At 42.2% G+C, this 51,448-nt stretch carries 54 protein-coding genes and 1 tRNA gene; 16 read left to right on the forward strand and 39 right to left on the reverse strand.

The features are described from left to right. Positions 1 to 152: 152 nt before the first annotated feature. The 4 genes from H5203_RS16105 to H5203_RS16120 form a co-directional block, all read right to left on the reverse strand. A complete protein-coding gene (locus H5203_RS16105; protein WP_064668182.1) occupies positions 153 to 1,328 on the reverse strand; it encodes a mandelate racemase/muconate lactonizing enzyme family protein in 1,176 nt (391 codons plus the stop codon). Between the two features lie 28 nt (positions 1,329 to 1,356). After that, positions 1,357 to 2,124: a class II aldolase/adducin family protein gene (locus H5203_RS16110; protein WP_182735552.1), complete on the reverse strand. Its 768-nt coding sequence runs from the start codon at positions 2,122 to 2,124 to the stop codon at positions 1,357 to 1,359. A gap of 160 nt (positions 2,125 to 2,284) precedes the next feature. Continuing rightward, a complete protein-coding gene (locus H5203_RS16115; RefSeq protein WP_145238134.1) occupies positions 2,285 to 2,608 on the reverse strand; it encodes a c-type cytochrome in 324 nt (107 codons plus the stop codon). Between the two features lie 142 nt (positions 2,609 to 2,750). Then, positions 2,751 to 3,290, reverse strand: coding sequence for a DUF2058 domain-containing protein (locus H5203_RS16120; protein ID WP_149980503.1), 540 nt, complete (start codon positions 3,288 to 3,290; stop codon positions 2,751 to 2,753). Between the two features lie 485 nt (positions 3,291 to 3,775). Between H5203_RS16120 and H5203_RS16125 the strand changes: the two genes are divergently transcribed. Next, the gene (locus tag H5203_RS16125; protein ID WP_182819972.1) at positions 3,776 to 4,918 is read left to right on the forward strand and encodes an MFS transporter; all 1,143 of its coding nucleotides are present in this window, start codon (positions 3,776 to 3,778) and stop codon (positions 4,916 to 4,918) included. Here H5203_RS16125 and H5203_RS16130 read toward each other — a convergent pair. Together H5203_RS16130 and H5203_RS16135 are read right to left on the reverse strand one after the other, a co-directional pair. Further along, positions 4,885 to 5,385: a prolyl-tRNA synthetase associated domain-containing protein gene (locus H5203_RS16130; protein WP_145238125.1), complete on the reverse strand. Its 501-nt coding sequence runs from the start codon at positions 5,383 to 5,385 to the stop codon at positions 4,885 to 4,887. The two genes, H5203_RS16125 and H5203_RS16130, sit on opposite strands and share 34 nt — an antisense overlap. Further along, entirely contained in the window at positions 5,386 to 5,775 is a 390-nt protein-coding gene (locus H5203_RS16135; protein ID WP_145238122.1) for a hypothetical protein, read from the reverse strand. Positions 5,776 to 5,950: 175 nt separating this feature from the next. On the opposite strand from H5203_RS16135, the gene H5203_RS16140 reads away from it, so the two are divergent. Further along, positions 5,951 to 6,026 (forward strand) — tRNA-Ala (locus H5203_RS16140). Between the two features lie 193 nt (positions 6,027 to 6,219). Here the strand turns inward: H5203_RS16140 and H5203_RS16145 are convergent. Beyond that, the gene (locus tag H5203_RS16145) at positions 6,220 to 7,467 is read right to left on the reverse strand and encodes a glutamate-5-semialdehyde dehydrogenase (RefSeq protein WP_145238119.1); all 1,248 of its coding nucleotides are present in this window, start codon (positions 7,465 to 7,467) and stop codon (positions 6,220 to 6,222) included. Then, entirely contained in the window at positions 7,464 to 8,570 is a 1,107-nt protein-coding gene (gene proB / locus H5203_RS16150; RefSeq protein WP_145238116.1) for a glutamate 5-kinase, read from the reverse strand. Before proB ends, H5203_RS16145 begins: the two co-directional genes overlap by 4 nt. A gap of 919 nt (positions 8,571 to 9,489) precedes the next feature. Here proB and H5203_RS16155 point away from each other — a divergent pair. Then, positions 9,490 to 11,352, forward strand: coding sequence for a sodium:proton antiporter (locus H5203_RS16155; protein WP_145238113.1), 1,863 nt, complete (start codon positions 9,490 to 9,492; stop codon positions 11,350 to 11,352). Between the two features lie 66 nt (positions 11,353 to 11,418). Here the strand turns inward: H5203_RS16155 and H5203_RS16160 are convergent, their stop codons facing one another. From H5203_RS16160 to cutA, 15 genes are all read right to left on the reverse strand, one after another. Beyond that, the gene (locus tag H5203_RS16160; protein ID WP_145238110.1) at positions 11,419 to 12,042 is read right to left on the reverse strand and encodes a tetratricopeptide repeat protein; all 624 of its coding nucleotides are present in this window, start codon (positions 12,040 to 12,042) and stop codon (positions 11,419 to 11,421) included. Between the two features lie 148 nt (positions 12,043 to 12,190). Further along, the gene (locus H5203_RS16165) at positions 12,191 to 13,504 is read right to left on the reverse strand and encodes an adenylosuccinate synthase (RefSeq protein WP_145238109.1); all 1,314 of its coding nucleotides are present in this window, start codon (positions 13,502 to 13,504) and stop codon (positions 12,191 to 12,193) included. Positions 13,505 to 13,721: 217 nt separating this feature from the next. Continuing rightward, on the reverse strand, positions 13,722 to 14,600 hold the full coding sequence (hflC, locus tag H5203_RS16170; RefSeq protein ID WP_145238107.1) for a protease modulator HflC: 879 nt from the start codon (positions 14,598 to 14,600) through the stop codon (positions 13,722 to 13,724). A 5-nt stretch (positions 14,601 to 14,605) separates the two neighbouring features. Next, entirely contained in the window at positions 14,606 to 15,772 is a 1,167-nt protein-coding gene (gene hflK / locus H5203_RS16175) for an FtsH protease activity modulator HflK (protein WP_145238104.1), read from the reverse strand. 106 nt (positions 15,773 to 15,878) lie between these two features. Further along, entirely contained in the window at positions 15,879 to 17,162 is a 1,284-nt protein-coding gene (gene hflX, locus H5203_RS16180) for a ribosome rescue GTPase HflX (protein WP_149980498.1), read from the reverse strand. A gap of 16 nt (positions 17,163 to 17,178) precedes the next feature. Beyond that, the gene (hfq, locus tag H5203_RS16185) at positions 17,179 to 17,442 is read right to left on the reverse strand and encodes an RNA chaperone Hfq (RefSeq protein ID WP_064668197.1); all 264 of its coding nucleotides are present in this window, start codon (positions 17,440 to 17,442) and stop codon (positions 17,179 to 17,181) included. Between the two features lie 79 nt (positions 17,443 to 17,521). Then, positions 17,522 to 18,439, reverse strand: a complete 918-nt coding sequence (gene miaA, locus H5203_RS16190; RefSeq protein ID WP_145238098.1) for a tRNA (adenosine(37)-N6)-dimethylallyltransferase MiaA — start codon at positions 18,437 to 18,439, stop codon at positions 17,522 to 17,524. A 10-nt stretch (positions 18,440 to 18,449) separates the two neighbouring features. Beyond that, complete coding sequence (gene mutL, locus H5203_RS16195; RefSeq protein WP_145238095.1) at positions 18,450 to 20,297, reverse strand: DNA mismatch repair endonuclease MutL; 1,848 nt, start codon at positions 20,295 to 20,297, stop codon at positions 18,450 to 18,452. 16 nt (positions 20,298 to 20,313) lie between these two features. Continuing rightward, positions 20,314 to 21,657 carry an N-acetylmuramoyl-L-alanine amidase gene (locus H5203_RS16200; protein WP_145238092.1) on the reverse strand — a complete coding sequence of 448 codons (1,344 nt, stop codon included), beginning with the start codon at positions 21,655 to 21,657 and terminating at the stop codon, positions 20,314 to 20,316. 29 nt (positions 21,658 to 21,686) lie between these two features. After that, positions 21,687 to 22,160 (reverse strand): tRNA (adenosine(37)-N6)-threonylcarbamoyltransferase complex ATPase subunit type 1 TsaE, encoded by a 474-nt coding sequence (gene tsaE, locus H5203_RS16205; RefSeq protein WP_182819973.1) that lies wholly within the window; start codon positions 22,158 to 22,160, stop codon positions 21,687 to 21,689. A 128-nt stretch (positions 22,161 to 22,288) separates the two neighbouring features. Beyond that, complete coding sequence (accC, locus tag H5203_RS16210) at positions 22,289 to 23,629, reverse strand: acetyl-CoA carboxylase biotin carboxylase subunit (protein ID WP_145238085.1); 1,341 nt, start codon at positions 23,627 to 23,629, stop codon at positions 22,289 to 22,291. A 26-nt stretch (positions 23,630 to 23,655) separates the two neighbouring features. Further along, positions 23,656 to 24,117, reverse strand: coding sequence for an acetyl-CoA carboxylase biotin carboxyl carrier protein (gene accB / locus H5203_RS16215; RefSeq protein WP_145238082.1), 462 nt, complete (start codon positions 24,115 to 24,117; stop codon positions 23,656 to 23,658). 33 nt (positions 24,118 to 24,150) lie between these two features. Beyond that, the gene (gene aroQ, locus H5203_RS16220) at positions 24,151 to 24,603 is read right to left on the reverse strand and encodes a type II 3-dehydroquinate dehydratase (RefSeq protein ID WP_145238079.1); all 453 of its coding nucleotides are present in this window, start codon (positions 24,601 to 24,603) and stop codon (positions 24,151 to 24,153) included. 227 nt (positions 24,604 to 24,830) lie between these two features. Continuing rightward, positions 24,831 to 26,660 (reverse strand): protein-disulfide reductase DsbD, encoded by a 1,830-nt coding sequence (locus tag H5203_RS16225; RefSeq protein WP_145238076.1) that lies wholly within the window; start codon positions 26,658 to 26,660, stop codon positions 24,831 to 24,833. Beyond that, a complete protein-coding gene (cutA, locus tag H5203_RS16230) occupies positions 26,660 to 26,980 on the reverse strand; it encodes a divalent-cation tolerance protein CutA (RefSeq protein ID WP_145238073.1) in 321 nt (106 codons plus the stop codon). The genes H5203_RS16225 and cutA overlap by 1 nt, the downstream gene beginning before the upstream one ends. Positions 26,981 to 27,191: 211 nt before the next feature. Between cutA and H5203_RS16235 the strand changes: the two genes are divergently transcribed. The 6 genes from H5203_RS16235 (at position 27,192) to H5203_RS16260 (ending at position 31,444) form a co-directional block, all read left to right on the forward strand. Then, entirely contained in the window at positions 27,192 to 27,668 is a 477-nt protein-coding gene (locus H5203_RS16235) for an FxsA family protein (RefSeq protein WP_145238069.1), read from the forward strand. Between the two features lie 153 nt (positions 27,669 to 27,821). Next, positions 27,822 to 28,109, forward strand: coding sequence for a co-chaperone GroES (locus H5203_RS16240; RefSeq protein WP_145238066.1), 288 nt, complete (start codon positions 27,822 to 27,824; stop codon positions 28,107 to 28,109). Between the two features lie 47 nt (positions 28,110 to 28,156). Beyond that, the gene (gene groL / locus H5203_RS16245; RefSeq protein WP_145238063.1) at positions 28,157 to 29,803 is read left to right on the forward strand and encodes a chaperonin GroEL; all 1,647 of its coding nucleotides are present in this window, start codon (positions 28,157 to 28,159) and stop codon (positions 29,801 to 29,803) included. Positions 29,804 to 29,981: 178 nt separating this feature from the next. Next, the gene (gene rnk, locus H5203_RS16250; RefSeq protein ID WP_182819974.1) at positions 29,982 to 30,395 is read left to right on the forward strand and encodes a nucleoside diphosphate kinase regulator; all 414 of its coding nucleotides are present in this window, start codon (positions 29,982 to 29,984) and stop codon (positions 30,393 to 30,395) included. A gap of 236 nt (positions 30,396 to 30,631) precedes the next feature. Further along, positions 30,632 to 31,030, forward strand: a complete 399-nt coding sequence (locus H5203_RS16255; RefSeq protein WP_149980488.1) for a VOC family protein — start codon at positions 30,632 to 30,634, stop codon at positions 31,028 to 31,030. A gap of 129 nt (positions 31,031 to 31,159) precedes the next feature. Beyond that, positions 31,160 to 31,444: a hypothetical protein gene (locus tag H5203_RS16260; protein WP_145238054.1), complete on the forward strand. Its 285-nt coding sequence runs from the start codon at positions 31,160 to 31,162 to the stop codon at positions 31,442 to 31,444. A gap of 45 nt (positions 31,445 to 31,489) precedes the next feature. Here the strand turns inward: H5203_RS16260 and H5203_RS16265 are convergent, their stop codons facing one another. The 11 genes from H5203_RS16265 to H5203_RS16315 form a co-directional block, all read right to left on the reverse strand. Beyond that, positions 31,490 to 33,382 (reverse strand): methyl-accepting chemotaxis protein, encoded by a 1,893-nt coding sequence (locus H5203_RS16265; RefSeq protein WP_246175486.1) that lies wholly within the window; start codon positions 33,380 to 33,382, stop codon positions 31,490 to 31,492. A gap of 187 nt (positions 33,383 to 33,569) precedes the next feature. Then, a complete protein-coding gene (locus tag H5203_RS16270) occupies positions 33,570 to 35,060 on the reverse strand; it encodes an NAD(P)H-hydrate dehydratase (RefSeq protein WP_182819975.1) in 1,491 nt (496 codons plus the stop codon). 220 nt (positions 35,061 to 35,280) lie between these two features. Then, positions 35,281 to 36,093, reverse strand: coding sequence for an adenosylmethionine decarboxylase (gene speD / locus H5203_RS16275; protein WP_145238045.1), 813 nt, complete (start codon positions 36,091 to 36,093; stop codon positions 35,281 to 35,283). 88 nt (positions 36,094 to 36,181) lie between these two features. Next, the gene (locus H5203_RS16280) at positions 36,182 to 36,595 is read right to left on the reverse strand and encodes an OsmC family protein (protein ID WP_145238042.1); all 414 of its coding nucleotides are present in this window, start codon (positions 36,593 to 36,595) and stop codon (positions 36,182 to 36,184) included. Positions 36,596 to 36,669: 74 nt separating this feature from the next. After that, entirely contained in the window at positions 36,670 to 37,017 is a 348-nt protein-coding gene (locus H5203_RS16285; protein ID WP_145238039.1) for a DUF3802 family protein, read from the reverse strand. A gap of 140 nt (positions 37,018 to 37,157) precedes the next feature. Then, positions 37,158 to 38,627, reverse strand: a complete 1,470-nt coding sequence (gene astD, locus H5203_RS16290) for a succinylglutamate-semialdehyde dehydrogenase (RefSeq protein ID WP_182819976.1) — start codon at positions 38,625 to 38,627, stop codon at positions 37,158 to 37,160. Positions 38,628 to 38,642: 15 nt separating this feature from the next. Beyond that, entirely contained in the window at positions 38,643 to 39,659 is a 1,017-nt protein-coding gene (gene astA / locus H5203_RS16295; protein ID WP_145238033.1) for an arginine N-succinyltransferase, read from the reverse strand. An 88-nt stretch (positions 39,660 to 39,747) separates the two neighbouring features. Then, complete coding sequence (locus H5203_RS16300; protein WP_145238030.1) at positions 39,748 to 40,953, reverse strand: aspartate aminotransferase family protein; 1,206 nt, start codon at positions 40,951 to 40,953, stop codon at positions 39,748 to 39,750. 648 nt (positions 40,954 to 41,601) lie between these two features. Continuing rightward, a complete protein-coding gene (locus tag H5203_RS16305; protein WP_145238027.1) occupies positions 41,602 to 42,762 on the reverse strand; it encodes an HDOD domain-containing protein in 1,161 nt (386 codons plus the stop codon). A gap of 57 nt (positions 42,763 to 42,819) precedes the next feature. Then, on the reverse strand, positions 42,820 to 43,401 hold the full coding sequence (locus H5203_RS16310; RefSeq protein ID WP_145238024.1) for an aminodeoxychorismate/anthranilate synthase component II: 582 nt from the start codon (positions 43,399 to 43,401) through the stop codon (positions 42,820 to 42,822). Positions 43,402 to 43,595: 194 nt separating this feature from the next. Next, a complete protein-coding gene (locus tag H5203_RS16315; RefSeq protein ID WP_182819977.1) occupies positions 43,596 to 44,243 on the reverse strand; it encodes a LexA family transcriptional regulator in 648 nt (215 codons plus the stop codon). Positions 44,244 to 44,360: 117 nt separating this feature from the next. Between H5203_RS16315 and H5203_RS16320 the strand changes: the two genes are divergently transcribed. The 7 genes from H5203_RS16320 to eexR are packed head-to-tail and all read left to right on the forward strand — an operon-like array spanning position 44,361 to position 48,033. After that, positions 44,361 to 44,612, forward strand: coding sequence for a helix-turn-helix domain-containing protein (locus H5203_RS16320; RefSeq protein ID WP_000451746.1), 252 nt, complete (start codon positions 44,361 to 44,363; stop codon positions 44,610 to 44,612). Positions 44,613 to 44,667: 55 nt separating this feature from the next. Further along, entirely contained in the window at positions 44,668 to 45,537 is an 870-nt protein-coding gene (locus tag H5203_RS16325; protein ID WP_182819978.1) for a hypothetical protein, read from the forward strand. After that, positions 45,524 to 46,186 carry a DUF6475 domain-containing protein gene (locus H5203_RS16330; protein ID WP_310736562.1) on the forward strand — a complete coding sequence of 221 codons (663 nt, stop codon included), beginning with the start codon at positions 45,524 to 45,526 and terminating at the stop codon, positions 46,184 to 46,186. Before H5203_RS16325 ends, H5203_RS16330 begins: the two co-directional genes overlap by 14 nt. After that, positions 46,173 to 46,721, forward strand: a complete 549-nt coding sequence (locus H5203_RS16335; protein ID WP_025610846.1) for a lytic transglycosylase domain-containing protein — start codon at positions 46,173 to 46,175, stop codon at positions 46,719 to 46,721. Before H5203_RS16330 ends, H5203_RS16335 begins: the two co-directional genes overlap by 14 nt. After that, positions 46,718 to 47,017: a flagellar transcriptional regulator FlhD gene (locus H5203_RS16340; protein WP_000210563.1), complete on the forward strand. Its 300-nt coding sequence runs from the start codon at positions 46,718 to 46,720 to the stop codon at positions 47,015 to 47,017. Before H5203_RS16335 ends, H5203_RS16340 begins: the two co-directional genes overlap by 4 nt. After that, the gene (locus tag H5203_RS16345; RefSeq protein WP_000566755.1) at positions 47,014 to 47,547 is read left to right on the forward strand and encodes a FlhC family transcriptional regulator; all 534 of its coding nucleotides are present in this window, start codon (positions 47,014 to 47,016) and stop codon (positions 47,545 to 47,547) included. Before H5203_RS16340 ends, H5203_RS16345 begins: the two co-directional genes overlap by 4 nt. A gap of 54 nt (positions 47,548 to 47,601) precedes the next feature. Then, positions 47,602 to 48,033: an entry exclusion protein EexR gene (gene eexR / locus H5203_RS16350; RefSeq protein WP_028867978.1), complete on the forward strand. Its 432-nt coding sequence runs from the start codon at positions 47,602 to 47,604 to the stop codon at positions 48,031 to 48,033. A gap of 105 nt (positions 48,034 to 48,138) precedes the next feature. Here eexR and merA read toward each other — a convergent pair whose 3' ends face one another. The 5 genes from merA to H5203_RS16375 all read right to left on the reverse strand — a co-directional run bounded on the left by merA (position 48,139) and on the right by H5203_RS16375 (position 51,339). After that, positions 48,139 to 49,812 (reverse strand): mercury(II) reductase, encoded by a 1,674-nt coding sequence (gene merA, locus H5203_RS16355; protein ID WP_028867977.1) that lies wholly within the window; start codon positions 49,810 to 49,812, stop codon positions 48,139 to 48,141. 37 nt (positions 49,813 to 49,849) lie between these two features. Further along, the gene (gene merC, locus H5203_RS16360; RefSeq protein ID WP_154622165.1) at positions 49,850 to 50,263 is read right to left on the reverse strand and encodes an organomercurial transporter MerC; all 414 of its coding nucleotides are present in this window, start codon (positions 50,261 to 50,263) and stop codon (positions 49,850 to 49,852) included. Positions 50,264 to 50,272: 9 nt separating this feature from the next. Beyond that, the gene (merP, locus tag H5203_RS16365; protein ID WP_028867975.1) at positions 50,273 to 50,548 is read right to left on the reverse strand and encodes a mercury resistance system periplasmic binding protein MerP; all 276 of its coding nucleotides are present in this window, start codon (positions 50,546 to 50,548) and stop codon (positions 50,273 to 50,275) included. Between the two features lie 59 nt (positions 50,549 to 50,607). Next, positions 50,608 to 50,955, reverse strand: coding sequence for a mercuric transporter MerT family protein (locus H5203_RS16370; RefSeq protein WP_028867974.1), 348 nt, complete (start codon positions 50,953 to 50,955; stop codon positions 50,608 to 50,610). 84 nt (positions 50,956 to 51,039) lie between these two features. After that, positions 51,040 to 51,339 carry a MerR family DNA-binding protein gene (locus tag H5203_RS16375; RefSeq protein WP_182819980.1) on the reverse strand — a complete coding sequence of 100 codons (300 nt, stop codon included), beginning with the start codon at positions 51,337 to 51,339 and terminating at the stop codon, positions 51,040 to 51,042. Between the last annotated feature and the right edge of the window lie 109 nt (positions 51,340 to 51,448).

A 51,448-nucleotide genomic window follows, 5' to 3' on the forward strand; every position in this document is an offset into this window, starting at 1 on the left:
TAGGTGCTAGGTGCTAGGTGCTAGGTGCTAGGAAAATTTTAACGCTTTGAATTAGTAAAAAATAGTTTTAAATTTGCAAAGGTCAAAGTAGATAAACTTAATGAATAGCGAGCAGGAATTAGCTCGCTATTCATAGCTCGTAGCCTATGATTTTATTTGATCTCAACACGCTGAGAGCGCATCACTATTTCGTCGTTAAGTTCAATACCAATACCCGGCTCTTCAGACACTTCAAAGAAACCATTTTTAGGCTGTGGATCTTGCAAGCATAACTCACGGTTCCACTTTTTAATTGCATAAGTGTGATGCTCATGAATTAAGAAATTTGGAATAGCCGTTTCTAAATGTAATGATGCTGCGGTTGCAACGGGGCCGCCACAGACGTGAGCCTGAATACGTACATCAAAAATATCAGCGTAATCACACACTTTTTTAGTTTCAGTAAAACCACCACATAAACCGATATCTGGCTGTAATACATTAATACTTTGATCTTCTAAGTAAGGGCGCACACCCCAACGATTATATAAACGCTCGCCACCGGCAATTGGCACTGATACTTTATCTGCCACTTTGGCATGTAACGAATGATTTAAGTAGTTAACTGGTTCTTCATAAAACATACAGTCAAATTCTTTAGCGATTTCACCGATTTGAATAGCAGAGGTAACACCCGGTAAACTGTGGCATTCAAAAATGATATCGACTTCATCACCAACAGCTTCACGAATTGCCTGCATACGGGCGCGATATAGCTTCATTTCAGCACGTGAAATAATGTTAGTGCGGTCGTAATAGGTATTGCCGTCTTTATCATATTGGATCGGATCAACTTTAACGGCATCGTAGCCTTCAGCCACTGCTTTTAACGCCGCTTCTGCGTATTCTTGTGGATGTACCAGAGCTTTAAACTCAGTGTCCCAGTCAAACTGTAATTGCGAAGCATAAGTACGCAGCTTGTCGTTAACTTTACCGCCTAGCAACTGATACACAGGCAAACCTAGTGCTTTACCCTTAATGTCCCATAAAGCGGTGTCTATCGCGCTCATTGCTGCATAGACTACTGGGCCCCCACCTAAACCCCAAAAGCTTTCACGCAGCATACGCGACCATAACTTTTCGGTTTGAAATGGATCATGACCAATTAAGAAAGCATCAGCCATTTCTTTAATCATAGCAGCGGCAGCACTGTGTCCTAAATCATAAGCAAGGCCAGCTTCGCCAACCCCGCTAATACCTTCGTCAGTATGAATACGGACAAATACAGGAGTCCAAGCAGGTCTGTCTGGACAGTGGATATCAAAAACTTCAACGCGATTAACTTTCATGACAATTCCTTATTAACCAAGGCTTAGGTTATTTTGCAAAACTAGGATCAAGACGATGGGCCTTACGTAACATCGCAGGCCAAGCTAATTGCCCACCGGTACTACCGCTGTGCACTACATTCGCTTGATTATAAATATTATCGATTATGGCTTGAGGTACTGGTGTAACAGCTTGGCCACTGGCTTGTAAAGCCAGCTGTATTTCACAAGCACGCTGTAAATCATAAAAACGCATAAATGCATCACCAACCGTTGGCCCCACAGTTAAACCACCATGGTTTACTAACAACATATGATTAGTATTAGCGAGATCATCTTGTAAACGTTTTTTCTCATCGCTATTAACTGCTAAGCCTTCATAGCCGTGATAAGACAATGACGGCAGTGAAAACATTGAATACTGGCTAAGTGGCAGCAGACCATTCTGCTGCGTGGCAACGGCAATCGTTTCTTTAGTATGTAAGTGAATAACACAATGAGCGTCATCACGCACTTCGTGAATCGCGCTGTGAATCGTAAAACCAGCAGGGTTGATTGCAAATGGCGTGTCATCTAAAATATTTCCGGCCAAGTCCACTTTGACTAGGTTAGAAGCTGTTACTTCATCAAATGTGAGGCCAAACGCATTCACTAAATAATGGTCAGTCCCCGGCAAACGCGCCGATAAATGTGTGTAAATCAAATCACCCCAACGAAAATGCTCAACCAACCGATAACAGGCGGCTAAATCAACTCGTAACTGCCATTCTTGTGCAGAGACTTTATTTTTTAAATCAAGTTGTGGTAATTCAAACATTATGGGGCCTTATTTAAACGCGTTAAAAACAAAACACGAAATAGATGGATAGAAGTCTAAAGTAGTGTGCGTGGATGATCAATATTTAAAACAAAACAGCCACACCAAATTGGTGTGGCTGTTTTCGGTGAGCCCATTGATAACTCACACTCAGCAAAAATTATTTTACGTTTGCTAAGTAATCGGCAATAGCGACCATTTCTTCTTCAGTAACAGTCGCAACCATCGCTTTCATCGCTGCAGTCATGCCATTGTTGCGCGCACCTGATTTAATGTCTTTCATTTGGGCCACTAAGTAGTCTTTATTCTGACCATTTAGTTTAGGATACATTGCCATGATCGGTGCCTTACCTTCAGGGCCATGACATGTTTGGCACATTTTTGCTGTATAAAGCGCAGCACCATCGGCAGCCATGCTGTTAAATGACATACTAGCAACCATAGAGAGGCTTGCACCTAAGAGTAATTTTGTTATCTTGCTCATTGTATTTTCTCTTCTTTTTGACGGTTTATAAAAATTATTAGCTTAATTGTAGACCATAATAACGGATCTTTGTACATCACATATGTACGTAATTTATACACCAAGTAGATCACCAAACACGCTGTTCAAGTCATCTCTTAGGCTACCATACTAAATCATCTGGTACTTCAAAATCAGCGTATGGGTCATCAGCATCTTTGCCTTTGTCTTCAGGCTCTACATGAAACACGATGTACTTTTCATCAACTTCTGCCACTTTACGGGCTGGCTCATCTTCAAGTACAAAAAACTGCCCTTCCAATACACAAATTGCCAGTCGGCCACCTGACAAGGCTTTTTGCGTTTGTTCATTTACGTCAAGCTCTTTGACTTTATTTTCGTAAGTAAAATTGAAAGTCCGCTCACCACGAATCGAATCTTGATTATGATGTTCTAATATCTGCTTTACGCGGGCAACTTGCTCACGTTGCTTTAACTCACCTTGGCGAGCTTGATTTAATTCTTCTGCTTTTTTCTGCTGTTCTAACTTTGTTTGCTGAATATGCTTTTGCAGATCACTAGGGTTACTGGTCGCCCCTTTTTTTGGTTTTTTTTGTTGCTTACGCTTTTCACTTTTAGCAACTTTAGCTTTATGTGATGTGGTTAATCCTGCTTGTAGCAATTGGTCTTGTAATGAACCCATAGCTTTGTTCCATTAAAAACTGATATTAGCTTTATTTTATACCCAAACCACCCCAAGATGCGAGTTTCAGTTGGAATTAAAAGCGATTTAGGCAAGGCATTGATTGCAAGTAATAGTGGGTCTATTGCTAAAATCAATAACGTAGTATAAATCGCTTTTAAACCAACCCGTTGGGCGTTTCACAGGAACTTACTCTCAGCGTTGTTACTTCTTAAAAGGGACTGTCATTCTTGCAAAGTAACGCCTTGATATTAAGCCCCTGTGAAACGCTGAATTCTGCATCTTGAGGTGGCTTGGGTATAATCACCAATTAAAACAAATCATAGTGCTGTGACCATTAATCTAGCAAAGTGTTGTGATTGAAAACCTGATTTAGCGCAATAAATACTTATTTCTAGAATAAAAGTAACCACTTAAAGAACGCGTTGAGGTTGAATTTAATATCAATCAGGTTAAGCTGTGGTTTTTGTAGTAGGGCCAATAAAATGCGTTTCGGTCATTTATTAGTTTGCTCGCTGTTTATCTTTTTCGTGCTCTATGCACCGCAGCCATTATTAAGTTTATTTGCAGAGCAATTTTCAGTTAGTCCTGCAACCGCAGGTAGCTTGATGACGGCAACTATGCTCCCTTTGGCGATTGCTCCTTTGGTATACGGCTTATTACTAGCTAAACGTAACCCTTTAACAATTCTTCGCTACGCGATGCTAGTACTAGCTGTTACCTGTATTGCTTTTGCCTACGCCCCCAGTTTTGAGTTATTACTGTTACTACGATTTTTACAAGGTTTAACCTTGCCTGCCGCACTCACCGCAATGACCACTTACATAGGCAGCACTTATCAAGCTGATAGTTTGCAAAAGAATATGACCTTCTATATTGGCAGTACAATTGCTGGGGGTTACTTTGGCCGAGTGTTAGCGGCTATTTTTGCTGATTTATGGACTTGGCAAAGCTTCTATTTTGTTATTGCCGCAGGTTTAATTAGCTTTGCACTGAGTATTCCACGTAATCAAACAGCCATTGTTAACAGCACTCTTTCCCCATTAAATTATTTAAAACAGCTCGCGAATGCTGCGGTATTAAAATTATATGGTGCGGTGTTTTGTATGTTTTTTTGCTTTGCTGCGTTATTAAATTATTTACCGTTCATTTTACAAGACACTTTTTTAATTACTAATACCCGTGATATTGGCTTAGTTTATAGCGGTTACTTGATTGGCGCCCTCGCCTCTATTGCGACTCCTTGGTTATTAAAAAAGAGTATTTCACCGTGGCATTTATTGTCTGCTATATTTGCTTTTTACAGCACTACACTAGTATTTTTGATGAGCTCACAATTAGTGATTTTTTTACTGGCATTCACTGGTTTTTGCGGCGCGATGTTTATTATTCATTCAACCGCAGCGCCGCTGGTTAATAAAATAAGCAGTGCACCACCGAGTGTCACTAATGGTGCTTATGTGTCATTTTATTATAGTGGCGGGGCTTTAGGCTCTTTTGTACCAGGCTTGGTATATCAACAACTTGGCCATATCGCATTTATGGCCTCGTTATTATTAGTCTGTATATGCGGATTAATTTTAGTAAGTTCGGCTTATCTAGCGGGTAAAAAAACCACTTTAGGCTGATGCCCTGTGGTGGCAAAAAAAGCGTCTAAATCGGCTTTTTTTAATAACCATGTTTGGGTGTTCTCAAATGGATGACAATGAAATAGATCACCAAACCATATGTCTTGGTCAAGCCATAAAGTGACATCATTTTGCTTATCATTCATCAGAGCAAGCATAGATACACATCCAGGTGCGACTTTTAAAAAGCGTGCTAAGCGCTCATCAGAGGCAAACCCTAAGCGTGACAAGCCTTGATATTTAGCCAGTGATTTTAAGTCTAACTGCTTGTCATGTGCGGTGATCACCAAAAAATGCTTTTTACCTTCGTTATCACGCAAAAATAAGTTTTTTAATCGCGTTCCGGGCCGTTCCACCATTAATTCATCTGCAGCAAGACTACTATGTAATGCAGGGTGTTCGATAACGTCATAATTGATATTTAAATGCGCTAACAGCGCCGCTAATTTACTTTTATCCGCTAACATTTATAAACAACGCCCCATCAAGCGTACACTTAAATCTCGCCACAATACTTCATTTATCTCATATTTATCGTTGCGACAATATTTTTTGTCATGCAACTCTTGTTTTAATAAGTGCACGGCTTGATCTTCTAATTCTAATTTTAAGCTATTTGATTCTTCAAAATATTCTTGCTCTGCAAAGTTTTTAAATTGCTGGCGTGTCAGTGGTCGATCTAAGTTTAAATTTGCGCGACTATTGGCTTTAACCGATACCACATAAGCAAAAATCTTATTACCTTGCTCATCTAATTTAGTGTGTAACTGTTTATTATTAATTTCAAAAGGCGGCTCATCACTTTGGCTAGCACAACCACAGAGTAAAACGAGTAACATCAACGCGTATTTTTTCATTATTAGTATCATTCCTGTTATCCAGTGACCGTTAGTCTACCAAAAATTCATTGTTTGCGTAAAAATTCAAAAAATATATAAATAATACTTGACCAAATTTAGAAATCTCATTAAAGTTCGTCCCGCTTGAAACGGAACCTCAAGTAGGTTACGAAATTCGTAACTTTAGGAATGTGGGGCTATAGCTCAGCTGGGAGAGCGCCTGCCTTGCACGCAGGAGGTCAGCAGTTCGATCCTGCTTAGCTCCACCACTTTCCTACTCTTCAATTTTTATCACTATGGCTCTCATGCCAAATTCAATTTTTAAATTTTTGTCATTTTAATCAAAAAACTGTTTATTTTATGTTAGTTATTTTTTAGCTATCAGTTGTGCGCTGCATGGTATTTACGATCAAAAATGCCGAGCATAAACTCGGCATTTTAATTTGGTTATTCGACTACCAATTATTCGCGAATTTGACCTACACCATTGACGAGGTATTTCTCCGTCGTTAATGATTCTAAGCCCATTGGACCGTAAGCGTGTAGTTTTGACGTTGCGATACCAATCTCTGCACCTAAACCTAACTGTGAACCATCAGAGAAGCGTGATGAGGTATTAACCATCACTACTGAGGCATCAACACTGCGCTGGAACAATTCAGCCGCGGCTTGGTTTTTAGTGCAAATAACTTCCGTATGGTTTGAACCAAATTGCGCAATATGCTCAATTGCACCAGCAAAATCCGGTACTACACGAATCGCGATTTCTAAATCTAAATATTCTTCGCCAAATTCCTCTGGCGCAAGCACTGTTGCATCATCAAAATATTGTGCGGCTTGGCTATCTGCATTTATTTTTACACCTTCTTGGCGTAATACAACAGCACATAAATTTAAAAACTCATCGGCAACATCCTGATGAACGACAAGTCCTTCTAATGCATTACATACGCCAGTACGCTGAGTTTTACCGTTCAGTAGCAAGTTAATCGCCACTTCTAAGTCAGCGTCTTTATCCACGTATAAATGACATACACCTTTAAAATGCTGGATCACAGGAATTGTACTGTTATCTGTTACAAAGTTAATTAGCCCTTCGCCGCCGCGTGGAATAATTAAGTCAATGCTGTCACGTTGCTGCATCAATTCCATTAATAATCCGCGGTCTGGATCTGGAATAACGGAGATTAACGCTGCCGGTAAATTATGCTGCTCTAATACTTGATGCATAACACTAGCAATTGCTTGCGAGCTTTTAAGCGCCTCTTTACCACCACGTAAAATAACCCCATTACCTGATTTGAAGCATAACGCTCCAGCATCAGCGGTTACATTTGGACGCGCTTCATAAATCATACATACCACACCAAGTGGTACGCGCATTTTACGAATTTTAATCCCGTTAGGACGTTCAGTAATATCGCGTAATTGACCCACCGGATCATCAAGGCTTACAATCACTTCAATGCCTTCAGCCATCGCTTCAATACGTTCGTCATTAAGCGTTAAACGGTCAATCATAGCGGCTGCTAGATTGTTATCACGGGCTGCGGCTAAATCACTTTCGTTTTCTTTAATAATAAATGCTTTTTGTTGGCGTAATGCTGCAGCCATATCCAGTAGCACCTGATTTTTAGTCTCGGTATCGAGTAAGGCTAACTGATGTGCCGCTTTTGCTGCCTGACGTGAAATATCTGTAATTAAACTCATGACTTCTCCAATAATGCGATATCTTTCTCTGAAATAACGGGACCAATCGAATCTTGCATCTTGTCGCTAAATTCGCTTTGTTCGTTATCAGCTATAAAATTCAATAAACAACTACTGTAATTTGCAGTTGCTTTGGCTAATCGAGTGCCGTCGCTGCTACGTACCAAAATGGTATCGCCAATTGCAAACTCACCATGCACTGCGACAATTTCATCGCCACGGATACAGCCAGTTTCACCTTCTAAAGATTCATCGTATGAACCTGCGACAACGACTTCACCTTGCTCACTTGCAGTATGAGTCATCCAGTGAACAGCTTCTTGCATCGGTTTTTCGTATGGTAAGAAAATAGTACCTGGGTTCTCACCTTCCAGCAGTTTTGTAAATGTCTGCTCTTTAAAACCATTAATTATATAAGTAGTAATACCATGTGAAGTCGCTTTTTCAGCTGCTTCAATTTTAGTTTTCATACCACCTGTACCAACCGCACTGGTAGCAGATCCTGCCATAGCATAGATTGATTCATCAATTGATTTAATTTCAGGCAGTAATATTGCATCATCGTGCAGATTAGGGTTTTTATCATAAAGCCCATCCACATCTGAAAAAATCATCAATGCATCAGCATCAGCTGCTGCAGCGACCATTGCCGATAAGTTATCATTATCACCGACTTTTAAATCATCAGTTGTCACCGTATCATTTTCATTCATGATTGGCAGCACACCATGATCCAACAAAGTGAAAACAGTTTCTCTAATACTCTCATAACGCTCACGGTCACGTAAGTCACCATGAGTTAATAAAATCTGCGCCGATGGGAAATCAAAAAAGCGGTCCCACATAGCCATCATTTCGGTTTGCCCTGCTGCTGCCATGGCTTTTTTCATTGCCACAGTGCGCTCTTGTGTCTTCGGAAATAAATGCGCGCCAGCGGCAACTGAGCCTGACGAAACTAAAATAACTTCAATTCCTTGACTACGACAACGAACAATAAACTGAGCGATGGTTAATAAATAGCGTGAGCGACAACCATCTTGATCAGGTGCAATCAATGCGCTACCTACTTTTAATACGATACGTCGCCAATTTAACTTTTGCATAAATGTTCAACTTTCCATTTTAACTGTGACTTACCCTAGTTTGGATAAATCTGAAAACAACCACCTAGTGTTTACCTAGGTTACGAGTTAACAATTTGCACTTGCTTTTGCTCACTTTCTTTAGCCATCACTTTTTAATACTCAGCCGGAAACGCTCACTTAGTTAATTAACAAAGTGCGTTAGATATAGCATAACTTTGGCTCAATCATTAAGACTGAACAGTTATAAAGTAAATAAAAAGTGTTGTTTATGCATCGCTGTAAAAAGCTGTGTGAAGCTTTTTTATTAACAACATACATAGAGCCTCTAAAGTCTGGTACACCAACAGATAGGGTGATGACTCAAGGACCGAGATTTGCTCACCACGATGGGTGTCAAATATTGAGTAAGTAACAGTTCAACTCAAACAATATGAATCACAATAAAATGTAATTTATGTTCAAATTAACTAATTACTAAAAATGAGTAAAATTGTACAAACTGCATTCAAAACAATTAACAAATTGATTTTTAAGCATATAAATATAGTGACCTCAATCTAAGTTGTTGTAATTTAAAGCAACTTAAAAATAACTATATGTATTCGCTTAGACCTAACAAGTAACTAATTAGATGACTAATTGTTTGAACACTAACTATATTACGCTACTTTTAGCCTAAAGATCAAGACTATATTTTATTCACTCGGCTTACTATTGCAGCTAATAAATTTTAAAGTCTATAAGATTCAGTTAGTTAAACAGAGTTTAATTTGTTTCAAATATTTCAAAACCAATAAATTATCATTTCTTCTACAAATAAGTTCGTAAACAGCTAAAATTCTATTAGGAAAAATTAACATACACGTGTATACCCCTGTATTATAAGTATCGAAAGGTTTACTCCTAACTGTTGTAATAAATAAGGAATACTTCATCTATGTCAGCTATTTATATCGCAGGGATCGCTCTATGTTCGGTTCTCGCCCAATGGATAGCATGGGGTTTTCGTGTCCCAGCTATTTTATTTTTGTTACTTACAGGCCTATTGCTTGGCCCTGCTACGGGTTTACTTGATCCAGATGCACTGCTTGGTGATTTACTCTTTCCTGTGGTCTCGCTCAGTGTTGCGGTGATCTTATTTGAAGGTTCTTTAACTCTACACTTTCGAGAACTCAAAGGTATTGGCAAGGTAGTCCGTAACTTGTGCTCTATTGGCATGATTACGACTTGTATAGTGATAAGCCTAAGTGCCTATTGGATTTTAGAACTCAACTGGCGTGTAGCAGCGGTGCTCGGTGCGGTATTGGTTGTTACTGGCCCAACAGTTATTGCACCGCTATTAAACTCAATGCGGCCAACCCAAGACATTGATCGCATACTACGCTGGGAGGGCATTGTTATTGACCCAATTGGTGCTTTATTTGCGGTTTTAGTATTTGAAGCGGTAATGCTAGTTGGTCAAGGTGAAGTGTTTATCCATACCGTAATCGCCTTGTTTAAAACCTTAGGAGTCGGTTTATCTATTGGCGTGGTCGCAGGTTGGCTTACAACGTTACTGATCCGCCGCGAATGGCTACCATTTGAATTACATAAATTCGGCATCTTAGCTCTGGTACTTATTAGCTTTACAGTCTCAAATCATTTGAGCCATGAGTCAGGTCTATTAGCGGTTACTGTATTTGGTATTTGGTTAGCGAACCAAGACGATTTAGAAATTGATTCTGTTTTAGAGTTTAAAGAAGATCTGTCTATGATCTTAATTTCAACCTTATTCATTTTGCTTGCTGCGCGTTTAGAATTAGCTGATTTAATGATGCTTGATGCCGATGTGTTTATCTTTTTGGCTATCGTATTATTTATCGCTCGCCCATTGTGTATTGCGATCTCCACTTTCGGCACTGAGCTACCAATTAAATCTCGCTTAGTACTCGCGTGGATTGCTCCGCGCGGTATTGTCGCAGCAGCGGTAGGCTCTGTTTTTGCTATTAGTATGATGGAAGCTGGTGTTGCTGACGCCGAGAAAATGGTGCCACTGATTTTTACCGTTATTATTATCACAGTAGTTCTGCAAAGCTTAACTGCGATTCCGATTGCGAAGCTATTAGGTGTTCGTCAGCCTTCACCTAATACTATTTTGATCATTGGTGCAAACCATGTCGCTCGTGCCATTGCTTGTGGGCTAAAAGAGCAAAATATTCAAGTACACTTATCAGATCCAGCTTGGGAAAACTGCCGCATGGCACGTATGGATGGGCTGCCTTGTTATTATGGTAACCCGCAATCAGAACATGCTGAACGTTACTTACCCCTGACAACTCTACGCAGCGTAATGGCGCTTTCGCCAAACCGCCATCATAACGCGCTAGGCGTGCAGTATTTTTCACATTTATTGAATGAAAAGAACGTCTTTTCATTGCGTTCTTCTACCTCTCACGCCAAAGCAAACAAAGACAGCGCGACGTTTCTATCTCGGCAAATTTTGTTTGGTGATAGCGGCTCTTATGCACGTTTAAGTAGCTTAATTGCCAAAGGCGGCAAGGTCAGTGTAACGCGAATTTCTGAAGAGTTTAACTGGGGCAAATACCAAGAGATGAACAGCGATGCAATTCCGTTATTCATCCTCAATGGTGACAAAGACAGTGATGATGATAGCCCTATCAAACTGCGTCCGTTTACTATTAATATGGAAAAACCGCCGCAAGAAGGTGAACGTGTCGTCGCGATGCTGCCACCAAAAATGTCGGTATTGAAAGATCCTAATAATGGCAAAAACAAAGAACCGAAAGAAATAAAAGAGTAAAACGAAAAGGGCTAGGTATCACACCTAGCCCTTTTACTTTCAACTTGCTAACTGATCAGCTCATACCTACATCGGCAAGCGTGCTCGCGCGACAACACTATCGGGCATTTTTTGCGCCAATTGGGCTAGCGAGCGTTCAATCTTTTTATGGGTTGCTTTATCTGCAACCATACTATGAAATAACCAACGATATGCGTCTTCGTAATCACGTGGACTGCCATAGCCTTGATTAAATAAATTAACTAACCGCAATTGTGCTTTTAAATTACCTTGTGATGAAGCTTCACGTAGGTAAGTCACAGCAAGCGCTTTATCCTTTTGCACCAATCGACCCGTGTCATAGTATCGCCCGAGTTGCTCTAATGCCGCCGCTAAGCCTTGCTGCGCTGCTTGACGCATATAATACACACCAAGCTCTACATTACGATCAACACACACCGCATACGCCAGCATATCGCCATATAAAAATTGATAAGAAGGCAGTGCCATTTTATTGGCTCGTGCTTCGATATCTTGTACTAACTGACAGTCATCTGCTTTTACTCGTGCAAGGTGTGTATTACTATTGATCAAAGCGAGCAGCTCAGTTTCTGTATATAGTGGCACGGCAGCTATGGTCTCTTCAGACTTGGCGTGGCTTGCCAGTAAAAACGATAACGGCACTAATGATAAACAAGTTAACAAACGCATTTAGGTCACTTTAAATTAAAAACCATCTTGCTAAAGTTTATACAAAGATCGTTCCATAATGAAATTTATAAATAGCTTATTTATTATAAACACTATCCCCAGACACAAAAAAAGCTGCACAAGGCAGCTTTTTTAGTACTATTAGTAATTATGCAAACGGACTGCGTAATACCATAGTTTCTACACGGTCAGGACCTGTAGAAATAATATCAACAGGTACACCGGTGATTTCTTCAATGCGTTTGATGTAATCAAGTGCCGCTTTTGGTAGCTGCTCAACAGTAGTAGCACCCACTGTATTTTCAGTCCAACCAGGCATCTCTTCATAAACTGGCGTTACTTTATCATAACCTTCAGCAGCAAGTGGCGTCACATTAGTGATAGTGCCATCTTCTAACTGATAACCAGTACAGATTTTTAGTGTTTCTAGACCATCTAACACGTCTAGTTTAGTTAAACAAAAACCTGAGATAGAGTTAATTTGTACTGCACGGCGCATAGCCACAGCATCTAACCAACCAGTACGACGTAAGCGACCAGTCGTTGCACCAAACTCATGACCTACGGTACCTAAGTGCTTACCAACTGGGTCTTGTTTTTCTAAACCGTCGTAAAGCTCGGTAGGGAAAGGACCAGAACCAACACGCGTGGTGTAAGCTTTGATAATACCTAGTACATAATCAAGATTTAACGGACCAAAACCAGCACCTGTAGCAACGCCACCAGCAGTTGTATTTGAAGACGTTACATATGGGTAAGTACCGTGATCGATATCAAGTAATGTACCTTGCGCGCCTTCAAACAAGATGTTGTCGCCCGCTAGACGCGTTTGATCAAGTAACTCAGTTACGTCAACAACCATTGCTTTAAGGATATCTGCAACAGCCATTGCATCATCAAACGTCTGTTGGAAATCTACCGCATCTACTTTGTAATAATTTACTAAAGTGAAGTTATGGTATTCCAATACTTCTTTAAGCTTCGCAGCGAATAATTCAGGGTTGAATAAGTCACCGATACGCAAACCACGACGGGCTACTTTATCTTCATAAGCAGGACCTATGCCGCGACCTGTTGTACCAATCGCTTTATTACCACGTGCTTTTTCACGAGCTACATCTAATGCGATGTGGAAAGGCAAAATAAGCGGACATGCTTCACTGATCAATAAACGTTCACGTACTGGTACGCCACGTTCTTCAAGCATGCCAATCTCTTTCATTAGCGCTTCTGGTGAAACAACAACACCATTACCAATCACACACTTAACATTGTCACGTAATACACCCGATGGAATAAGGTGTAAAACTGTCTTTTCACCTTCGATTACCAGTGTATGACCAGCGTTATGGCCACCTTGGTAACGAACTACTAAAGATGCTTTGTCTGTAAGGAGGTCAACTACCTTACCCTTACCTTCGTCACCCCATTGGGTGCCTAATACAACAACGTTTTTACCCATTGTAAATTCACTTAGAAAAAATTAGGACGAGATTTTACCAGATAATGAGGGGAAAGATCACCCCCGTTTAGGTTATTTTTTCTGCGCAGTCGTACAACGACCTTTGCAATAAAAATTAACTGGTTGAATAACATTAAGTTACTCATAAAAATTCATCTTACTAAAAGAAAAACCCTGCATACACAGGGTTTGGATTTGTGCTAGATTTAGAAAAAGATTACTGCGCTGCAGCACCTTTCATATATCTAAAGAAGTCACTGTCTGGTGATAATACCATTACGTCTTGCTTATCTTTAAAGGTCTTTTTATAGGCCTCTAATGAACGTACAAAACCAAAGAATTCAGCATCTTTATTGTACGCATTGGCATAAATAGCCGCAGCTTTTGCATCGCCTTCACCGCGAACGGTACGGGCATTACGCTCAGCATCAGCCAGCATTACTGTGACACGACGGTCAATGTCAGCACGAATCGTTTCGGCTTTTTCTTGACCTTCAGAGCGATGCTCTTTAGCAACAGCAGTACGCTCTGCACGCATACGTTGGTAAATCGAATTACTCACTTCTGACGGTAAATTGATTTGCTTAACACGTACATCAAGTACTTCAATACCTAGCTCTTGAGCACTTTCAGAAGCTTGAACTAATGCTTCTTCCATTAACTCGCTACGTTCACCGGAAACAATCTCACGGATAGTACGTGAACCAAAGTTAGTACGTAGACCATTATTTACTTTTTGCTTAAGTAGTGCTTCAGCGTATTGCTTATCACCACGGGCACGTAAGTAAAAAGCACTAAAATCACTAACACGCCATTTTACAAACGAATCAACTATTAAGTCTTTTTTCTCGCTAGTAACAAAACGATCCGGTGCACCATCTAATGTCTGAATACGCGCATCAATACGACGTACTTGACTAAAGAAAGGTACTTTGAATTGTAAGCCAGGACCATAAACAATTGCTTTATCATCACTGTCTTTTTGCACTTTGCTGAATAGCATAACAATTGCTTTTTGCCCTTCAGGTACTACGAACACTGACGAAAAAGACAACACAACGGCCGCTAGTAATATAACTAAACTAAAGTTTTTCATTGCGCTTATCTCCCGTCGTTAAAGCGATCAGCACCAAAGCGGTCTGAACTTGAGTTCACAGTGCTATTGCGCGATGTATTAACTTTATTGCGTAAGTCGTTAATATCACTTGAGCTAGGTAATGCAACACGGGTTGCGTTCCCTTGCTTATCCATGATTTTATCAAGCGGTAAATACATCATATTATTGCCGCCCTTAACATCAACTAACACTTTTGAACTGTTACCTAGCACTTCTTCCATGGCATCAATATATAAACGCTCACGGGTTACACGCTTAGCAGCCTGATATTCAGGTAATAGCTTTTCAAAACGCGCGACTTCACCTTGTGCTTCTAAAATAATGCGCTCGCCGTAACCTTCAGCTTCTTGCGTCATACGGGTAACTTGACCACGAGCACGTGGCTCAATTTCACGCGCGTATGCTTCAGCTTCACGAATAAAACGTTGTTCATCTTCTTGTGCGGCAATGGCATCATCAAACGCGTCTTTAACTTCAGCCGGTGGGCGTGAGTCTTTAAAGTTAACGTCAGTTACGATCAAGCCTAAGTTATACGGTTCGATGATTTTATTCAGTTCATCCCAGGTATTTTGACGCACAACCTCACGGCCATTTGTTAATACTTGGTCCATTTTTGAATGACCAACAACATAACGCAGTGCACTCTCTAGCGCTTCTTCTAAGCTAGAATCAGCATTAGTTACACTAAATTTGTATAGGAAAGGGTCAATTACACGGTATTGCACCTGAAACTCAACGCTTACCACGTTTTCATCTTCAGTGAGCATAAAACCAGACGTCGATAATGAGCGAACGGCTTCAATATCTACCGGAATTACCGTTTCAATAAACGTCATTTTCCAACGCAGACCTGGATCTGCAATGCGGTCAAATTGACCAAAATGTAAAACGATGCCGCGCTCTGCTTCTTTCACGGTATAAATACCGCTCAATGCCCATACAATTGCAGCAATGATCAGTACAAATGAAAGACCAGCTCCACCAAGTCCGCCGCCGCCATTGCCGGATTTATTACCGCCAAATAAGCCACCAAACTTGCTGCTGAATTTACGAAACACCTCGTCTAAGTCAGGTGGGCCTTGATCACGTCCGCCTTTTTTGTTCCACGGATCTTTGTCATTGCCATTATTACCCGGTTCATTCCAGGCCATAGCTATACTCCATTGTTATCTAAATAATTTAGGTAATTACGTTAAATCTAACAAAAATACCGCAGTTCTCATACTAAAAATGACATTGTGCAGTAGTTTTTTCGAATTACGAAATAAAAGCGTCGATTTCAGGACCAAACTCTTTTCTTAAACGATTCCATTCTACCATAGGCAGTCGAGTAGCAAGTAACCAATGACCCTGTTCATCAAAGTCTTCTTGATGCACGGCATTTAAATTGAACAACGCAGCACGTAAACGACCATATTGCGGAGCTAATTTAAGCGTATGAACAAACATTTTCTTTGCTAACAGCTCGCTGATAGCTTCAGACAATAGTTCACACCCTGCGCCACTGTGTGCCGACAACCATACTCTAATAGGCATGCCTTCATCATCACGGTCAATACGTGGTTCAATATCTTCAAGCGCATCAATTTTGTTGTAAACCAACAATTGCGGCACTTCATCAGCTTCTATTTCTTTAAGAACCGATTGTACCTGTTCAATATTCTCTTTACGACGATGATCCGCAACATCGACCACATGAAGTTGTAAATCAGCTTCACGAGTTTCGGTTAGCGTCGCTTTAAATGCGGCAACTAAGTCATGGGGTAAATGGCGGATAAAGCCAACGGTATCGGCTAAAATTATCGAACCAACATCTTCTATTTCGAGTTTGCGTAAAGTTGGATCAAGCGTCGCGAACAGTTGATCAGCAGCATACACATTAGAGTTAGTAATGCGATTAAATAGCGTCGACTTACCCGCATTGGTATACCCTACCAACGACACCGTAGGAATTTCATTGCGGTTACGAGCACGTCTACCTTGCTCACGCTGCACTGCCACTTTCTCTAAACGCGCGCGAATACTTTGAATACGAACTCGCAATAAACGTCGATCTGTTTCTAGCTGAGTTTCACCAGGCCCGCGCAAACCGATCCCGCCTTTTTGGCGTTCAAGATGCGTCCAGCCTCGGATCAAACGCGTCGACATATGACGCAATTGTGCTAGCTCAACCTGCAACTTACCTTCATGGGTACGTGCACGTTGCGCAAAAATATCAAGAATAAGCGTCGTTCTATCAAGCACACGACATTGGCAAACGCGTTCTAAATTGCGTTCCTGTGACGGTCTGAGTTGATGATTAAAAATGACGACATCTGCGTTGTGGATTTTGACAATCTCAGCGATTTCTTCAGCCTTTCCGGTACCGACGAATAGTTTCGGATGTGGTGCTTGACGGCTGCCTTGCACAACCGCCAAACTGCTAACACCAGCAGAAGATACCAACATTTCCAATTCATGAAGATCTTCACGATCCCCTTCTTTTGGAAAGTCGATATGAACTAAGACTGCCTGTTCGCCGGCTTCATAACGGTCAAACAAACATTATGCTCCTAATTTAAAAATTTCCAGCTTCAGGCTCTTCACCGTCTTCGCTTCCTTGAATACCTTGGAAGTTAACAGCACGAGCAGGAACTACGGTAGAAATCGCATGTTTATACACCATTTGATTCACGGTGTTTTCTAGTAAAATAACAAATTGATCAAATGACTGGATCTTACCTTGTAGTTTGATGCCATTAACCAAAAAGATTGATACTGGAATACGCTCACGACGTAGCGCATTCAAAAATGGGTCTTGTAACGATTGGCCTTTTGCCATGTTATTTTCCTTCGTTCTAGGTGTTATTATAATTAAGTGGCTGAACTCATTTAACAAAGCTAAAAAATTTCAACTACTACTAGCTTAGCGAACTTACAACACGTTGCAAGTTTTCTTCATCACCCGTTGTTAACCACGTTACATCGGGCCAACCTCTTAGCCACGTCAATTGACGCTTAGCAAGCTGTCGTGTTGCTGCAATACCGCGAAAGACCATTTCATCGTAATCAATCTCGCCAGCAATGTAATCCCACATTTGTCTATAACCCACGCAACGAATGGAAGGTAAGTTAGGGTGTAAATCCTTACGTTGATATAGGGATGAAACTTCATTTTCAAACCCCTGCTCAAGCATTATTTTAAACCTTTGTTCAATTCGCTGGTGTAAATCGGCGCGATCATCAGGCGCAATAGCAAATTGATGAAAAGTATACGGTAAACTCGGCTGCTTACTTTTTTGTAATTCAGTCATTGTTTTACCCGTTAATCGGTAAACTTCAAGGGCGCGGTTAATGCGTTGCGAGTCATTCTCGCTCATTTTTTGTGCCGCTTGCGGATCAATTATCTCAAGCTCTTTATAAAGTGCCGGCCAGCCATGTTGCTTGGCTTGTTGCTCAAGCTCTGCTCGTACCACTGGGCATGCTTCAGGTAATGGCGATAATCCATCAATTAACGCTTTAAAGTACATCATTGTACCACCAACTAATACAGGCACTTTACCTTGTTGGTGCAATTGGTCAATCTTTTCAATTGCATCACGACGAAAATCAGCTACTGAGTAACTTTCGCTAGGGTCGATTAGATCAATTAAATGATGTGGCGCAAGCGCTAACTCATGTTGATCAGGTTTTGCCGTACCTATGTTCATATCTTTATACACTAAGGCTGAATCGACGCTGATTATTTCAGTTTTTAAATGTTGGCATAAGGCGATTGCTAATGCAGTTTTGCCTGCAGCGGTTGGGCCCATTAAAAAAATGACCGGTAAATTACTCAACTCAATAACCTTAATCTAACTGTGCTAAAAAATAACTTAAATCTATTTTAACTGCTTTTGCAGATAAACGCTGGATTGTTTGCGGATTATTTTGCATTCGCGTAACCGCCAAGGCAAAAGCTTGGCTGGCAAAAAAGCGCTCGGGCACTTGGCTAAGCTGCCAGTTTAGCCATTGCTCCACACTATTAAGCTCAGCCTTAGTGGCTTTTAATAGCGCATCTACGGCTTGGCTCACATCAAGCAGATACAAACTCTGTGGCAACTTTTTAACCATCACAAATTGCTTTTCAATCAATAACTCAAAGCCCAGCAAGGTAAACCATGATTGTTGCTGTGTTAAGCTTTGGCTGTCTTCTTTACTGATATTAACTCGCACAGGCAATAGTAAGGCTTTTCCTTCTAAGCTGCCTTGCTCAGCAATAAGCTCAAGCCAATCATTCACTAATAAATATTTAAAGTGTGAGCAATATAATTGCTGTTGCAGACTAAATACACAACCGCCATCACTTTGTACCAGCAACGGCTGCGCACTTTGCGTCTGTAACAATGGTGCTACTTCTTGAGTAACGCCAATAGGTTGATCAAAATGGCTGGCGTGTTGCTCATTGACCCCTTGATAAAACGCACTCACATCTTGATGATTTGTCCGGCTCGCTTGCTTACTTCGCTCGCTTGAACCTGTATATCCACCACCACTAGGTGCTAAATTAGCACCGTAGCGAGCTTGCTCCGCTGGTTGTAAGTGCGACTTAGGATAATCAAACAAACTGCCTGCTGTATTGCTGGAGTGAGCGGGTGTTGCTGTATGCGCTGCTTTAGCATCGCTGTGTTGCGAATCAACATGCTTAGTAACACCAGCAAACTCATCTTGAAGCGGCACCACGACTTGTTTAATTGCCTGCAAAATAAAGTCATGCACTAAGCGACCTTGATGAAAACGCACTTCGTGTTTCGCAGGATGCACGTTTACATCCACTTGACGCGGATCAATGTCGATATAAATAACAAAGCCCGGTAGCTCTTCTTGGCCTGCGACTTCTTCGAACGCTTGGCGAATGGCATGAGAAATAAGCTTATCGCGCATCATACGATTATTTACATAGGTATATTGCGTAGTATTACTCGATCCAACCGGTAGCACCCAACCATGTAGCTGCAAGCCTGTATCGCCTGACTCAATATATAACCCCTGCTCAGCAAAGGCTTTACCTGCAACCTGAGCGACCCGAGCAATAGCCTGTGCAGGGTCGGTTTTAGCACGATATTGACGCACAACTTTATCGTTATGGGTGAGGGTAATTGACACATCAAAACGGCTCAGGGCAATACGCTTTATTAACTCATCGATGTGAGTAAACTCGGTTTTTTCGGTGCGTAAAAATTTACGTCTAGCGGGCGTATTAAAAAATAAGTCTTTAACTTCAATGGTGGTCCCGTCAGGGTGAGCAGTGGGTTTAATCTGCACCGCCATATCTCGCCCCTGTGCAAATGCTTGCCAAGCCGCCTCTTGCTGTTTGGTTTTTGAGCTAAGTGTCAAACGCGATACCGAACTAATAGACGCCAATGCTTCGCCGCGAAAGCCCAAAGAACAAATATTTTCTAAATCATCAAGGGACTTTAATTTACTAGTAGCATGACGAGAAAGCGCCAACGTGAGCTCGTCTTTATCAATGCCTGAGCCGTTATCACGAATGCGAATAAGCTTATGACCGCCGCGCTCAATATCAATTTGAATACGTGTTGCGCCTGCATCTAGGCTATTTTCAACGAGTTCTTTGACCACAGATGCGGGTCTCTCAACCACTTCGCCCGCAGCAATTTGGTTAGCTAATCGCGCGGGTAATATTTCAATGCTCATACTGATCCTAACGATTTTAACTTTGCGGAATGTCTAACTCTTGACCAATAAACAAGGTATTAGATTTTAATTGATTGACTTGCTTAAGCTTACCTACTGATACCCCATAGCGACTAGCTAACAAACTTAACGACTCACCAGGGCGAACTTTATGTTTAGTGGGATATTGCGATTTTAACGACGCAAACAGCGAATCATCCGGAGGATTTTTCAGATAATAGCTTTTGATAGAAGTAAATATTGCTTTCGCTAAGCGCTCTTGGTGATTAGCACTTTTTAATAGTTTTTCTTCTCGCGGGTTTGAAATAAACCCAGTTTCGACCAAAATAGATGGAATATCTGGTGACTTTAATACCGCTAGGCTAGCCGCTTGCGGCTCTTTTTTATGTAACTTAGCGACCTTTTTAAGCTCATGAACCATGCCTTCAGCAACGCTGAAACCGGTTTTCATCGAATGATCCATCGACATATCCAACAGCGCCTGCGCCAAGTACTTTTCACTGGCCGTGTCTTTAATCACTCCAGCAGCACCACCGAGTAGCTCTGAATGTTTTTCTTTATCTTCTATCCATTTACCAATTTCTGAATTAGCACGACGAAGTGATAACACCCAAACAGAGGCGCCATTAGGTTGCGGGCTAGTAAATGCATCCGCATGAATTGAAACTAAAAAGTCAGCCTTTTTCTGCCTTGCACGGCTAGTGCGGGTATTAAGTTTGACAAAGTAATCTCCACTTCGCACCATTCGCGAAATCATCCCGCGCTCGGCATCAATCATCCGCTCTAAGCGTTTGGCAATTTGTAATGTGATATCTTTTTCATAAGTACCAGAGGGGCCAATTGACCCAGGGTCTTCGCCGCCATGGCCTGCATCAATAGCAATAATAATATCGCGTTGTTGATTAAGCTCACGCTTTTTAACCGCAGTATTACTCGTTGCAGCTACTGGCTCTGCTTGATTTTTGTCATATAAGTCGACCACTAAACGATTTTTATAAGGTCCCGTTGGCGCCAATGCAAAAATCACCGGTTTAACGGCCCCTGTAAGCTCAAAAACAAATCGTACCCCCTGGCTGCTTTTCGCTTTCGAGTAACGTAGTTTACTGACGATTTGATGCTTACTGGGAATAGTTGGTAGGTCTTTTATTTTGTCTGTATTTTCTAAATCGACCACTAAACGCAGTGGATTTTTTAGCATAAAATAACTGAAGTCGGGCTTATCCGTTAAGTCGAATACTACCCGCGTACTATCTGGCGATGGCCACACCCGTACACTATTGATAGTATTTTGTGCATAGAGATTAGCACTGATTGCTAACAGCAAAAAAGCACCCATCCACTTTATGACAACTCGACTCATCGGTATCTTCACACCCTTGTTATTTGTTGTTATTCACTATGGTTTTTGAGTTTATCCACGATACTGTGACCACGCGGGCTAATACTTTGGATCTCAATTGCTCGTGCATCGCCGACATAACGTAAAGTAATATCTAAGTCTGGTGTTGGGATAAACTCGCCGCCTTTTTCAGGCCATTCCACCACACAAATAGCTGTTGGCGAAAAATAATCTCGAATACCCATGTATTCTAATTCTTCTGGGTCGCCTAAACGATATAAATCAAAATGATAAACATTGGCCGTTGCCAACTCATAAGGCTCCACCAGCGTATAAGTTGGACTCTTAACTTTGCCTTGATGACCAAAGCCTTGGATCACACCACGTGTTAAGGTGGTTTTGCCTGCTCCCAAATAACCGTGTAAGTAAATAACTGCCCCTTGCTCCATTAGCATAGCAAGTTGATTGCCCATTTTAACCGTTGCAGCTTCATCAGCGAGTTGAAAACCAACACAGTGCGTCATTCTAACCTCATGGATAGTATTAAAAACGATAACTTGTTAATCATACCAGATTATTTTACTAAGGCGAGAATCGACACTTATAGACACAAAAAAACCGGCAAAGTTGCCGGTTTTTTTTGTAATTAGGACTATAGACCTAATTTTTTCTCAAGATAGTGGATATTAGTACCACCATTTTGGAAGTTTTCATCCGCTAAGATGCGCTTATGTAATGACGTATTAGTTTTAATACCGTCAATCACAAGCTCATTCAATGCGTTACGTGCACGGGCAATTGCTACATTACGGTTTTCACCGTAAGTAATTAATTTACCGATCATTGAATCATAGTGTGGTGGCACTGTGTAGTCAGCATAAATATGGCTGTCCCAACGAATACCTAAACCACCTGCTGGGTGGAAACGCGTAATTTTACCCGGTGACGGGATAAACGTTTCAGGATCTTCAGCATTAATACGACACTCAATTGCATGACCACGAATAACGACATCGTCTTGCGTGAATGATAGTGGTTGGCCCGCTGCAATTTTTAACTGCTCTTTGATCAAATCAACACCGGTAACCATTTCTGTCACTGGATGCTCAACCTGAATACGAGTGTTCATTTCAATGAAATAGAACTCACCATTTTCGTATAAGAACTCAAATGTACCCGCACCACGATAACCGATTTCGATACATGCACGCGTACAACGCTCACCGATAAACTTACGCACTTCAGCAGTAATACCTGGTGCTGGCGCTTCTTCGACTACTTTTTGATGACGACGTTGCATAGAACAATCACGTTCACCTAAGTGAACAGCATTACCTTGCCCGTCAGCCAATACTTGAACTTCGATATGACGTGGGTTTTCAAGGAATTTTTCCATGTAAACCATGCTATTACCAAAGAACTGTTTTGCTTCTTGTTGCGTTAAAGCGATTGAGTCAATTAACTCAGCTTCACTGCGAACAACCCGCATACCACGACCACCACCGCCACCAGCGGCTTTGATGATCACTGGGTAACCGATACGTTTAGCGATTTGCATGTTGCGGTCTTTATCATCCGATACCGGACCATCTGAACCTGGTACACATGGTACGCCAGCTTTACGCATTGCTTCGATTGCAGATACTTTATCGCCCATTAGACGAATCGTGTCGCCGCGCGGACCAATAAACACAAAACCACTTTGTTCAACTTGATCAGCAAAATCAGCGTTTTCTGCAAGGAAACCATAACCCGGGTGGATAGCAACTGCATCGGTTACTTCAGCTGCCGCAATAATGCGCGGAATGTCTAAGTAACTTTCAGTGGCAGAAGGTCTACCAATACATATTGTTTCATCTGCAAGCAATACATGCTTAAGATCGCGATCCGCCGTTGAATGCACAGCAACCGTTTTGATCCCAAGCTCTTTGCAGGCGCGCAATATACGAAGTGCAATTTCACCTCGGTTTGCAATGACTACTTTATCTAACATTAGAGTTGGCCTTTTAGGTTGCGCTATTATTCAATGATGAATAAAGGTTGATCAAATTCTACTGGCTCGCCATTTTCAACTAAAATCGCTTTCACGGTGCCCGCTTTATCTGACTCAATTTGGTTCATCATTTTCATCGCTTCGATGATACAAAGCGTATCACCTACTTTAACTTGTGAACCCACTTCTACATATGAAGGCGCTTCAGGAGAAGCTGCTGTATAGAAAGAACCAACCATTGGCGATAATACTTGATGGCCAGTAGGACCGGCAGGTGCTGCCGCTTCTGCGCTTGCAACAGGTGCAGCTACAGGGGCTGGAGCTGGTGCTGGTGCGTACTGTGGTGCATAATGCGGAGCGTAAGCAGGACCTGCACTCATATTATTACGATTGATACGTACTGATTCTTCACCTTCGGTGATTTCTAATTCAGCAATACCTGATTCTTCTACTAGTTCAATTAGTTTTTTGATCTTGCGAATATCCATGAACGACCCGCCTGTTAGTTTGTTAGTTTAAAATTAATTCGAGTTTTGCAACCGATTGACCGCAGCTTCAAGTGCTGCGCGATAACCCATTGCGCCTAATCCACATATCACGCCCTGCGCCACATCAGAAAAATATGAATGATGACGAAACGCTTCCCGCGTGTGCACATTAGTTAAGTGCACTTCAAAAAACGGGATATCAACAGCCAGTAACGCATCACGTAAAGCCACGCTTGTATGCGTAAATGCCGCTGGGTTGATAATAATGTAATCAATGACCTGCCATGCACTATGTATGTGCTCAATTAAAGCTTGCTCACTATTACTTTGAAAATGCGTTAGCTCAACATCTAGACCATGCGCAAACTCAGTTAGTTCGCTCATAATCTCACTCAGTGTTTGTAAACCGTATTTTTCTGGTTCACGCTTACCCAGCATGTTTAAGTTAGGGCCATTTATAACTAAAAGTTTAAATTTTGCAGCCATAATACGCGATAATCCTATAAATAATGAGTTAAGCCATTTTGATTAGAAATTCCCGCAAAATGTAGAGGGGAAAAACTAAAATAGCAAGTATTTCTCACGTTAACCACCTATTATAGCCAGTTCGATGTAAATAGCAGCAAAATACTGGTCTAATCACTAGTAGCCACCACAAAAACAAAAACGCCACTCATATAAAGTGGCGTTTAAAATAGCGGTGCGAAAAACGTTTATTTAGCGCTATTTCTCACTTTAGCTAAATGCTCAGCAAAGTCCTTGGCATTTAAAAAGCCCGTCACACGCTGTGCTGCAAGCTCTTCACCTTGTGTATCAAAAAACAAAATACTGGGTAAACCAAATACCGAAAACTCTTCCATTACAGCAATTGTTTTATCATCACTTTCGGTCAAATCAATTTTTAACAACTCAAAGTTTGCAAACTCACCTTGTACTTTAGCGTCAGGAAAAGTGTATTTCTCGAACTCTTTACACGCAACACACCAATCTGCATATAAATCGACCATCACTAAACGACCACCACTGTTTGCATCATTTATTGCTTGTTTGAGCTCAGCTAAATCAGCAACTAATTTAAAGCCGCGCTCTTGTTGCTCGCCATTTGCGGCACTAACAACTTGCGCTGTGGGCCATATATAGTTTTTAGTTAAGCTCACACCGCTAACAACTAATAACGTTGCAACAAACCACAATGCAGTTTTTAACTTACCTTGTGTTTGAGCGCTCTGCCAATGATGTAAATACAAGGCCGTTGCTAATGCTAATAAGCCCGCCATAAGTAATATGATGTCTGCATCGACAATACGTTCAAGCAAGATCAATGGCACTACCAGCATGATAAAACCAAACAGGGTTTTAACTTGTTCCATCCAGCCGCCTGCTTTTGGCAATAATTTACCGCCGGAGGTGCCTAATAACAGCAGCGGAATACCCATCCCTAAACTCAGCACATACAAAGTTAAGCCGCCAACTAAATAATCGCCGCTTTGCGCAACAAACAATAGCGCAGCTGATAACGGTGCAGTGGTACAAGGTGACGCAATTAAGCCCGATAAAACCCCCATTAAAAACACGCCAATGTAGTTGCCACCTTTTTGATTATTACTTACTTGTGTGAGCTTATTCATCATGCCGCTAGGGAGCTTTATTTCGTACCAACCAAACATCGACATAGCGAGTAAAACGAATAATAAACTGAAACTAATCAATACATATGGGTGCTGCAAATAACCTTGCACTTGACCACCAAGTGATGCAACCACAAGGCCCAGCGCCGCATACGTAACGGCCATACCCTGCACATAAACAAAAGAAAGCGCAAAAGCTTTTTTAGTGGAAAGATTTTTTTGTCCTGCAATTAGGCTCGACAAAATAGGAAACATCGGAAATACACATGGCGTAAATGCCAAGCCAATACCGACCAAAAAGAAAATCGCTAAGTTCGCTAACAAACCTTGCGAGGCCAGTTTTTCAGTAAAGTTTAATTCTTTTTCTAAGTCATCTTCTTGCGTTACAACATCTTCTGTAGCAGCCGCTGATTCAGCGCTAAGCGCAGCTAATGCATTGCCTGCGGTTGCATTATCAGTTGCAGGGGTTTCACCGGCAATCATACTCAATGGAATGGTGATGATCTCTGGCGGGTAACATAGCCCTGCTTCAGCACAGCCTTGATAACGTACTTTAATTAAGCCATCTTCAGCTATATTACTTAGCTTGCTGATCACACTCAGTGAATCAAAAAACACTGCTGTTTTGCCAAAAAACTCATCTTCAATGATCACGCCTTTACCAAGATCGGGCACTTCAATATCAGCACCTTTACCAATGATTTCTAGCTTCTTTTTATATAGGTAATATCCCGGCGCAATATCCCAACCAATAAAAAGTGTGCTGCCCTGCTGATCAAAATCAAATGAAAATGCCTGATCAACAGGTAAAAATGTTTGCTCTGCGGGCTGCAGCAAATCACTTAATAAATTATTAGTTGCAGCCTGTGCTGGCATTAACGACAACGCACAAAGCAATAAAAGAAAACAACGCATTAATTAAGTACCTCATCCATCCAATTAAAATAGGCTAAATTGCCAGTGGCCACATCAATAACCTGTATTTCAGGAATTTCATAACTATGTAATTGCTTGATAGTTTGAATCAATTCATTCATTTTTTCTGACTTTGTTTTAATTAATAATTTACACTCGGTTGCATAAGCAACCTCTCCTTGCCACATATAAACAGATTCCACATTTGGAAGAATGTTCACACACGCAGCTAATTTAAGCTTAACTAATTGCTCAGCCATGGAGCGTGCCTCACTTACATCTGCGCAAGTGGTAAAAATAAGTCGAAAATGAGTCGTCATATTGAACCTTTGATTGATTGCTCTGCCCAATGCCATAGTAGCTGATAGCTAAGGCAAAGTGTAGTTAACCTAAACTGCGGATAATAAATCGCTTAATCAGAGTTCAGGCTATTTAGCCAACACAGCTTTACCACTAGCCTTGAAAAAAGACCTGATAACCCATATTTATATTTCATTAACTCAACTGAGTGATCACTATTTAGAGAGCCTTATGTTTAGATTTTTGTTTTTATTATTTATTCTCGTGCCAATTATTGAAATTGCGTTGTTAATTCAAGTAGCTGATGTAATTGGTGGATTCGCCACTATTGCACTGGTTATTGTAACCGCAATATTCGGCGCAAAATTAGTTAGAACACAAGGTATGGGCGCACTGCAAAATGTGCAAACACAAATGGCACAAGGGCAAATGCCAGCCAAAGAATTATTTACCGGTTTATGTGTGATTATCGCCGGCATATTATTGCTAACTCCAGGCATTATGACCGACGTATTCGGTTTTTTATTATTGACCCCGGCCATTCGCAATAAACTAGCTGCAGGCCTTGCTAGTCAAGCAACGGTGCGTATGAGTACAGGCATGCAACAAGGTCCAACAGCATTTAATCAGCACACCCATGCAGAGCCAGAACCTCGCAAAATGAGTGAGCCGACCACTATTGATGGTGAGTACGAGAGAAAAGATTAAAAATTTTAATTTTTATCACTTGGGTTTTGAAGCAATACCCCCATTACTGAGTACAACTAAATCAATTGCCTTGAACCACAGGGTTTAATGCAAACTGGTACATATAAAGCTTTTTTCTGTCCTGTTCAGAAACTGTTAGGAGAACTAAATAAAATGAACATTCGTCCTTTACATGATCGCGTGATCGTTGAGCGCCTAGAAGAAGAAACCAAATCTGCTGGCGGTATTGTATTAACTGGTTCTGCGGCTGAGAAATCAACCCGCGGTAAAGTTATTGCAGTGGGTAATGGCCGTACTCTAGATAACGGTGATGTGAGAGCATTAGAAGTTAAAGTCGGTGACACTGTGTTATTCGGCTCATATGTTGAAAAAGCTGAAAAGATCGAAGGTCAAGAGTACCTGATCATGCGTGAAGACAATATTTTAGGCATTGTAGGCTAAAGCTACTTTTCGTTTAACAAACATTCAGAATTCAAAGGAAATTAATCATGGCAGCAAAAGAAGTACTTTTTGCAGGTGACGCACGCGCTAAAATGCTAGCTGGCGTAAACATCTTAGCAAACGCAGTTCGTGTAACTTTAGGTCCTAAAGGCCGTAACGTAATCCTAGACAAATCATTTGGCTCTCCAGTGATCACTAAAGATGGTGTATCAGTGGCAAAAGAAATCGAACTTGAAGACAAGTTTGAAAATATGGGCGCACAAATGGTTAAAGAAGTTGCATCTAAAGCAAACGATGCAGCCGGTGACGGTACAACTACTGCAACAGTATTAGCACAGTCAATTGTAAACGAAGGCTTAAAAGCGGTTGCTGCGGGCATGAACCCAATGGACCTTAAGCGCGGTATTGATAAAGCAATCATCGCAGCTGTTGCTGAGCTAAAAGAACTTTCAGTACCATGTGCCGATGCAAAAGCAATCGCTCAAGTGGGTACTATTTCAGCTAACTCTGATAAAGAAATTGGCGACATCATTGCAGAAGCAATGGAAAAAGTAGGCCGCAATTCAGGTGTAATCACTGTTGAAGAAGGTCAATCACTTGAAAACGAACTAGATGTTGTTGAAGGCATGCAGTTTGACCGTGGTTACTTATCTCCGTATTTCATCAACAACGCAGAAAAAGGCGCTGTTGAATTAGATAACCCATTTATTCTACTTGTAGATAAAAAAATCTCTAATATTCGTGAGTTGCTACCTACATTAGAAGCCGTTGCTAAAGCAAGCAAACCATTACTTATCATTGCTGAAGACCTTGAAGGCGAAGCACTAGCTACTCTAGTTGTTAACAACATGCGCGGTATCGTTAAAGTATCAGCAGTTAAAGCACCTGGTTTTGGCGACCGTCGTAAAGCAATGCTACAAGATATCGCAGTATTAACTGGCGGTACGGTTATCTCTGAAGAAATCGGCCTGGAACTTGAAAAAGCGACAGTTGAAGATTTAGGTACTGCAAAGCGCGTAGTTATCACTAAAGATGATACAACTATCATCGATGGTGCAGGCGAAGAAGCTGGCATCAACGGTCGCGTTGCGCAAATCAAAGCACAAATCGAAGAAGCAACATCAGACTACGATAAAGAGAAACTACAAGAGCGCATGGCTAAACTTGCCGGCGGTGTTGCGGTAATCAAAGTAGGTGCTGCTACTGAAATCGAAATGAAAGAGAAAAAAGACCGCGTTGAAGATGCACTTCATGCAACTCGCGCTGCGGTTGAAGAAGGCGTAGTGCCTGGTGGTGGTGTTGCACTAGTACGTGCAGCAAGCAAACTTGTTGATTTAGTTGGTGACAACGAAGATCAAAGCCACGGTATTAAAGTAGCACTACGTGCTATGGAAGCACCACTTCGTCAAATCGTTACCAACGCAGGTGACGAAGCGTCTGTTGTTATTAACGCAGTTAAAGGCGGCACGGGTAACTTCGGTTACAACGCAGCAACTGGCGAATACAACGACATGATTGAAATGGGTATCCTAGATCCAACAAAAGTAACGCGCTCTGCACTACAATTTGCAGGCTCGATTGCTGGCCTTATGATCACCACTGAAGCAATGGTAGCTGAAATCCCAAAGGATGAAGCTGGCGGCGCTGATATGGGAGGCATGGGCGGCATGGGTGGTATGGGCGGCATGATGTAATTCATCTCCTAACCATCTAGCTAAAATAAAAACCCAGCTTCGGCTGGGTTTTTAGCTTTAAGAGCAACGATAAAGTAGCAAATAAAATGACTCCAGCGTATTGCAGTGCTTTTTAACTGTATGCCAAAACCATACTCAGAGTTAATTTTATTTATAAGCCATAATTAAGGATATTAAGATGAATAAAAAGCCTGAACTGATCATCTCGTCACTCGATGCTGATAGATTGTATGATTTAATGGAATCATTACCAGCAGGAAGCTTTGCTGGCGAAAAAGAACTTGAAGCTGAACTTGGCCGCGCAACAATCGTTGAGCCAAAAGATATGCCTTCGACGGTAGTTACTATGAACTCAACGGTAAACTTTATTGTTGAATCAACTAAAGAAGAATTCACTAAGACCTTAGTGTATCCAAAAAATGCTGATGCAAGTGCTGATAAAATATCAATTTTAGCCCCTGTAGGTAGCGCCTTACTTGGTCTATCGCAAGGTGATGAAATTGAATGGCCAAAACCAAGTGGCGGTCTCATAAAAGTAAAAATAAAAGCAATCACTTATCAGCCAGAACGAGCCGGTGAGTTACATCGATAATATTTATGTTATTAAAAACCCAGTGAAAGCTGGGTTTTGTTTTTAAAGATAATAAGTTTCAAACCTAGCGCCAGCCACTGGTAAGGCCAGATTTATCGGGAAAAGCTTTCTGACTGAAGTCAGACGTACGGATAAATCTAGCACCGCACTTAACGTACCAGTCTTTTGTCCTCGGGTTATATTTTCTTATATGCTAAAAAGCATCTTTAAGCACTGCATTATTTCAAGGTAGGACAATGACAAACATAAAACAGCATATAGGTAGCATGGCATTAGTTGTAGGGAATTATGATGATGCGATTGCATTTTACACTCAAAAACTGGGGTTTGATTTAATCGAAGATACTGATCAGGGTAATGGCAAACGCTGGGTATTAGTATCACCACCGAACTCTAATGGCACTAATTTATTACTCGCACAAGCAAGTACTCAACAGCAGTTAGAGGCTGTGGGCAACCAAACTGGCGGCCGAGTGTTTTTATTTTTACATACCAATGACTTTTGGCGAGATTATGAATTAATGCAAAAAAATGGCGTTAACTTTAATGAACAGCCCCGCGTAGAAGAATACGGCACCGTTGTGGTATTTGAAGATTTGTATGGTAATAAATGGGACTTACTACAATTAAATTAAAAGCAGTCAGTGAGAGGTCACTAATCGCAATAAATCATAACCTACTGGCTTAATATGGAACCTCTGGTTGACTTGATATTGTTCAATTAACCCTCATTAACTAACTATTAGTAACCATATTAAAAACAAATGGATTTATTAGATAAGGTTAGTCTTGGAACATTACTACTGCATTGGCTTGTAGTGAGCATATTATTGCTGATTGTGTTTTGGGCCATGATGAAAATTGTCGCTTGGGGTAAAACCATGTCACGAGGGGCTTTTTTATTTTTGTCGTTCTTTCCGCTTATTTCGTTATTCCCTATTCCCCCCCCGCAATTTGAGAATGTACAAAAAGCCAAACAAGAGCAACGTAAACGCAAAGAAGACTCCGGCGATCCACCAGAAGAGGACGAAGGTGAAGCATCGCGCTGAGATTCTCAGCTAACGATGCTTGAAAAACACTATCAATGAATCACATTATTGCTGACTAATTTGATATAAACGCTGTGCTTGGCTATTTGAATCTTTGCTGACGCTACGAAATTCTTCAGCATCACTGGCATTTTGCACAGAGATCTCACGAATTCGCTCTGCCAAGTTTTTCACATTTTCGGTTACCTGTGATTGCTCTTCAGTCGCTACGGCAATGCTTGATGAACGCTCTTTAATATCATTAAACGCGGTAACAATACTTTCATACTGTGCACGTGTTGTTGCTGAGCGCTCGTTCACTACTTCAGAGTATTCACGGCATTGCCCAATAACGTTAACCCCTCGACTAGCGGCTTCTTGCAATTGGCTGATCATGGTTTCAATCTCGCCAGCCGATTGCTGAGTACGATGTGCCAAGGTTCTAACTTCATCAGCCACTACCGCGAAACCACGTCCTGATTCACCTGCTCGAGCGGCTTCAATGGCAGCATTAAGCGCAAGTAGATTAGTTTGTTCTGAAATATTCATGATCACATCAAGCACCGAGCCCACTTGTTTTGAGTCTTGTGCAATCCGTGAAATGGCATCTGATGATTCCGTTAATTTATCAAATAATAACTGGATTGATTCGGCATTCTTCTCAATAACATCAAAACCAGAATTCACTAAATCAGCTGATTGCGTAGTAATATCTGCAACGCTCAAAACATCTTGTGAGGCTGATGAGGCTGCTATCGACATTTCATGAATTGCCTCAGCCAACATGTTGTTTTCTTCCATCAACTCTTGGGTACGAATTTGGCTGTTATTACTTAAGGTATCCATCGCTTCAGCGTTGTTTTTAACCGCAGCGGCTTCTGCTTGGATCTGTTCTAAAATCTTAATCAGATGATCGCCATAATCATTAATCGCTTCGCATAAGTGGCTCATTTCATCACTTCCGCGCACCGCCAGTTTTGAATTCGTGCGACCTTGCACCAACATTCTAACTTGCTCTGTGGTGGTGTTAATTTGCTGCACCAGGCGATTACCAAAAATCAGTAATACTGATACAAAAGCGAGAATAAGGGCGATAAATGAACTGTATAAATAATAAGTGAGGGTGTTAACGGTTTTCTTGGCAATTGCGGCAGGAATAATAACCCCAGAGCGCCAATTTTGCTCTGCCAATGAGTAAGTTACTAAAATAGATTCGTCATTATTAACCACACCACTGGCAAATTCAGCAACAGTTGTATTGCTGTTTTGCAAGGCGCTGACCAACGGCTTTAAGCTACTGTCTTTACTGGCAACCTGAGTAAGGCTCATCATTGCTAAGTTAGTATTGCGTATCGATGGAATCGATACTAATTGCTCAGCGCTATCTAAAATAAAGTTATAGGTGCCCGTAGCATTGTTCTCTGCGATCAATGAGCTTTCGATAGATGCCAGTTCAACGTCTAAGGTGGCAACCCCCCAAAATTGGTTATCACGGATTATTTTCACGGAACAGGTAACCATCGGTACATTCGATACCGTGTCTACATAAGCTTCGGACCAAACGCACTCACCCCGATTAGCGTTAATGGCATTTTTATACCAGGTTTCTTGTTGATACGCGCTGCTGTCGGGCTGGTTATAATCATCTAAAAGTTTATATTGGCCATTACCTGTTTTCGCCCAGAAAAGAGATGCCTTTGCTGCTGAAGGCAGCATTTTATTCGGCTCAGGCCAAATACCACCACCCGCAATACCTTTGCCACTTGCAATCAAAGGAGCAATATTTTCAATAAAGGCCGCCTGCTGCAATGGCAAAGTCTCGGCTACCACGGCTAAGCTTTGCGTTAAGGTGGCACTTTTAGCTAAATCTTTTGCTAACGATTCGCCGATCACCTTTGCTTGTAATTTTGCGCTGGATATAGCGTCATTTTTAATGATTGGCGTAACAACTAGCTGCATTATTCCTGACAGAATAATTAAAGCAAACAACAGCAGCAGAAAACTCCCTAGGTACATTTTTTTTTGTATCAACATCTTCTTTTTACCTCAGTAGTAAATAATAGCCGCGCAAATTAGAGTATAGGGACTGTGCTGTATTTAGCAAAACGAGTTCCTAAAAATAGTGACCAAAAAGTATATTTAACCGCTATTTACCATTAATGAGCTGCCTAACAATAGCAAATAAATCACTTGGCAACATACCGCGCTCCCCTTCGCGTTCTGCCAAAATATCGGCTGCTTTAGCGTGCAATGACACACCGTAACATGCGGCTTGATCAACAGCGAAACCTTGAGCAAGTAACGCACCTATAATGCCGGTAAGCACATCACCACTGCCACCAACGGCAAGCGCTGGATTACCATTTTCGCACAACCAAGTTTGCTGCCCGTTGGCGATCAGGCTACCCGCGCCTTTCAGCACACTGGTACTGGTATAACGTTTAGCTAAATCCGTAGCAGATTGAAAGCGATTTGCTTCAATCTCAGCAATTGAAACTTTCATTAGCCGTGAGGCTTCACCAGCATGCGGGGTTATTATGCAATTTTTAAGGCGATACTCTAAAGCATGCTTAGCCAACAAATTTAAGCCATCAGCATCAATAACTAATGGTAAATTATTTGCTAAGCAATATTGTATAACCTGCTCAAATGTCGTTTGCGCCCAACTATCCTGACCAAGACCTGGACCAATAATGACACAATTTGCCCATTCAAGGGCTGCGGATAAACTGTCGCAACTGACCATTAATTCAGGGCGACCACTACTAACGACTTGTACACTGCTTTGATGAGTATAAACACGCACCATTGCAGCGCCTGTACGAAGTGCTGCTTCACTTGATAAACGAATGGCCCCGCTAGTACCTTGATTCCCACCGACGCATAACAGCTTGCCGTGGTTCCCTTTATGGCTATTGCGACTTCGTGCAGCAAGTGGTTTAAAACTAGTGATATTGATAAGTGTTGCGCTAGCATCCACTAACTTGGTAAATGATTCTGCGATCCCTAAATCATTAAAAATGATTTTTCCTGCAGCACTTCGCCCGGCACCGGTTACTAAGCCTTGTTTAATCCCCACAAAAGTAACGGTAATAGTAGCCTGAATAACGATGCCAAGTGGCTGCCCGGTGTCGGCGTCTATGCCTGAAGGTAAATCAATTGCCACTATTGCGCTAGGTTGCGCGTTGGCATCTTCAATCATCGTTAAAAATGGCGGACGAACTTGACTATTAATTCCGGTACCTAACAAACCATCAATAATAATATCGGCATTATTGAGGCGACCTTGCGTGTAACTTTCAACTTCGCCCCCCAATGCTTGCCAACGTTGCTGAGCTGTAAGCGCATCCCCGGTGAGATGTCTACTGGTATCGGCTGCAAGTACAATGACTTCCTTACCGACTTGCTTGGCAAGGCTTGCCACAATATAGCCATCGCCCGCATTATTACCATAACCGACCAGAATAAAGTAGCGCTGAGCATTCGGAAAATGCTCGATACACTGCGAGAATACCGCATGCCCTGCGCGCTCCATCAAAGTGAACATGCTAACGCCTGCCAAGGTCGCTGCTTTTGCTTCGTGCTCCCTCACCTGCTTTGCCAAAAATAGTTGCTGTGCTAGGCCTTGATTCTGCATATTGATCCATAATAGAAGACGGGCTGTTTACTTAGACTATTAGCCACAGCTGCTAGCGTCAAGGAATGTCGTCACCAACATTTTCAGGCTAATTTAGGAGGTATACTTAGGAAGGATGGTCTTTTCGTTTGCTTTTGTTGCTGCATTTAGCAACTTTAATAAAAAACGGCGCGCAATTTACATTGCGCGCCGTTTTTTAAAACTTACTAATTAAGTGAGTTTATTCTGCTTCCGGCAGGTTACGGCCGTAAAAGATTTCTTGCATTTCACGTGTTAATTTAGAACGAATTGCTTCTTCTTCGTCTTCAGATAAATCACTAGTAGTAACACCAAATAAATAAGTATTTAGGTCTGTTTCTTTTAGCATCATCTTAGTGTGGAACAAGTTTTCTTGATACACATTCACGTCCATCATTTGGTACGCTTCTTTGGTATCTTCGGTCATGTAGTTTTGAATTGAGTTGATCGCGTGATCGATATAGTGCTTAACACCATCTACGTCACGGGTAAAACCACGCACTCGGTAGTCAATTGTTACAACATCTGACTCTAAGCTATGAATTAGGAAGTTTAACGCTTTTAATGGCGAAATAATGCCACAGGTTGATACTTCGATATCGGCACGGAAAGTACAAATACCATCATCAGGGTGAGCTTCAGGATAGGTATGAACGCAGATGTGGCTTTTATCTAAATGAGCAACAACTGTTTCAGGTAATGGTCCTGGTGCTTCATCAACTTCATAAGTTTGCTGCTGCTCAATTGGCTCTTCTGAGATCAGAATTGTTACACTAGCACCTTGAGGATCGTAATCTTGACGCGAAACATTTAAAATATTCGCACCGATAATGTCTACTACTTCACCTAAAATATCGGTTAGTCGATCAGCACTGTACTGTTCGTCGATATATTCAATATATTCTTTACGTTGTTGCTCAGTCTTTGCATAGCAAATATCGTAAATACTAAAGCTTAAACTTTTGGTTAAGTTATTAAAGCCATGAAGTTTAATTTTATCGAAGGGTTTGTTCATGATAAACCAACCTATAAACAAGTGAAATCTGCCAGAGCAGAATGAAAAGTTCGCGGATTTTATACGAATTTCACCTCAGGAAAAAGCGTTATTTTCCCTGTTCTTGTATAACTTCGTGTGTGTGGGTAATTTCTACTGTTTTATCAAGCATTAATGCTACTGAACAATACTTCTCTGCAGATAGTTGAACGGCACGCGCAAGGTGCTTTTCTGAAACGTTATCGCCAGTCACAACAAAGTGTAAGTTAATCTTAGTGAATACTCGCGGAGCGGACTCTGCGCGTTCAGCACTCAATTGCACTTGCACATCTGAAAACTGTTGTTTAGCTTTTTTTAGAATACTGACTACATCAACCGATGAACAGCAGCCAACTGACATTAATACCATTTCCATTGGGCTTGGTGCGGCGCTATCGCTACCAGCATCAAACACAACATTGTGGCCAGAATTAGAACGCCCTAAAAAAGTATCGCCTTCAACCCATTTCACATTCGCTTGCATTTTATTACTCTCAAAGAAGTTATTTCCTTGATTGTAAGGAAGTCACACGCAGTTGCAAATTAAAAACGATGTATTCAAGCACTTTCAACAACTGCGCTATCAAAGAGGTTTTTCACCAATGCGGCAAATTCATCGATAAATGCATGTTGCTCTATTGTCACTTGATTACTGGTGACGCTGCTGAGGACTTCTTGTAAGTCGTATACAATGCCATCTACTTCACGCACAATTTGACTACGCTGTTCAGTAGAAAGATCTGTGTGTTGCTGGCATAACAACATAACATTTTCAGCAATATCATCTTCTATTAGCTCCATAATAGTAGGAGCGCCTGGTTTTATTTCGCCGGACTTCTCAAATAATGCTAAATTTTGAGTAAGATACATGATGAGGTCATCATATCCTTGCCTATCTAAAACCATAATTATCCACACCTAATTAAAACGACTGTATTGATTTAAGCAGAAAGCGCTTTTAATTGCTACCTTTGAGCATTAACCAATACAAAAAAAGCAGCCTTGGCTGCTTTTTTAGTTATTTATTACTATTTGACCAAAATCGATTAATCGATTTTTAAGCCTGGGCTTAATGTTGCTGGCATTGCTACTTTTTCAAGTTCAACAGAGGCAACTGGGTATGCGCAATAATCAGCTGCATAGTAAGCACTTGCACGATGATTACCTGATGCACCAATACCACCAAAAGGAGCTGCACTTGAGGCACCGGTGATTGGGCGGTTCCAGTTAACAATACCAGCACGGATACGACGTAAAAAATGGTCGTAATCTGCCGCATTATCACTGAGTAAACCCGCAGACAAACCAAAGCTGGTATCGTTGGCTTTATCAATCGCACTATCAAAATCTGTAAAGCGGAATACTTTTAATAGTGGACCAAAGTGCTCTTCATCTGGGAAGTTAGCAACATCTGTGCACTCAATAATACCAGGCGTTACAAAACCTGTATTTTCAGTATGCTTAAGCTCAACCAATACTTCAGCACCAAGCTCAACGAGTTGTTGCTTTGCTTTTACCATACCAGCGGCCGCAGCTGATGAGATCATCGAGCCCATAAACGGTTGCTCTACATCATCGTAGTTGCCCACTTTGATGGCTTTAGTCGCGGTAATTAAACCGGCTAAAATTGCATCGCCTTGCTCACCTGCTGGTAAAAACAGCTTGCGTGCACAGGTACATCGTTGGCCACTTGAGATAAATGCTGATTGAATAATATCGTGAATAACGGCTTTAGTATCAGCAACATCAGTAATAATCAGTGGATTGTTACCACCCATTTCTAATGCTAAGATTTTACCTGGTTGACCGGCAAACTGCTCATGCAGAATATGGCCTGTGCGTGATGAACCGGTAAAGAATAAGCCATCAATACCTTTGTGAGCAGCAAGAGCCTTACCTGTGGCTACTTCGCCTTGTACTAGGTTAATAACCCCTGCTGGTAAACCTGCTTTTTCCCATAACTTAAGCGTTAGCTCAGCAACAGCTGGAGTTAGCTCCGATGGTTTAAACACCACGGTATTGCCCGCCAAAAGTGCAGGCACAATATGGCCATTAGGTAAATGACCAGGGAAGTTATAAGGGCCAAATACCGCCACTACACCATGTGGTTTATGGCGGATCATTGCACGACCTTGCGGCATTGGGTTTTCTACGTCGCCAGTGCGCTCTAAAAATGCTTTTTCAGAGATAGCTATTTTACCGACCATAGCACCCGCTTCAGTGCGAGTTTCCCATAACGGCTTACCCGTTTCTTGGGCTATTACAACAGCAAGCTCTTCGCTGTGCTCTTTTAGGGTTTCGGCAAAAGTTTTTACAATCGCTAAACGTTCTGCAAATGATTTATCAGCCCAGCTATAAAATGCTGCACGCGCAGAGTTAACAGCGGTGTCTACTTGCTCACTGGTGGCTGAGTTTGCTTGCCAAATAATTTCGTTATTGGCTGGGTTTACTGAATTAAATGCATCGCCTAGGCCTTGCGACCATTGACCATTAATAAATTGTGCAGGATGAGTCATGTACTTTCTCCTAAATTATATACGTGTTGCGGTAACTATATCGCCAGCTTGTAAGTGCAGTGCATCGGCCATTGCCTGTGGCAAAGTCAACTCAGAGCTTGTTTCATCAAGGTTTAGTTGTGCAACGGTTGCTCTAAAATCATTGAGTTTGTCATTCGCTAGCATGATAGCCGTCTCGCCGCTGTTTTCACCGATTTTTACGGTAAAGTTTTTGGCATTACGAATAGTTGCAATATTATCTACTTTTGCTTCTACCGTTGGGCCAGCATCAAAAATGTCAACGTAGCCATTAAAGGTGAAGCCTTCTTTTTTCAGTAGTTCAATCGCAGGGCGCGTATTATTGTGCACCTTGCCGATCACGGCTTGCGCCTCTTTACTTAATAAGTTGACGTAAATTGGGTACTTTGGCATTAGTTCAGCAATAAACACTTTTTGGCCAATACCGGTTAAGTAATCAGCTGTTGGAAAATCCATCGAGAAAAAGTGTTCTTCTAACCATTGCCAAAATGGACTACTGCCGTGTTCGTTAGAAACACCGCGCATTTCTGCAATTACGGTTTCAGCAAAGCGTTCTTGGTGCTGCTTGATAAACATAAAACGTGCTTTTGAAAGCAGCTTACCGTTATTATTTTTACGGTAACCATCTTTTAAAAACAGCGTACAAAGCTCAGTTGCTCCAGTGTAATCATTACACAAGGTTAAAATATCAACCGCTTTATAAACATTCAATGTACGAGATGAATGAATAGCTTTACTTAAATGATAGTGATAAAACGCATCATCTAAACCAACCGCAGCTTCAATTGCTGAGGTACCGACTACTTCACCTGTTTCGCTATCTTCAAGAACAAACAAGTAACCTTCATCACCCGGATGAGATGCACTTTTTGCGAATGAGCTTATTGAATGAGCTATCTTCTTTTGTAATAACTCTTCGTTATTAGGTAAAGAGGTAAAACCATGTCCTGATTCGTGGGCAATTTTCAATAAAGCTGGGTAATCACATTGCTGGATTGGGCGAAGGATCATCATGAGTCCGCTTGCTCCCTTATAAATAACGGTAAATTAAGAATATTAGGGCAAGCTTGCTACTTGCCCTTATTATGATTAGAGGTGTTGATTAACCGTTCACAACGTTGGCTACGGCTTTTTCAAAGCGCGCCATCCCTTCACGGATATCCGCTTCAGGGATCACTAAAGATGGAGTAAAACGCACCACATCGGCACCCGCGACTAACGACATCACACCCTCAGCGGTTCCTGCTACTAAAAACTCTTTAGCACGACCTTTAAACTGCTCATTAACCACGGCACCAATTAATAAACCTTGACCACGAATTTCCGAAAATACGTTGTACTTATCGTTAATTGCAGTTAATAGTTCATTGAATAATGCAGCTTTAGCTTTAACACCAGCTAATACTTCTGGTGTATTCACAGTATCAAAGGCTGCTTCACCAACAGCACATGCCAACGGATTGCCGCCATAAGTAGAACCATGAGTACCGACTTTAAGGTGCTTAGCAATCTCTGTCGTGGTGATCATTGCACCAATTGGAAAACCGCCGCCAAGTGCTTTTGCAGTAGTTAAAATATCAGGTACTACATTTAACCCTTGGTATGCGTAAAGATCGCCAGTACGACCGACACCAGTTTGTACTTCATCAAAAATAAGTAATGCGTTATGTTTAGTACATAACTGGCGTACACCTTGAGCAAACTCGTCAGTAGCAGAGATAATGCCGCCTTCACCTTGTAATGGCTCCATCATTACCGCACATGTGTTATCAGAGATTAGTGCTTCAAATGCGGCTAAATCGTTATAGTCACAATGTACGATATCTCCCGGCTTAGGACCAAAACCATCAGAGTAAGCAGCTTGACCGCCCACGGTTACAGTAAAGAATGTACGGCCATGGAAACCTTTATTGAAAGCGATGATTTGCGATTTTTGCTCACCAAAATTTTCAAGCGCAACACGACGCGCTAATTTTAGTGCGCCTTCATTTGCTTCTGCGCCTGAGTTGGCGAAATATACTTTTTCAGCAAATGTAGCATCTACCAATTTTTTAGCTAAACGAAGTGCTGGCTCATTAGTCATTACATTTGATAGGTGCCAGATTTTTTCGCCTTGCTCTTTTAATGCTTTAACCAATGCTGGATGACAATGACCTAGACAGTTAACAGCGATACCACCGGCAAAATCGATATATTCACGACCTTGCTGATCCCATACACGTGAGCCTTCGCCACGAACAGGAATAACGCTTGAAGGTGCGTAGTTAGGAACCATTACTTGATCAAATAATTCGCGATTGACTGTCATTTTATATCCTCTTAATTGTGATCCTACAGAAAGTTTAAAAAATAGGCTTGATGATAGACTGTTGTACCATCTCCTTTGGCGTAAATCAGCATAGCTCACATCGCCAAAAATACTCTCTGGTTCAATTTTCAGATAATCATTATTTCAGAGTTTTTCGTTATTGTCTCTTATAAAACTTTCATGTAGCCCTTGTTATTAAAGGCTTTGAGATATAATTTCAGAGATAGTGAATAACTATCTGAATAACGAATTATGGGGTTGTTTATTCTATATCGCTGCCCCACCACCCACCAGGCAGAGCTTTGCAAGATAAAATATGGGTAAGAGTAGATATTAATGATGAATGAATAGTCGTAAAAAAATTAACAAAAAATTTATGAAATAAGGGCGTGTTGACCTTTCAGGATTAAAATTTGTTCAAATTAGGGGCGATTTAATCACGGCGCGAGATTTGTAACCTAGTGGGCTAAGTAAAAATTGAGCAACAAAGAGTTAATCGCCCCTAGGAAGAACCCTTCGGGCAGCGCGTGTTTGGCATTGATGCTGCGTTATCGCCTATTTATGGGGAACAACCACACTACATAGGCTCTGCCTTGCCTAAATACCAAACACACTGCTGCAAATTCAACCTCGAAAGATAAACACGCCCTAGTCAATTTTAATATGAAAGTGCTGCAAATTGGTTTTTTCAAGCTGTTCTAGTTCCTGTTTTGATAACCCAACGTAATCAAACCAGAGTGATTTTTCATCACTTTCCACCAGCTGATGTTCGCTCAAAGTAACACATTGACTATAACAACGTGCCTTTTGCATTAACATCGCTAATGGCAATAGTGAATCCCCTTTGGACACACCATTAATCAACTGCGATAACACAGCATTAAAAGGTAAATACCGAAACGCCATTTTATCAATCACCGTCGCCGTGACTTTTAGCGCATGCTGATTAAGTAAAGTACTTAAAAATAACGGATCAGGTTTTAACTCTAACAATGCGGTGTGAAGATCTTTATGTTGGTCTTCTCGGGCAAGGGTTACTTTGCGCTGCCACACTCGTTCGAATGTACGTAAATAGAGTCGAATCAAAGCTATCTTGCCAACATCGAGTAACATACCCAAAGTAAATGCATGTACTTCATTAATACCATTGAGCTTAGCCAACTCTTGCGCCGCAATCGCGCAAGCCATTGAGTTATCGCGTAGGCGACGCTTTAATAATGGAAATGGTTCGGTGCTGTGTGGCATCCAATGACGTACCGCAAAGGTAGGCACTACAAACTGTAAGTTGTCTAAACCAATATAACGCAGAGCTAAAGAGGGATTATCAACTTTTACCGAAGTATGTTTATTGCGCTGCGCGCGATAATAAGGCAAATTCACAAAAGCAACTAACTCACGTCCTAACCAAGTTAAATCTTTAACTAATGGCTCAAGGCGCCCTACCGATGCTGATTTTACCGCAAGTATGTCTAAAATCGCGGGGACATTATCTTCAATACCAATGGTTTCATGTAGTACCGTATCAATATCGGCTAACTGCTTGTTCATGGCGGTATCAATAACTTGATGTAACTGCTGGCTGGCTTGAGCGCGGTACTTATGATGCGAAGTACTGGAGAGTTTACGTATTTTTTGCGCAGCAACTTCAACCTCAAGTAAGGTGCGCTGCTTCATCGCCTCACCATAATTTATATCTAGAGTATGAATATAGCCAATTTGACGTTGCGCAAAGCTATGTCCAAGCAACAAATCATGGGCTCGTTGCTCTAATGCCTTAGCTGTCCTTTGTTGGCGTATTTCATCTGTCATTAATAGTTATCTTTTATAAATAAATTAAGGGAAGCTACTACGTTTGTTAGCATAAGCCTAGAACCGAGTTAAAAAGTTAGCAAGTAATTCAAGTCCTCGCTGCGTTAAAATTGCCTCTGGGTGAAATTGTACCCCCTCTAACGCTAAGCTATTATGAACTAAGCCCATTATTTCATCTAACTGGCCACTTTCAGTTTCGGTCCAAGCGGTGATCTGCAACTCATCAGGAATGCTATCTTGTTCAACAACCAACGAATGATAACGGCAAACTGTTAATGGATTTGGTAAGCCGGCAAATACACCTTGATTAGCATGATAAATTGGCGAGGTTTTACCATGCATCACTTGCTTTGCCCTAACAATGTTCGCACCTAGTGCTTGTGCTATTGTTTGATGACCTAAACAAATACCTAAAATTGGAAATTGACCTTTTAATTGCTCAACAAGCTCCAAAGATATACCCGCTTCATTTGGTGAACATGGGCCGGGAGATATCACGATATGCTTAGGGTTTAACTGGGCAATTTGACTAACCGAGATCTCATCATTGCGCTTTACTAGCACCTCTTGATCTAAACGTTGAAAATACTGTACCAAATTGTAGGTAAACGAGTCGTAGTTATCGATCATAAGTAGCATACAGGCATTACCTCATTGTTTTAATTGTAAATTTTATCACAGCGATGGTAACCATACCCGCATTCATACCCGCAATTTCAATCAGTGCTTATTTACACACATATCAATAAAAATTTAAAAACCGGAGTCCAACATTGAGCTACAACCGGTTCGCTCAGAATCCGAGTTCAAGGACAAAACTTACTAGGGTCATACTACCAGAAATCGATGATAGCTTGTCGTACTACACCGATGATGGTGCAGCTGCCGTTGATCGGTATTGCAGGGTATTGCGGGTTCAAAGGTTTTAGGTACTTCTGTTCACCATCAATAACTAACTGCTTAAAGGTTGCTTCTTTCGAATCATCCAAACGCGCAACAACCAATGAACCTGAAGAGTAAGGTAACTCAGGATCAACAACGATCACTGCCCCCTCAGGTATGGATTTTTTTCCGCTTGGATTTTCCATACTGTCGCCTTTTACGCGAAGTGCGAAACAACCCTCATGTGCTTTCCCAGTGACTTCCCGCCACTCCTCAGCATCTTCATGGGCAAATCCCTCCGCTATTTCAGTCCAATCACCGGCCTGAACCCAGTTAATGAGAGGAATTCTTCCCTTAATATCAGGCCCGACCTCTACATTACCGACCCCCAAGCCAATCTCGCCATCACCTGTGGCGAGCCAATGAGCATTCACGCGAAGCGCCTCCGCGATCTGCATGGTGTAACGAGACCTAGCCGATTTACCAGAGCAAATCTGGCTGATCGACTGCTGTTTGATACCAATGCGACGAGCCAACTCAGACTGAGTCACCCCAGCAAGCTGCAAGGCATGGTTTAGTCGTTCGGATAAAGTTTTCATAAGCCCGTATTCTACAAATAAAACTGTAGCCTTTCAACAATTTTAACTGTTGACCAATCTACAGTTTAAACTGTAAGATTCAATCTTGTAACAGTTATTATTGTAACAGGAGACGGTATGGAAGTGTTCAACACGACACAAAAACATCTCCGCCGTGCCATTGACTTGGTCGGCGGGCAATCAGCATTAGCACGAGCCATCAACTCAAAACAGCAAAACGTCTGGTTTTGGTTGAATAAATCAGGGCGTGTTCCCGCTGAATTCGTTTTACCCATCGAACAAGCTACGCAAGGACAGGTAACCCGATCCCAGTTAAGACCGGACATCTATCCCGAATGCCCAAGCGAGCTGAAAGCCAGTAACCAGTAGGATTAAGGGCAAATAATGGTCAGCATTTTACGTAAACACAAAAGCGAGTTCCTCCATGCGTGATTATGGCAAGGTCTATACCCGCTTTTGGCTAAAGCAAAACGTTTTGTCCTGGAGTGACTCAGCGAAGTTGCTAGGACTGTATTTGCTTACATGCCCACATTGTAATTTGCTTGGCTGCTTTCGATTGCCGATTGGTTACGTTGCTTCTGACTTGAACTGGGATGAGCAACAGGTTGCCAAGGCGTTAAGTGAGTTAGAACAAGATCAGTTCCTCATTCGTTGCGAGGAATCCGGTTGGACTTTGATTCGGAGCTTTCTGAAGCACAACCCAATCGAAAACCCAAACCAAGGTAAGGCAGCCTTTCGGTTGCTTAAAGATGTACCTGCCGACTTCGTTGGTATGGCATCGCTATTGAAATCTCTTGCCGCTTTTCAAGCTCGGCTTCCAGAAGAATTTTCATCATTGTTTATGCCTGATGGCAACCCGGTAAGGGACTCTCAACGGTCGGATGACTCTGAGAGAAGCAATAAACCAACAGTTAAAACTGTTGACCAGATACAGTTTGAAGACTTCTGGGATGTACAAATACGCAAAGAAAAAAAAGCGAAAGCCAAAGAAGAATGGCTGCGCATGGGCCTCAATGAAGACCATGAACTCGCCTTGGAAGTGCTAACAAGCTGGAAAGAGCAACGAGACAACCGATTGCAGTATCAAGATCGGACTAAGACCCCAATGCCACATAACTGGCTTTTAAACCGGCAATGGGAAGACGAGTACGTTCGCATTGATGAAGTACAGCAAACACCGACGAGCCTAAAAGGCAGCAATCACCAGTTGAATATTGAAGAAAGCAATCGTCGCATCGCTGAAAGTTGGGCCGAACCAGGTATTCGGGAGGTTCGTTCAAGTGCAGGAGATTGATAAACGCGAGTTTGCTGAAGTTTGGGGAGCAGCTTGGGCCATGTATGGCAAAGGCGTATCACCACAATTGCTATCCATCGCATTTGAAGCCCTTCGTGCTTATAGCATTGAAGAAGTGCGAATCGGTCTGACTCGGCATATTCAATCACCGGATACTGGGCAATTTTTTCCAAAGCCCGCTGACGTCATCAAGCATATCGACGGCAACTCAGGTTCAAGAGCCATGGTTGCTTGGAACAAAGTTGACAAGGCTGTTCGTCAGGTTGGCGCTTGGACATCCGTGATGTTTGACGATGCGCTTATCCATCGCGTGATTTCAGACATGGGTGGATGGGTTGAACTCTGCAAGGTTGATGACAGGGAATACCCCTTTAAGCAAAAAGAGTTTTTAACACGCTACCAGGCTTACTTGCTACGGGACGAAGTGGGTGAATACCCAAGGCTATTACAGGGTATTGCAGACCATCAGAACCAGCAAAAAGGATTTGATATGCAAGCGCCTGTTGCCGTAGGCGACTGGTCAAAAGCGGCACAAGTTTATACGAGAGGCATCGCCGACTTTAGCGCAGTGCCATTAAAAAGAATAAGCCCGAAAGCCATTCAGGCGCTTCTCGGAAATCAATTAGAGGACAAAAATGAAAACGATTAAAGCAAAAACCATTGCCCTAGTGATAGCCATGTCCGCAAGCACTTCAGTCTATGCGTTTCCGGGCTATCAGTGGGAAAAAGCAGCACAAAGTGTTGGTATTGATCCAGTCATGCTCTACGCCGTTGCCTTGGCTGAGTCGGCCTCACATCGAGGTCTTAACATGACCAGTCCATGGCCATACGCAATTCGCAATGGTTCAAATGCAACCTACGCCAAATCTAAGACAGAAGCGGAGCAACTGTTAAACCAAGCACTGCAAGAGAGTGAAAAATACCAGCTCGATATTGGCCTAATGCAAATCAATTTGCATTGGCATGGGCATCGGGTGAGCTCAGCGGCGGAACTGCTAGACCCCATCACCAACCTTACCGTCGGCTCCAGTATTTTGGCCGAAGCAATCAAGTCTTCACCTAACGATTTAGAGCTTGGCATAGGCCGCTATCACAGTTGGAACGAAGAGCGTGCACGCTGGTATGGGCAAAGAGTGCTTTCTATTTATCGCAATATTTTACATGAACTGGAGGTCCGTCAATGACAACCAATCAACAAGACTTCTATCAATTAAACTTGGCGTACCTGCACGCAGCACGGGAATTGGCGCGCATTGATCCGCAAGAGGCTGTCTTGCGCTTTGGACTTACACGCGATGTGGTTGATGCTCTGATTAATGCTGGTGTTGACGACCTGCAACGAGTGGCGACCTCATCATTCATGCTGTTTCAACCAAGGGGTAACCAAAGCCAACTGATTGAGATGGTGAAGAGCAAAGGCACAGGTATCCCAAGAATCGCTTATTTATTATCAACCCTAAATAACAAGGGGGATGCATGATTGATAACCTGTCCAAAAGTGAGCTGTTTACCCGAGCCTCGCTGCTTATTAAATACGGATTTCGAACAACCATTATCGCGCTCGATACAGGTTTGCCAATCCACATTATCAGAAGGCTCCACAAAGAAGTGACTGGCAAGTCACCTTGTCCTGGTCAATTGCCAGAATCTGATGCCATCGTCAAAAGCAGAAGAGCATTAGTTGAAGGCTCCCTGCTTATGGCGCTTTATGTCAATATTGGTGGTGATAATGTCTACAAGCAATTAAATATCGATGCTTTGATGAAGGCTTACGATGCGTATTTGGTTGCAAGAAAAGAAGCAGATCTTCCAGCTGAGATCCCCTGGAAAAAACTGACCATCAATGAAGGTTGGGTTCTAGCTCGTGATTTAAGATCACAGCTAGCATCCTTACACCGGTGTCGATGCGGCAGTCTGTATTTGACGGTATCTCAACAGCGCATTCAGCTTAAATGTCCTGTGTGCGAGATTATGGCCGAGCAAACCACTAGAGCACTTTTTGAGAACTAAAATGCTGATGCATGATTTGATTGTGCACCGCCCGTGCACTTTGAGAGTACTAAGATGATAAAATTACTTAAATCTTTACCAGCACGCTGCTGGTTTATATCACTGGGGCTTTTTCTGGCGACTTTGGCTGCGGCTCATTTTTTTCCCTCAGAAATATTAACGGCATCTGCCAAGTTAGCGGCTTTGCCATTTCTGATTTGCACCATCGTTTTTTTCAGCTACTTGGGATTCAAAGCAATTGCTAGTCCTATCGGCCTTATAACCATCACCACTATGTTTTTAGCAATCGCATATTGGCAAGCGAGTTGGACAATTTTATGTGTCGGTTTAGCCTTCTTAGGCTTAAGCGGACTAATCCATTTATTTCAAAGACAACTGAAAGATACCGGTCGAGAACTAAGCCTGAGCGAAAAAAAATATTGGTACTGGGTAAACGAATTTGCAGATGGTCGCTCATCTATCCTCCCTAAAAAAACAAGGTCATAGTAAATTGACTGCTTTTTTACTTATACTCAAAAAATTGATTGGCACTTTCGTACTACGAATGAAAAATGCCATTTCCATCAATGAATACGGATCAACTCAAGTTCGTTACCCAGCACAACAGGACAGTTCTTTGACATCCTTGTTAAAGGTTTGGGCGCAGAGCTTCAAACCCTCCACCATAGTCAGGTAAGGGAAAAGCTGGTCGGCTAATTCCGTCACCGTCATACGGTTGCGGATCGCCAGCGCCGCACTCTGGATCAGTTCTCCACCTTCATGCGCCAGAATCTGCGCCCCGATCAGGCGGCCAGTGGCTTTTTCCGTCACCAATTTGATAAAACCATCGGTCTCGAAATTCGCCAGTGCGCGCGGCACGTTCTCCATCTCCAATACACGACTGTCGGTTTCAATGTCTTGTGCGTTGGCTTGCTCTTCCGTGAGCCCAACAGTTGCCACCTGGGGATCGGTAAAAATCACTGCTGGCATGGTGGATAGATCCAGTTTGGCGTATCCGCCCGTCATGTTGATGCCGGAACGGCTACCGGCGGCCGCGGCGACATAGACGAATTGCGGCATGTTGCAGCAGTCTCCGGCGGCGTAAATACCGGGAACATTGGTTTCCATGCGTTCGTTAACAACGATTTCGCCCTTTTTGTTGGTCGTAACACCCACCGCGCCCAGATTGAGTTGGCAAGTATTGGCGTGTCGCCCGGTGCTTACCAGCAAACGATCGCAGCGTAGATCGCCCGCGTTAGTTTCCAATGTAAATTGGCTTCCATCGTGGGTCACCTTGGTAGCTTGCGTACTGTTTAATACTCGAATGCCTTCTTTTTCAAAACATCCGGTGAGTTTTTCACCGAGCAAGGGATCTTCCCGATAAAGCAATGTATGTCTTGCTAAAATGGTGACTTCACTGCCTAAACGGCGATAAGCCTGGGCAATTTCCAGCGCTACAACCGACGAACCAATCACGACCAGGTGCTGCGGCAATTCCTGAGCAAACAGCGCTTCGGTAGAGGTCCAATAAGGTGTTTCAGTTAAACCATCAATAGGAGGAATGGTTGGCGTGGAGCCGGTAGCGATCAGGATTTTATCGGCGTGAACTGCCTGCTCGGTTCCATCATTTTTTCTGACTATCAGGGTGTTGGCATTTTTAAATTGCGCCCAACCTTTAAGTAAACTAAGCGCAGGATTTGTCTCCAGAATATTCTGGTACTTTGCCGCGCGCAGCTCTTCGACCCGAGCGGTCTGCTGCTGAGTCAACAAGGCTCGACTCAATTGGGGCGCATGATTTTCCAGTCCGGTAAAGGGATTATTGCGTTGCTGCTGAGCCAATTGAGCGGCGCGGATTAGAATTTTTGAGGGTACGCAGCCGACATTCACGCAACAGCCGCCAATCACATCGGCTCCCTCAATAAGAGTGACCTTGGCACCACCTTCAGCGGCTTTAATAGCGCAGGCAAAAGCGCCGGAACCCGTACCGATAATCGCCACGTGTTGAGTTTGGTTGCTTTCAGTGTTGCTTGCATTTTCGTTGTCACAGCAGTCGTTCGGTGAAGTAATTTCTTTTGCAGTGCCAGTGGATTCTTTTGCGATATAACCGAGAGCTTCTATTGCTCCAATGAGAACGGTTACGCTGACCCCACCGTTCGTGGTGATCGTTGCTCTGGCGTTTTCATAAGATATTTCAACCTTATTAACGCCTTCGATCGCATCGAGTGCTTCTTTAACGTGGGCGACGCAACTTGGACAGGTCATCCCTTCTATCGATAGTAAGATCATTCGTTTTCCTCAAATAGTAGTCAGGCATTGCGTCGTGTTAAACAGCACAGCTGTCATCATCACAGCGTTTATTCGCCGGTGAAAAAATATCCCAAAGCGATACGGCAACCATCAGGCCTAATGCTGAATAGGTGACATAGCTGCTCCAGCCGTACTGGAAAAACGGATAGAGCGATAACAGCAATAAAATGGGGCCGGCCACACCCAGCGCACTACGGTGCCATTGCCGGTGGCTGAACCAGCCAAGTCCGTTGAGTACCAAGGCAATCCAGGCAAACAGGGGTAATAGCGTGCTAACAAACAGACCTTCCCATTGGCTGAGAAAACCCAGTCCTACCGCAGCGCCCAGACTGGCAATGGCCGGGAAACACATGGCGCATCCCATAGCAGAAACCAGCGCGCCCAATGAGCTAATCTTATCGCCGAACCGGGTCAGTAACCGTATTAGCATTTCTATGCTTTACTCCTTGAGCGTTGACGGATAACCCGCGTTAGTGGTGGCTTCGGTCAGTGCTTTTACCGTGGTTTTTTCGTCGTCGAAGGTGACCACCGCCAGTTTGGTCTTAAAGGTCACTTCGGCTTTACTGACGCCATCGACTTTTTGTAAGGCTTTTTCCACGGTAAAGGGACAGGTCACACAGTTCATGGTTGGGACTTCCAAAGTAACTGTTTTCGGGGCAGCTAAAGCGTTCAGGCTGGTCAGTACGAACAGGGACATTAGGGCGAGTGTTTTCATAATTTTCTCCAAGAGCAAGCCATAAAGATTTAATCAAAATAAAAGGTTAGAAATCGTCATCAGGCGAACCAGACAATCCAATAATTACTGGTGACTAAAACCAACGCAGTCAGTGCCGTTAACCAAAAGATCACCTGCCGACGTTTTCGCACTTGAGGAACTGCACAGGCGGTGCCTGGCTCACAGTCCTCGACGGGGCGATAGACCTTCCAGCCTGCGAAGCCAAATAAGGCTAAAACCAGCAGGATAAAAATGGGACGATAAGGTTCTAACAAGGTTAAATTACCAATCCAGGAGCCACTCACGCCTAGCAGCAACAAGACGAAAGGACCAGCGCAGCAAAGACCAGCGCCAATAGCGGCAATAACACCGCCGATGATTGGAAAGTTGGGATTACTTTTTGACATAACTCACTCTACTTATCGTACTTTAGTAAAACAAGCTTAAACCCCGTACCCAACTACGGAGTCAAGATAAAATTTGACTCATTATTAATCTTCAGGAAGTAGGGAATCAATAATGGGACAGTGGGATTGGTTAGTATTAGAATTACACTCATTCAATAATTCTGTGAGAACGGTTTCTAAGCGGCGAAGACCTGCTATTTTGGCTTTCACACTTGCAAGCTTGTGTAAAGTCATTTCTTGCACTTCTATACAGGGAGTGTCATTAAGGCTGAGTAAATTGGAGATTTCTTCCAAAGTGAACCCAAGATCTTGGGAACGTTTAATGAATTTTATTCGGTTTAATGTTGCCAAAGGATAAAGTCGGTAGCCTAGGGAAGGTGCGATTTAATCAGTCATGACGATCCAGAGCCTGGATATCCTCCTTACGCGGCAAAGTAAGCACCCCAGTTTGGACAATATTTAATCTCCCCCATCAACTCAGGGTAAGCAAAAT

Origin of the sequence: Pseudoalteromonas sp. SG41-1 (genome assembly GCF_014164575.1) — a bacterium.
Taxonomy (GTDB): domain Bacteria; phylum Pseudomonadota; class Gammaproteobacteria; order Enterobacterales; family Alteromonadaceae; genus Pseudoalteromonas; species Pseudoalteromonas rhizosphaerae.

Excerpts from the sequence above, each read along its gene's own strand:
- H5203_RS16105 (WP_064668182.1), bottom strand. The coding sequence starts at position 1,328 with ATGAAAGTTAATCGCGTTGAAGTTTTTGATATCCACTGTCCAGACAGA.
- H5203_RS16110 (WP_182735552.1), bottom strand. The coding sequence starts at position 2,124 with ATGTTTGAATTACCACAACTTGATTTAAAAAATAAAGTCTCTGCACAA.
- H5203_RS16115 (WP_145238134.1), bottom strand. The coding sequence starts at position 2,608 with ATGAGCAAGATAACAAAATTACTCTTAGGTGCAAGCCTCTCTATGGTT.
- H5203_RS16120 (WP_149980503.1), bottom strand. The coding sequence starts at position 3,290 with ATGGGTTCATTACAAGACCAATTGCTACAAGCAGGATTAACCACATCA.
- H5203_RS16125 (WP_182819972.1), top strand. The coding sequence starts at position 3,776 with ATGCGTTTCGGTCATTTATTAGTTTGCTCGCTGTTTATCTTTTTCGTG.
- H5203_RS16130 (WP_145238125.1), bottom strand. The coding sequence starts at position 5,385 with ATGTTAGCGGATAAAAGTAAATTAGCGGCGCTGTTAGCGCATTTAAAT.
- H5203_RS16135 (WP_145238122.1), bottom strand. The coding sequence starts at position 5,775 with ATGAAAAAATACGCGTTGATGTTACTCGTTTTACTCTGTGGTTGTGCT.
- H5203_RS16145 (WP_145238119.1), bottom strand. The coding sequence starts at position 7,467 with ATGAGTTTAATTACAGATATTTCACGTCAGGCAGCAAAAGCGGCACAT.
- proB (WP_145238116.1), bottom strand. The coding sequence starts at position 8,570 with ATGCAAAAGTTAAATTGGCGACGTATCGTATTAAAAGTAGGTAGCGCA.
- H5203_RS16155 (WP_145238113.1), top strand. The coding sequence starts at position 9,490 with ATGTCAGCTATTTATATCGCAGGGATCGCTCTATGTTCGGTTCTCGCC.
- H5203_RS16160 (WP_145238110.1), bottom strand. The coding sequence starts at position 12,042 with ATGCGTTTGTTAACTTGTTTATCATTAGTGCCGTTATCGTTTTTACTG.
- H5203_RS16165 (WP_145238109.1), bottom strand. The coding sequence starts at position 13,504 with ATGGGTAAAAACGTTGTTGTATTAGGCACCCAATGGGGTGACGAAGGT.
- hflC (WP_145238107.1), bottom strand. The coding sequence starts at position 14,600 with ATGAAAAACTTTAGTTTAGTTATATTACTAGCGGCCGTTGTGTTGTCT.
- hflK (WP_145238104.1), bottom strand. The coding sequence starts at position 15,772 with ATGGCCTGGAATGAACCGGGTAATAATGGCAATGACAAAGATCCGTGG.
- hfq (WP_064668197.1), bottom strand. The coding sequence starts at position 17,442 with ATGGCAAAAGGCCAATCGTTACAAGACCCATTTTTGAATGCGCTACGT.
- mutL (WP_145238095.1), bottom strand. The coding sequence starts at position 20,297 with ATGAGCATTGAAATATTACCCGCGCGATTAGCTAACCAAATTGCTGCG.
- H5203_RS16200 (WP_145238092.1), bottom strand. The coding sequence starts at position 21,657 with ATGAGTCGAGTTGTCATAAAGTGGATGGGTGCTTTTTTGCTGTTAGCA.
- tsaE (WP_182819973.1), bottom strand. The coding sequence starts at position 22,160 with ATGACGCACTGTGTTGGTTTTCAACTCGCTGATGAAGCTGCAACGGTT.
- accC (WP_145238085.1), bottom strand. The coding sequence starts at position 23,629 with ATGTTAGATAAAGTAGTCATTGCAAACCGAGGTGAAATTGCACTTCGT.
- accB (WP_145238082.1), bottom strand. The coding sequence starts at position 24,117 with ATGGATATTCGCAAGATCAAAAAACTAATTGAACTAGTAGAAGAATCA.
- aroQ (WP_145238079.1), bottom strand. The coding sequence starts at position 24,603 with ATGGCTGCAAAATTTAAACTTTTAGTTATAAATGGCCCTAACTTAAAC.
- H5203_RS16225 (WP_145238076.1), bottom strand. The coding sequence starts at position 26,660 with ATGCGTTGTTTTCTTTTATTGCTTTGTGCGTTGTCGTTAATGCCAGCA.
- cutA (WP_145238073.1), bottom strand. The coding sequence starts at position 26,980 with ATGACGACTCATTTTCGACTTATTTTTACCACTTGCGCAGATGTAAGT.
- H5203_RS16235 (WP_145238069.1), top strand. The coding sequence starts at position 27,192 with ATGTTTAGATTTTTGTTTTTATTATTTATTCTCGTGCCAATTATTGAA.
- H5203_RS16240 (WP_145238066.1), top strand. The coding sequence starts at position 27,822 with ATGAACATTCGTCCTTTACATGATCGCGTGATCGTTGAGCGCCTAGAA.
- groL (WP_145238063.1), top strand. The coding sequence starts at position 28,157 with ATGGCAGCAAAAGAAGTACTTTTTGCAGGTGACGCACGCGCTAAAATG.
- rnk (WP_182819974.1), top strand. The coding sequence starts at position 29,982 with ATGAATAAAAAGCCTGAACTGATCATCTCGTCACTCGATGCTGATAGA.
- H5203_RS16255 (WP_149980488.1), top strand. The coding sequence starts at position 30,632 with ATGACAAACATAAAACAGCATATAGGTAGCATGGCATTAGTTGTAGGG.
- H5203_RS16260 (WP_145238054.1), top strand. The coding sequence starts at position 31,160 with ATGGATTTATTAGATAAGGTTAGTCTTGGAACATTACTACTGCATTGG.
- H5203_RS16265 (WP_246175486.1), bottom strand. The coding sequence starts at position 33,382 with ATGCAGCTAGTTGTTACGCCAATCATTAAAAATGACGCTATATCCAGC.
- H5203_RS16270 (WP_182819975.1), bottom strand. The coding sequence starts at position 35,060 with ATGCAGAATCAAGGCCTAGCACAGCAACTATTTTTGGCAAAGCAGGTG.
- speD (WP_145238045.1), bottom strand. The coding sequence starts at position 36,093 with ATGAACAAACCCTTCGATAAAATTAAACTTCATGGCTTTAATAACTTA.
- H5203_RS16280 (WP_145238042.1), bottom strand. The coding sequence starts at position 36,595 with ATGCAAGCGAATGTGAAATGGGTTGAAGGCGATACTTTTTTAGGGCGT.
- H5203_RS16285 (WP_145238039.1), bottom strand. The coding sequence starts at position 37,017 with ATGGTTTTAGATAGGCAAGGATATGATGACCTCATCATGTATCTTACT.
- astD (WP_182819976.1), bottom strand. The coding sequence starts at position 38,627 with ATGACTCATCCTGCACAATTTATTAATGGTCAATGGTCGCAAGGCCTA.
- astA (WP_145238033.1), bottom strand. The coding sequence starts at position 39,659 with ATGATGATCCTTCGCCCAATCCAGCAATGTGATTACCCAGCTTTATTG.
- H5203_RS16300 (WP_145238030.1), bottom strand. The coding sequence starts at position 40,953 with ATGACAGTCAATCGCGAATTATTTGATCAAGTAATGGTTCCTAACTAC.
- H5203_RS16305 (WP_145238027.1), bottom strand. The coding sequence starts at position 42,762 with ATGACAGATGAAATACGCCAACAAAGGACAGCTAAGGCATTAGAGCAA.
- H5203_RS16310 (WP_145238024.1), bottom strand. The coding sequence starts at position 43,401 with ATGCTACTTATGATCGATAACTACGACTCGTTTACCTACAATTTGGTA.
- H5203_RS16315 (WP_182819977.1), bottom strand. The coding sequence starts at position 44,243 with ATGAAAACTTTATCCGAACGACTAAACCATGCCTTGCAGCTTGCTGGG.
- H5203_RS16320 (WP_000451746.1), top strand. The coding sequence starts at position 44,361 with ATGGAAGTGTTCAACACGACACAAAAACATCTCCGCCGTGCCATTGAC.
- H5203_RS16325 (WP_182819978.1), top strand. The coding sequence starts at position 44,668 with ATGCGTGATTATGGCAAGGTCTATACCCGCTTTTGGCTAAAGCAAAAC.
- H5203_RS16335 (WP_025610846.1), top strand. The coding sequence starts at position 46,173 with ATGAAAACGATTAAAGCAAAAACCATTGCCCTAGTGATAGCCATGTCC.
- H5203_RS16340 (WP_000210563.1), top strand. The coding sequence starts at position 46,718 with ATGACAACCAATCAACAAGACTTCTATCAATTAAACTTGGCGTACCTG.
- H5203_RS16345 (WP_000566755.1), top strand. The coding sequence starts at position 47,014 with ATGATTGATAACCTGTCCAAAAGTGAGCTGTTTACCCGAGCCTCGCTG.
- eexR (WP_028867978.1), top strand. The coding sequence starts at position 47,602 with ATGATAAAATTACTTAAATCTTTACCAGCACGCTGCTGGTTTATATCA.
- merA (WP_028867977.1), bottom strand. The coding sequence starts at position 49,812 with ATGATCTTACTATCGATAGAAGGGATGACCTGTCCAAGTTGCGTCGCC.
- merC (WP_154622165.1), bottom strand. The coding sequence starts at position 50,263 with ATGCTAATACGGTTACTGACCCGGTTCGGCGATAAGATTAGCTCATTG.
- merP (WP_028867975.1), bottom strand. The coding sequence starts at position 50,548 with ATGAAAACACTCGCCCTAATGTCCCTGTTCGTACTGACCAGCCTGAAC.
- H5203_RS16370 (WP_028867974.1), bottom strand. The coding sequence starts at position 50,955 with ATGTCAAAAAGTAATCCCAACTTTCCAATCATCGGCGGTGTTATTGCC.